The 45488-nt window shown below is 66.9% G+C and carries 38 protein-coding genes and 3 pseudogenes; 23 read left to right on the forward strand and 18 right to left on the reverse strand.

What is annotated here, in order from left to right; genetic code table 11:
* Positions 1–208 precede the first annotated feature (208 nt).
* From GOAMI_RS19945 to GOAMI_RS19960, 4 genes are all read left to right on the forward strand, one after another.
* Positions 209–748 carry an FxsA family protein gene (locus GOAMI_RS19945; RefSeq protein ID WP_006438398.1) on the forward strand — a complete coding sequence of 180 codons (540 nt, stop codon included), beginning with the start codon at positions 209–211 and terminating at the stop codon, positions 746–748.
* A 64-nt stretch (positions 749–812) separates the two neighbouring features.
* Positions 813–2453 (forward strand): amidohydrolase, encoded by a 1641-nt coding sequence (locus tag GOAMI_RS19950; RefSeq protein WP_006438399.1) that lies wholly within the window; start codon positions 813–815, stop codon positions 2451–2453.
* On the forward strand, positions 2450–4135 hold the full coding sequence (gene lnt / locus GOAMI_RS19955) for an apolipoprotein N-acyltransferase (RefSeq protein ID WP_006438400.1): 1686 nt from the start codon (positions 2450–2452) through the stop codon (positions 4133–4135). Before GOAMI_RS19950 ends, lnt begins: the two co-directional genes overlap by 4 nt.
* Before the next feature lie 8 nt (positions 4136–4143).
* Positions 4144–4965 (forward strand): polyprenol monophosphomannose synthase, encoded by an 822-nt coding sequence (locus GOAMI_RS19960; protein WP_006438401.1) that lies wholly within the window; start codon positions 4144–4146, stop codon positions 4963–4965.
* Positions 4966–5048: 83 nt separating this feature from the next.
* Here GOAMI_RS19960 and GOAMI_RS19965 read toward each other — a convergent pair whose 3' ends face one another.
* Entirely contained in the window at positions 5049–5393 is a 345-nt protein-coding gene (locus GOAMI_RS19965; RefSeq protein WP_006360373.1) for an RNA polymerase-binding protein RbpA, read from the reverse strand.
* A gap of 284 nt (positions 5394–5677) precedes the next feature.
* Here GOAMI_RS19965 and GOAMI_RS19970 point away from each other — a divergent pair, with 284 nt between their 5' ends.
* From GOAMI_RS19970 to GOAMI_RS19995, 6 genes and pseudogenes are all read left to right on the forward strand, one after another.
* Positions 5678–5962 carry a hypothetical protein gene (locus tag GOAMI_RS19970; RefSeq protein WP_006438402.1) on the forward strand — a complete coding sequence of 95 codons (285 nt, stop codon included), beginning with the start codon at positions 5678–5680 and terminating at the stop codon, positions 5960–5962.
* Positions 5959–7056 carry a DUF475 domain-containing protein gene (locus tag GOAMI_RS19975; protein ID WP_006438403.1) on the forward strand — a complete coding sequence of 366 codons (1098 nt, stop codon included), beginning with the start codon at positions 5959–5961 and terminating at the stop codon, positions 7054–7056. Before GOAMI_RS19970 ends, GOAMI_RS19975 begins: the two co-directional genes overlap by 4 nt.
* Before the next feature lie 214 nt (positions 7057–7270).
* A complete protein-coding gene (locus GOAMI_RS19980; RefSeq protein ID WP_006438404.1) occupies positions 7271–7492 on the forward strand; it encodes a DUF3263 domain-containing protein in 222 nt (73 codons plus the stop codon).
* A 53-nt stretch (positions 7493–7545) separates the two neighbouring features.
* Positions 7546–7875 carry a hypothetical protein gene (locus GOAMI_RS19985; protein ID WP_006438405.1) on the forward strand — a complete coding sequence of 110 codons (330 nt, stop codon included), beginning with the start codon at positions 7546–7548 and terminating at the stop codon, positions 7873–7875.
* A complete protein-coding gene (locus GOAMI_RS19990) occupies positions 7872–8612 on the forward strand; it encodes a VOC family protein (RefSeq protein WP_006438406.1) in 741 nt (246 codons plus the stop codon). The genes GOAMI_RS19985 and GOAMI_RS19990 overlap by 4 nt, the downstream gene beginning before the upstream one ends.
* Positions 8613–8781: 169 nt before the next feature.
* Positions 8782–9754 (forward strand): annotated as a pseudogene (locus GOAMI_RS19995) (oxygenase MpaB family protein).
* Between the two features lie 70 nt (positions 9755–9824).
* Here GOAMI_RS19995 and GOAMI_RS20000 read toward each other — a convergent pair.
* Positions 9825–10952 carry an NAD(P)/FAD-dependent oxidoreductase gene (locus tag GOAMI_RS20000; protein ID WP_006438412.1) on the reverse strand — a complete coding sequence of 376 codons (1128 nt, stop codon included), beginning with the start codon at positions 10950–10952 and terminating at the stop codon, positions 9825–9827.
* A 92-nt stretch (positions 10953–11044) separates the two neighbouring features.
* On the opposite strand from GOAMI_RS20000, the gene GOAMI_RS20005 reads away from it, so the two are divergent.
* The 5 genes from GOAMI_RS20005 (at position 11045) to GOAMI_RS20025 (ending at position 17579) form a co-directional block, all read left to right on the forward strand.
* Positions 11045–12274 carry a glucose-1-phosphate adenylyltransferase family protein gene (locus tag GOAMI_RS20005; RefSeq protein ID WP_006438413.1) on the forward strand — a complete coding sequence of 410 codons (1230 nt, stop codon included), beginning with the start codon at positions 11045–11047 and terminating at the stop codon, positions 12272–12274.
* Between the two features lie 17 nt (positions 12275–12291).
* Positions 12292–13968 carry a phospho-sugar mutase gene (locus GOAMI_RS20010; RefSeq protein WP_006438414.1) on the forward strand — a complete coding sequence of 559 codons (1677 nt, stop codon included), beginning with the start codon at positions 12292–12294 and terminating at the stop codon, positions 13966–13968.
* 154 nt (positions 13969–14122) lie between these two features.
* On the forward strand, positions 14123–14554 hold the full coding sequence (locus GOAMI_RS20015; protein ID WP_006438415.1) for a helix-turn-helix transcriptional regulator: 432 nt from the start codon (positions 14123–14125) through the stop codon (positions 14552–14554).
* A gap of 20 nt (positions 14555–14574) precedes the next feature.
* The gene (locus GOAMI_RS20020) at positions 14575–14985 is read left to right on the forward strand and encodes a VOC family protein (protein WP_040005043.1); all 411 of its coding nucleotides are present in this window, start codon (positions 14575–14577) and stop codon (positions 14983–14985) included.
* A gap of 170 nt (positions 14986–15155) precedes the next feature.
* Positions 15156–17579: an ATP-binding cassette domain-containing protein gene (locus GOAMI_RS20025; protein WP_006438417.1), complete on the forward strand. Its 2424-nt coding sequence runs from the start codon at positions 15156–15158 to the stop codon at positions 17577–17579.
* Positions 17580–17777: 198 nt separating this feature from the next.
* Here GOAMI_RS20025 and GOAMI_RS20030 read toward each other — a convergent pair whose 3' ends face one another.
* Complete coding sequence (locus GOAMI_RS20030; RefSeq protein ID WP_040005045.1) at positions 17778–19031, reverse strand: HNH endonuclease; 1254 nt, start codon at positions 19029–19031, stop codon at positions 17778–17780.
* Between the two features lie 359 nt (positions 19032–19390).
* Positions 19391–20101, reverse strand: coding sequence for a hypothetical protein (locus tag GOAMI_RS20035; protein ID WP_006438419.1), 711 nt, complete (start codon positions 20099–20101; stop codon positions 19391–19393).
* A gap of 302 nt (positions 20102–20403) precedes the next feature.
* Here GOAMI_RS20035 and GOAMI_RS20040 point away from each other — a divergent pair, with 302 nt between their 5' ends.
* The 3 genes and pseudogenes from GOAMI_RS20040 (at position 20404) to GOAMI_RS20050 (ending at position 23729) form a co-directional block, all read left to right on the forward strand.
* Complete coding sequence (locus tag GOAMI_RS20040; RefSeq protein ID WP_040005044.1) at positions 20404–20844, forward strand: globin domain-containing protein; 441 nt, start codon at positions 20404–20406, stop codon at positions 20842–20844.
* A gap of 92 nt (positions 20845–20936) precedes the next feature.
* Positions 20937–22214, forward strand: a complete 1278-nt coding sequence (locus GOAMI_RS20045; protein WP_006438421.1) for a glycosyltransferase 87 family protein — start codon at positions 20937–20939, stop codon at positions 22212–22214.
* 100 nt (positions 22215–22314) lie between these two features.
* Positions 22315–23729: pseudogene (locus GOAMI_RS20050) on the forward strand (cytochrome P450).
* A 629-nt stretch (positions 23730–24358) separates the two neighbouring features.
* Here GOAMI_RS20050 and GOAMI_RS20055 read toward each other — a convergent pair.
* The 13 genes and pseudogenes from GOAMI_RS20055 to GOAMI_RS20115 all read right to left on the reverse strand — a co-directional run bounded on the left by GOAMI_RS20055 (position 24359) and on the right by GOAMI_RS20115 (position 35927).
* Positions 24359–24960 (reverse strand): annotated as a pseudogene (locus GOAMI_RS20055) (FKBP-type peptidyl-prolyl cis-trans isomerase).
* Between the two features lie 35 nt (positions 24961–24995).
* Positions 24996–25463 (reverse strand): SRPBCC family protein, encoded by a 468-nt coding sequence (locus tag GOAMI_RS20060; RefSeq protein ID WP_006438425.1) that lies wholly within the window; start codon positions 25461–25463, stop codon positions 24996–24998.
* Positions 25463–26497 (reverse strand): LLM class F420-dependent oxidoreductase, encoded by a 1035-nt coding sequence (locus GOAMI_RS20065; protein ID WP_006438426.1) that lies wholly within the window; start codon positions 26495–26497, stop codon positions 25463–25465. The genes GOAMI_RS20060 and GOAMI_RS20065 overlap by 1 nt, the downstream gene beginning before the upstream one ends.
* Complete coding sequence (locus tag GOAMI_RS20070; protein ID WP_006438427.1) at positions 26497–26907, reverse strand: nuclear transport factor 2 family protein; 411 nt, start codon at positions 26905–26907, stop codon at positions 26497–26499. The genes GOAMI_RS20065 and GOAMI_RS20070 overlap by 1 nt, the downstream gene beginning before the upstream one ends.
* Positions 26904–27875, reverse strand: coding sequence for a DMT family transporter (locus tag GOAMI_RS20075; RefSeq protein WP_006438428.1), 972 nt, complete (start codon positions 27873–27875; stop codon positions 26904–26906). The genes GOAMI_RS20070 and GOAMI_RS20075 overlap by 4 nt, the downstream gene beginning before the upstream one ends.
* Positions 27872–29026, reverse strand: a complete 1155-nt coding sequence (locus GOAMI_RS20080) for an MSMEG_0565 family glycosyltransferase (RefSeq protein ID WP_006438429.1) — start codon at positions 29024–29026, stop codon at positions 27872–27874. The genes GOAMI_RS20075 and GOAMI_RS20080 overlap by 4 nt, the downstream gene beginning before the upstream one ends.
* Positions 29023–29916 carry a carbon-nitrogen hydrolase family protein gene (locus GOAMI_RS20085; protein ID WP_006438430.1) on the reverse strand — a complete coding sequence of 298 codons (894 nt, stop codon included), beginning with the start codon at positions 29914–29916 and terminating at the stop codon, positions 29023–29025. Before GOAMI_RS20085 ends, GOAMI_RS20080 begins: the two co-directional genes overlap by 4 nt.
* 52 nt (positions 29917–29968) lie before the next feature.
* Complete coding sequence (locus GOAMI_RS20090; protein ID WP_006438431.1) at positions 29969–31495, reverse strand: MSMEG_0567/sll0787 family protein; 1527 nt, start codon at positions 31493–31495, stop codon at positions 29969–29971.
* A gap of 1 nt (position 31496) precedes the next feature.
* Positions 31497–32552, reverse strand: a complete 1056-nt coding sequence (locus GOAMI_RS20095) for an MSMEG_0568 family radical SAM protein (RefSeq protein WP_006438432.1) — start codon at positions 32550–32552, stop codon at positions 31497–31499.
* A gap of 35 nt (positions 32553–32587) precedes the next feature.
* Positions 32588–33874: an MSMEG_0569 family flavin-dependent oxidoreductase gene (locus GOAMI_RS20100; protein ID WP_006438433.1), complete on the reverse strand. Its 1287-nt coding sequence runs from the start codon at positions 33872–33874 to the stop codon at positions 32588–32590.
* Complete coding sequence (locus GOAMI_RS23675) at positions 33871–34383, reverse strand: MSMEG_0570 family nitrogen starvation response protein (protein WP_006438434.1); 513 nt, start codon at positions 34381–34383, stop codon at positions 33871–33873. The genes GOAMI_RS20100 and GOAMI_RS23675 overlap by 4 nt, the downstream gene beginning before the upstream one ends.
* Complete coding sequence (locus GOAMI_RS20110) at positions 34376–35275, reverse strand: carbon-nitrogen hydrolase family protein (RefSeq protein WP_006438435.1); 900 nt, start codon at positions 35273–35275, stop codon at positions 34376–34378. Before GOAMI_RS20110 ends, GOAMI_RS23675 begins: the two co-directional genes overlap by 8 nt.
* 127 nt (positions 35276–35402) lie before the next feature.
* On the reverse strand, positions 35403–35927 hold the full coding sequence (locus GOAMI_RS20115; protein ID WP_005195025.1) for an MSMEG_0572/Sll0783 family nitrogen starvation response protein: 525 nt from the start codon (positions 35925–35927) through the stop codon (positions 35403–35405).
* A 754-nt stretch (positions 35928–36681) separates the two neighbouring features.
* On the opposite strand from GOAMI_RS20115, the gene GOAMI_RS20120 reads away from it, so the two are divergent.
* The gene (locus GOAMI_RS20120; protein WP_006438436.1) at positions 36682–37368 is read left to right on the forward strand and encodes a ZIP family metal transporter; all 687 of its coding nucleotides are present in this window, start codon (positions 36682–36684) and stop codon (positions 37366–37368) included.
* Between the two features lie 10 nt (positions 37369–37378).
* On the opposite strand, the gene GOAMI_RS20125 is transcribed toward GOAMI_RS20120, so the two are convergent.
* Positions 37379–38494 (reverse strand): alpha/beta hydrolase, encoded by a 1116-nt coding sequence (locus GOAMI_RS20125; RefSeq protein ID WP_006438437.1) that lies wholly within the window; start codon positions 38492–38494, stop codon positions 37379–37381.
* 125 nt (positions 38495–38619) lie between these two features.
* Between GOAMI_RS20125 and GOAMI_RS20130 the strand changes: the two genes are divergently transcribed.
* From GOAMI_RS20130 to GOAMI_RS20145, 4 genes are all read left to right on the forward strand, one after another.
* Positions 38620–40140, forward strand: coding sequence for a DUF3375 domain-containing protein (locus tag GOAMI_RS20130; RefSeq protein WP_006438438.1), 1521 nt, complete (start codon positions 38620–38622; stop codon positions 40138–40140).
* On the forward strand, positions 40137–41030 hold the full coding sequence (locus GOAMI_RS20135) for a DUF4194 domain-containing protein (protein WP_006438439.1): 894 nt from the start codon (positions 40137–40139) through the stop codon (positions 41028–41030). The genes GOAMI_RS20130 and GOAMI_RS20135 overlap by 4 nt, the downstream gene beginning before the upstream one ends.
* Positions 41027–44365 (forward strand): ATP-binding protein, encoded by a 3339-nt coding sequence (locus GOAMI_RS20140; protein WP_006438440.1) that lies wholly within the window; start codon positions 41027–41029, stop codon positions 44363–44365. Before GOAMI_RS20135 ends, GOAMI_RS20140 begins: the two co-directional genes overlap by 4 nt.
* 474 nt (positions 44366–44839) lie before the next feature.
* The gene (locus GOAMI_RS20145) at positions 44840–45349 is read left to right on the forward strand and encodes a TIR domain-containing protein (RefSeq protein ID WP_006438441.1); all 510 of its coding nucleotides are present in this window, start codon (positions 44840–44842) and stop codon (positions 45347–45349) included.
* Positions 45350–45488: the final 139 nt, after the last annotated feature.

The raw sequence follows: 45488 nt of genomic DNA on the forward strand, positions 1-45488 counted from the left end.
AGCTTGTCGAAACCCCGCCCGCCGAGTAGCGGCACGCCTCTCGCTGCGGGGTGCCGTTTTGTTCCGCCCGCCGAGCAGCGACGACCGAGCGGAGCGAGGACGCCGCGTATCGAGGTGCCCGGGAGAAAAATCGCCGCCTCGTTCGTTACACCGCCAGACCCTGACACCGAGGGTGCCCACAAGGCACCGAAAGACAGGTGAGACGACCATGGCACTCCGCTACTTCGCCGTGTATGCGCTGCTGGAGATCGCCGCCTTCGTGGCGATGGCGGTGACACTCGGGTTCGGCTGGGCCGTGCTGATCAGCATCGCGGCCGGCGTCCTCGGGTTCCTGACGCTGCGCTGGCAGGGCCGCAAGGTCTTCGGTGAGCTCCGGCGGGCGGCCAACAACGAGGTCGACGCCCGTGCTCCGCTGGCCGACACCGCACTCGTCGCCACGTCGACGATCCTGCTCGTCATCCCCGGGGTCGTGTCGACCGTCGCAGGCATCCTGCTGCTGTTCCCGCCGACCCGCAAAGTGTTGCGTCCGGTCGTCGTGGCCGTGGGTGCGCGGCGGATGGCAACGGCGATGGACCGCGCAGGCCTGTACGCCACCGGCATCTACGGCGGTGGAATCCGCGGGGGCCGCGTCCCCGGTGGCGGAACTGTCGTCGATGGCACGGTTGTGGAGTCGGACACGCCCGGATCGGGCTTCGGCCCGGCTTCGCCACCGATGACCACCACCCCGCAGCTCCCACCCACTCGTTGACCTGGGACCGTCCGCCCTACCCCTCTCGGCCACATTCACTCACGGCAAGGCAGACTGAACGATCGTGGCAACCCAACTGCTTCTCGGCGGTGCCGTGTACTCGGCGGCCGCCCCCGACGCGACCGCGATGGCCATCACCGATGGGGTGGTGGTGTGGGTCGGGACCGATGACGTCGGCCGTGCTCTCCATCCGGATGCGGAGATCGTCGACCTGAACGGGCTGTTCGTCAGCCCGGGTTTTGTCGACTCACACGTGCATCTCACCTCGACGGGGCTCTCGCTGGACGGTCTCACCCTGAACGAGGCGACCAGCCGGACGCATTGCCTGCGGCTCGTCGAGAAGACCGTCGCCGACGATGCGGCAGCCGGCCACGACGAGGGTGACCTCCTCTGGGGTCTCGGTTGGGACGACTCGACCTGGGCGGGTCCCGAACCCGAGGACGGCCGGTTCCCGACGACCAGCGAACTCGACGTCGTGGTCGGTGGACGCCCGGTGTACCTGGCTCGCGTCGACGAACACTCTGCCGTTGCGTCGACAGCCTTGCGTCGTCTCGTTCCGGAACTCGCGGAGGCCGTCGGCTATCACCCGGAGGAGCCGCTCGTCGCCGAGGCGCATCATCTCGTCCGGGGTGCGGCTCGCCTCCTGGTGACGGCCGCCCATCGGGAGCGTGCGCAGCGTCGGGCGCTCGACGTCGCCGCGGCTCACGGCGTCGTCGCCGTCCACGAGAACGGCGGACCCGACATCAGCGGCCTGGACGACTTCCTCGCCCTCGCCGACCTCGACCATCCCGTCGAGATCCGCCGTTACTGGGGACAGACCGTCACCGACGCCGACCACGCGGCCGAGTTGCTGGCCATCACCCGCGCCGACGCACTCGGTGGTGACCTCTTCATCGACGGCGCGATCGGCTCGCACACCGCCTGGCTCAACGAGCCCTACACCGACGACCCGAGCACCAGCGGCATCAGCTACCTCGACGCCGACACGATTCGCGATCACCTCCGGGGTTGCACGCTCGCCGGTATCCAGTCCGGCTTCCACGTCATCGGCGACGCCGCCACCGGTGCCGTCGTCGCCGCGCTCACCGAACTCGCCGACGAGCTGGGCACCCCGGCGCTCGCCCGCTGCGCCCATCGGCTCGAGCACGCGGAGATGGTCACCGCCCGCGACGCGGAGGTCCTCGCGCGCTGCGGCGTCATCGCCAGCATGCAGCCGCATTTCGACGCCGAATGGGGCGGCGAGGGCGACCTCTACGACGCCCGACTCGGCAAGACCCGCGCCGCCACCCTCAACGACTTCGCCATGCTTGCGAAAACCGGTGTGGCGCTGTCGTTCTCCTCGGACGCGCCGGTGACGCCCATCGACCCCTGGTCGACGATCCGGGCCGCTGTCCACCATCACCAGCCGACCAATGCCATCTCGGCGCGCGGCGCCTTCGCGGCGGCGACCCGCGGTGGGTGGCGTGCCGGCGGCATCAACGACGGTCTCACCGGCACCCTGACCCCTGGCGCACCGGCGAGCTATGCGGTGTGGGAGGTCGACGACCTCGTCGTCGCGGGCTCCCACGAGAAGGTGCAGCGCTGGTCCACCGACCCGCGGTCCCGCGTACCCGCGCTACCGGACGTGTCGCCCGGCGCCGAGCTGCCGCGGTGCGTGCGGACCGTGCATCGCGGACAGGTTCTCTACGACCGGGACGCCGGGTGAACGCCGCAGACACGGCAACGCTTCGCGAGGAGAAACCGGCACGGAGCCGCCGCTTCACCCTGACCTGGGATTGGGGTCTTCGGACAGTGGCCGCGATCGTCGCCGGCGTGGCGATGTGGGCGGCCTTCCCGCCCCGTAACTGGTGGTTCCTCGCGGTCATCGGACTCGGCGTGCTCTTCACCGCGCTGTACGTGCGCCGCCCCCGGGTACGTACCGGGGCGTGGATCGGCTTCGTCTTCGGACTCGCCTTCTTCATCCCGCTGCTGCCGTGGATCGGGGTCTACGTCGGTCCCTTGCCGTGGATCGCGTTGTCGGTGGTGCTGTCCGGATACCTGGCCCTGTTCGGCGCGATCGCGACCCTGACCATGCGACTGCCGGTCCCACCGATCTGGTTCACGCTCTCCTGGGTGCTGATCGAGGCTCTGCGCTCGACCTTTCCGTTCGGCGGGTTCCCGTGGGGGAGAGCCGCCTTCAGTCAGGTGGACGGGCCGCTGCTGCCGCTGGCCTCGGTACTCGGGGCACCAGGGCTCTCCGCCGGGGTCGCGCTGTTCGGTGCGGCGGTCGCCTGGCTGCTGACCATCCTCGCCTCCGCGTATCGCCGGTCCGCCCGATCGGCGACCGCACCGCTCGGCGGTGACCAGCCCTCGGGGATCGTGCGCGTCGCGACCCTCGCGGTCGCCATCGCGTTGCTCGCACCGGTCGCGGCGATCGCCCTGACACCGGCCACCATCGATCGCACCATCTCGCCGAAGTCCGTGCACATCGGGGCGGTCCAGGGCAACGTGCCGCGCCTCGGTCTGGACTTCAACGCGCAGCGCCGCGCCGTGCTCGACAACCACGTACGCACCACCATGGGCTACGCCCAGGCGATCGACGCCGGCCTCGCCGCCCATCCCGATTTCGTGCTGTGGCCGGAGAACGCATCGGACATCTCGCCGCTCGACAACGAGGACGCCGCCGCCGAGATCACCGCCGCCTCCGAGGCGGTCCGTGCGCCGATCCTCGTCGGCACGCTGCTGCGCAACTCCGACGGCCGTCCCACGAACTCGGTGCTCGTCTGGGACGAGGCGAGGGGGCCGGTCGACCGCTACGACAAGCACATCGTGCAGCCGTTCGGCGAATACCTGCCCTGGCGGCCGTTCTTCCGTCTCTTCTCGTCGTATGCGGACATGGCCGGCAACTTCAAGCCCGGCAGCGGCCCGACGGTGGTGGACGTGCCCGGTCGCTCGGGTGAGGTCACCGTGGGCGTGGCCACCTGCTGGGAGGTCGCCTTCGACCGCGCCGCCCGACAGTCGATCCGCGACGGCGCGCAGATGCTCTACGTCCCGACCAACAATGCGACGTTCGGCCGCACCGAGATGACCTATCAGCAGCTCGCCATGTCGCAGGTGCGTGCCGTCGAGCACGGACGTGCCGTGGTCGTCGCCGCGACCAGCGGTGTGAGCGCGATCATCGACGCCGACGGCTCGATCACCGAGCAGTCCGGCGTCTTCGCCTCGGACGTGCTGACCAGCACCCTGCCGCTGCACGACGACACCACTCTCGCGACCCGCCTCGGGGCGTGGCCGCAGGCACTCGCGATCGTCGTGGCCATGGGCGGCCTTTTGTTTGCACTGGCCTCGCGTACTAGGTTCACACTCAAGCCACGCAGGGACGCCGCACGGGTGTCCGGTGACATTTAAGGAGCTCGATGGCATCGGGGATTGACGCCTCGGCAGGACAACGGCAGTCAGGCGACGTGCCGCAGCCGGTGGTCGGCGCCGACGGAGCGGGCGCACTGGTCGTCGTGCCGACGTTCAACGAGCGCGACAACCTGCCGGTGATCGTCGAACGCCTCCAGGCCGCTCTGCCCGGCGTGCACCTGCTCGTGGTCGACGACTCGAGTCCGGACGGCACCGGCGACGTCGCCGACGAGCTGGCCCGCAAGGACGAGCCGGCCGGCCGCGTGCACGTGATGCATCGCCAGGAGAAGGACGGCCTCGGCAAGGCCTACCTTGCCGGCTTCGCCTGGGGCCTGGGTCGCGACTACCCGGTCATCGTCGAGATGGACGCGGACGGCAGCCACGCCCCCGAGCAGCTGCACCGGCTCTTCGATGCGATCAACGCAGGCGCCGACCTCGTGATCGGGTCCCGGTACGTCTCCGGTGGCAAACTCGTCAACTGGCCCAAGCACCGCGAGTTCCTCTCCCGCGGGGCCAACACCTACGCGCGACTCGCGCTCGGCGCGAAGGTCCATGACATCACTGCCGGGTTCCGCGCCTACCGACGCTCGGTGCTGGAGAAGATCCAGCTCGATACCGTGGAGTCCGCGGGTTACTGCTTCCAGATCGATCTGGCCTGGCGGACCGTCCAGGCAGGTTTCGACGTCCGCGAGGTGCCGATCACGTTCACCGAACGCGAGCTCGGGGTCTCCAAGATGAGTGGCGGTGTCATGTCGGAGGCCTTCACGATGGTGGCCCGATGGGGCATTCAGAGCCGTCTCGAGCGCCTGGGCATCCTGAAGAACTCCTAGGCCCAACCGGAATACAGCGGACACACAGATCGGCCCGGCAGGTTTTCCTGCCGGGCCGATCTGTGTGCGTCAGCTGTTCGGGATCAGTGCGAGATGCCCTTGCGGCGCTGCTTCAGCAGGTCGAGGCGCTCGTTGAGGAGCACCTCGAGCTCTTCCTCGCTACGACGTTCGAGCAGCATGTCCCAGTGGGTGCGCGGCGGCTTCGTCTTCTTCTCCTCGGGCTCGGCGCCCTCGAGGATCGTGCCTTCCATACCGTTCTTGCACGGCCACTTCGACGGCACCTCCGCGTCGTCGGCGAAGGGGACGTCGAAGATCTCACCGTTGTCGGTGCGGTACTGGACGATGCGACGCGGCGCGAGGTCGTGGTCGCGATCGGTCTCGTAGCTCACCGCGCCGAGGCGGCTACCCCGAAGTACTCGATCTGCCATGAAGGGTTCCTCTCAAAGCTTCGTCAGATTTCTCAGTTTTGCCGGATCTATCAGCTGTGTTCACGCGGCGTTCACCATCGAACGCAGCCAACTGAGTCGTCAACAGGAACATTCTACGCGCAATCTCGTCGGCGCCTTGCCACCGCCGACGACCCGTGTTGACCGGTGGCGGCCACCCGAGGTGCCGTGCCGGTTTCGGGCCGTCTCATCGGGGTACGGTCTCCGGTGTGGAACTGGCCTCCCATACCCGACGCCGCCCGTACAACTGTGCGTGGTGCGGGTCGATGATGGTGGACTCCGAACTCGGGCGGCGTCGCAAGTACTGCAAGCGCTCCTGCAGGCAGCGCGCCTATGAGCAGAGAACGCTTCTCGAGGGCACGTCCATTCCCGCCGACGCCGTGATTCTGTCGGCCGCCGAGGCCGCCGACTTCGGTGACCGGATGTTCGCCCTGCGATGCGCCGCCGAGGATCTGGGCACCGCCGTCGCCGAACGCGCGGACCACGTGGTCCTCGCCGAGCTGACCGACACCCTGCTCGAGCTGGCGAGGGAAGCAGAGAAGCTGCGGTGACCGCCCGAATCTTCGGCCTCTCGGCCGGCGTGTCCATGGTGGCGCTGGCCGTCGCCTACTTCTACATGGGGTGGACCGGGCTGGCTTTGTGCGCGATCCTCGGTGTGCTCGAGGTGTCGCTGTCCTTCGACAACGCCGTCATCAACGCGACGATCCTGGAGCGGATGTCGGGATTCTGGCAGCGGATGTTCCTCACCGTGGGTGTGCTCATCGCGGTCTTCGGGATGCGGCTGCTCTTCCCGTTGCTGATCGTCTGGATCACCGGTGGTCTGAACCCGGCAGAGGCTCTACGGCTGGCCACCAATCCGCCGCCGGAGGGACAGACCCACTTCGCCGACGGACACCCGAGCTACGAGACCATCCTGACCGAGGCCCATCCGCAGATCGCGGCATTCGGCGGGATGTTCCTGTTGCTGCTGTTCCTCAACTTCGTGCTGACCGACCGTGAGCGCACGTGGCTCACCTGGCTCGAGCGCCCACTGGCCAAGATCGGCAAGCTCGACCAGCTGCCGGTGGTGCTGGCGGCCATCGGCCTCGTCCTGACCGCCGAATTCCTCGCCGACGACGAGATCCGGGCGACCGTGCTGATCGCCGGCATCCTCGGCTTGGTCACCTACATCACCGTCGACGGACTGAGCTCACTGTTCATGTCCGACGGTCCCGAACAGAACGAGCCGGGTCCGACCCCGGCGACCAAGGCGACCGGTAAGGCCGCGTTCTTCCTGTTCCTCTACCTCGAGGTGCTCGACGCATCCTTCTCGTTCGACGGCGTGATCGGCGCGTTCGCCATCACTTCGGACCCGATCATCATCGCGCTCGGACTCGGCTTCATCGGTGCGATGTTCGTCCGTTCCATCACGATCTACCTGGTGCGACAGGGCACGCTGGGGGAGTACCGCTACCTCGAACACGGGGCACACTGGGCGATCGGTGCGCTCGCCGTCATCCTCCTGCTGGGGGTCGAATACCATATCGACGAGGTCGTCACGGGACTCGTCGGCGTGGCGTTCATCGGTGCCTCGCTCGCCAGCAGTATCCGCGCCAACCGTCGCGAATCGCGACGCGGCGCCGCGCCCTCCTCGGTGAACGCCTGACCCCGCCGCGGCGTCGGTCGGAGGGGTCTTCATGACCATCCGATGAATGTTCTGAGACACATTCGAATCACCTTGGGCAGGCTGCTTCAATCTGTCGGGTGACAGGTGTACAAAGGACGGCGTCGGTGACGTGCGTCACGCAGAGTTTCACGATTCCGGTGCCCGTGGCAGAAAGTCACGGGCGCGATGTTCAACAGCAGATCTGGTGGTGGGAATGAACGACAGGCAGCAGCAGATGATCCAGTTCGAGAGGGATTGGGCCCCGCTGGGCGGGGGCTCGTCGCAGCAGATCATCGAGGAATTCGGCCTGTCTGATCGGGACTTCTTCGCCGAGCTCAACCGGATCGTCGACGCCGATCCGCCGGAGGCACTCAGCGCATCCGAACTCCGGCGCATGCGTGAGGTCATCCGCCGTCGACTGTGGATGGCTCGCTGACCGACGCCGGACGCGGTTCTGCCGAGCATCCGCGTTGAGGGGATAATCGACCCGTGCCCTTCTCCGACGACGATCTCGAATCGTTCTACCGCGAGATCGAGGCACGCACGGCTTTCCACGAGCTGATGCACCAACGCCCAATTCCACGACCGGAGCGTCGCATCGAGACGGTGGAGTGCCCGACGCCGGACAAGCTTCCCTTCTCGTCTCCCGCGGACGCGCTCGACGGCATCGACCGCATCAAGCGGCGAGCGGTCGGAGCCCTGTCGCTTCGCTATTACGAGTGCATGTGCGGCGTCTGGCACATCACCAGTTCGGCGCGGCTGACATATCGACCCATCCCGCCGGAACCCCGCAGGCGGCAGGGTAAGAAGAAGCGGTGATCCCGCCGAACCCGCCTCCGACCGCGATCGTGGAACTCAGCTGCACCGACCCGGAGCTCGCCGGGCGGACACACGAAACACTCCTCGGCCTGACCGGTACGTCGGGCGGCGTGGGCCATCCGGAGGCTCTCGCGATCGGCAACACCCGACTCCGGTTGCGCCAGGCGTCCGCCGTCGACGATGGCCCGGACGCCGGCCATCGGGTGTACTTCACCGTCGACGACGTGCCCGCGATGCAGCGTCTGCTGACCCGGCGTGGTTTCCCGGTCGTCGAGTCAGTGGTCGGTGTCATCGGGGAGACGACCCCACTCGGCGTCGCCGCACGTGAGCCCGCGGCGGAGTCCGGTCCGGCCGGTGATGTGACGGGGATGGACCATCTCGTGTTCACCTGCGACAACCGCGATCGCGCGGTGGCGTTGTTCGGCGGGGTCTTCGACCTCGATTTCCGGCTCGACCAGCCGATCGGCGACAACGCCCGGCAGTTGTTCTTCCGCGCCGGCGACCTCATCGTCGAGGTCGTCACGGCAGTCGCGTCGACGGAGCCGCCGACACCCGCGGTGACCTCGCTGTGGGGTGTCGCCTGGCGCTCCATCGATGTCGAGGCCACGCATGCGCGCCTGTCCGCGGCGGGGCTGGATCTCAGCGAGATCCGCACCGGCCGCAAGAGGGGCACCAGCATTTTCACCGTCCGGGAACGCGCCCTCGGCACCCGCACGGTGATCATCGGCCCTGCCTGAAGCGTCCATCTCGCCGGTCGAGCCGGCCTTCCTGCCGGTTGAGTAGGCGAGGAGCGTAGCGACGAGCCGTATCGAAACCCCCGAATGGTGGGTTTTCGACGCTTCCTGCGGTAATCTGACTACGAACGTTGTCGAAATCCATGCTTTGGAGAATCAGGTTGGGGGCACCATGACCGCGGTACACGACGAACCGACGACCGCCGCACTCGAGGACACTGGTCGGCTGATCAACCACCGTGACGACGAGATCGAGCTGATCCCGCCGGACTCACTCACCGCGCAGCTCACCGGTCTGTACACCTTCCTGCCGATCAACGGGGCGGCGTTCGTGATGCAGGTGATGCACCCGGTGATCGGCGACGTCGTCGACAAGTACTCGGTGTTCCGTACCGACCCGCTCGGGCGTGCCATTCGTTCCGCGGACTCGGTTCTGCGCTGGACCTACGGCGGTCAGGAGGCCCTCGAAGAGGGCAAGCGCCTGCGGAAGCTGCACCAGCCCCTGCAGACGCGGAATGCGGAGGGCAAGCACATCAGTGCACTGAACCCGGAGGCCTATGCGTGGGTCATCGCGACCGCGTTCCCGACGATGAACACGGCGGCCACCGCTCGTCCTGGGTCGTGAGTTCACGCTCGAGGAGCGCAAGGAACTGCTCCGCGACAACCGCCGCATCGCCAAGATCGTCCAGGTTCCCATGAAGGGCTACCCGGAGACCCTCGAGGAGTTCGAGGAGTACTTCGACGACTTCGTCGAGAACAAGCTGGTCCGCCATCCCGTGGCCGTCGAACTCATCGAGCAGATGCGTGCCGCCCCGCCGGTGCCGAAGACAGTGCCCAAGGCGTTGCGTCCGGCCGTCAAGAAGGTCGCCGCCACCGCGTCGGTGCCGTTCCAGGACTTCAACTACCTGACGACGGTGGGTGTCATGGATCCGCGCGTGCGCGAGATCCTCGGCCTGACATGGACCAACGAGGAGCAGCGTCACCTCGAGAAGATCCACCGCCGCCTGCGGTTCGCCTACCGCACCCTGCCCGAGCGTGCGATCTACTTCCCCCTCGCCTACCACGCCCGTCGCCACAACGACGCCATCCAGGCCATGAAGAGGCGCGAAAAGCAGAGCGCTGCTTACAAGTACGCAGCCAAGTGATCTGGGCCGGGCCGACGCGCGGTCGGGGCGCGTCGGTTCGGTCTCCTCGCTGACTTGCGCGGGACACGAGTCAGCTACCCATCAACCCGACGACGTGTTCGGCGATCGCCAGGCATGAGGTGATGCCGGGTGACTCGATGCCGAACAGGTTGACCAACCCGGCGACGCCGTGCATGGCGGGTCCGTGGATGACGAAATCCGCGGCCGGCTCGCCCGGTCCGCTGGTCTTGGGCCTGATGCCGGCATAGGCGGGAGTCAGTGTGCCGGAAGGTAACCCGGGCCAGTAGCGGCGTATCGAATCCTCGAAGCCGGTGAGGCGTGCGTCGTCGACCGAGTAGTCCAGGTCCTTGTCGTCGAGATCCGCGGCAGGCTCATCGTCCAGCCACTCGACATCCGGACCGAACCGGGCCGCGCCGGCCAGGTCCATCGTGGAGTGCACCCCCAGGCCGCCGTCGACCGGCACCGGGTACACCAGGTGCTCGAATGGTGCTCGTGCACCGGACAATCCGAAGTAGTTGCCCTTCGCGAGATGCCGCGGCGGAATCGGCCCGTCGAAGCCGTCGAGCGAGCTCGCCACCCGCGATGCGCCCAGCCCGGCACAGTTGACGAGCATGTGCGCCGACGCCGATCCGCCCTCGGCGGTGTCGACGGTGACACCGCCCGATTCGATGCGTCCGCCGATCACTCTGCTGCGCAATGCCACCGCGCCCCCCATCGACTCGAGGTCGCGGCGCAGGGCACGGACCATCCCGTCGACGTCGACGATCCCGGTCGACGGGGACAACAGCGCCGCCACGCCGCGCACCTCTGGTTCCAGTTCGTGGAGTTCGTCGCCGCCGATTCGCCGTAGGTCGTCGACTCCGTTGGCGATGCCGTGTCGGAACAAAGCTTCGAGCCGGTCGATCTGGGCGTCGTCGGTGGCCACGATCAGTTTCCCGGGGCGGTTCCACGAGACGCCTCGCTCGTCGCAGTACCGGGTGAGGAGCTCGCGACCTCGCACGCACAGCCGCGCCTTCAGACTGTCCTCCGAGTAGTAGATGCCGGCATGGATGAACTCCGAACTCCGCGACGTTGTCTGTGTACCCACCGCATCGGCGGCCTCCAGGACGATCACCTCGCGCCCGGTCGTCGCGAGCGCACGGGCCACCGCCAGACCGATGATGCCGCCGCCCACCACCAGGCAGTCCGTCCGTTCCACCGTTCCTCCAACTTGGTTGCGTGCCCAGGACCTCGCCGGGCCGTGAGGAAACCATCCCGGGTCTCCACGCGTCTGTCGGGCACACTGGGCTGATGCGGCACTCTGATGTTCTCGCGATCGTGCAAGCCGGTGGACGTGGTTCCCGAATGGAGGTGCTGACCGATCGGCGGGCCAAGCCGGCGTTGCCGTTCGCCGGAAACTACCAGCTCATCGACTTCCCGCTCTCGAACTTGCACCACAGTCACATCGACGACGTCTGGCTGTGCGTGCAGTACCAGGCCGAGAGTCTCACACAGCTGGTCGCGGGCGGGCGCCCGTGGGACCTCGACCGCACCAGCGGCGGGCTGCGGATCGTGATGCCCGAACAGACCGACGCCCCGGAGACCGAGGACGGCTTCGCCACGGGCAACGCCGATCTGCTGTACCGGATGCGCGACCGGATCGCTCAGCACGGACCGGCCGAGGTGATCGTGATGAGTGCCGACCACGTCTACGACTTCGACTTCCGGGATGCGCTCGACACCCATCGACGGCATGGTGCGGAGTGCACGGTCGTCACCACGACGTGTTCGCTCGAGGAAGCGTCTCAGCACGCCACGGTTAGTTCCCGACGTGACGGCGCGGTGCGTGAGTTCCGCTACAAACCCGACCGTGCGACGACCCGCACGATCGCCACCGAGATCTTCGTCTACGACCCCCAGGTGCTCATCGAGGGTCTGGAACTCCTGGCGCGGGAGACGGCCGTCGGTTCGGCCTCCGGCGATACCGGTCTGGGTGACTTCGGCGAACATCTGCTGCCGTGGTTCGTCGGTCGTGGCAAGACGGTCGCGCATGCGATGTCGGGGTACTGGATCGACGCCGGCCGTCCGGAAACGTACCTGCAGGCCCATCGCGATCTGATCGGTGGCAAGCTCGACGTCTTCCGGGCCGACCGTCCGATCCTGACCAATCAGCCGCAGCGAACCGCAGCGCGAATCGAGGCCGGGGCGATCGTCGAGGACAGTCTCGTCAGCAGCGGCGCCCACGTGAGTGGAACCGTGCGCCGCAGCGTGCTCGGACCGGGCGTGGTCGTGGAGAAGGGTGCCACCGTCGTGGACTCGGTCGTGTTCAGCGACGCCGTCATCGGCGCCGGCGCGTCGGTCGCCTGGTCGATCCTCGACGAGCGGGTCCGGGTCGGGCCCAGCGCGACCGTCGGTGGCCATCCCCGGACCCGTCCGGTCCCCACCGACAAGATCACCCTCATCGGCATGGACACCCAGATTCTCCGCGGGGCACGGGTCGCCCTCGGTGACCGCATCGAATGCAACCGCCGGATCCGCTGACTGATAGCGTCGCGCGGATGATCGAGACCGCGTGTACCTGGCGAGACCACGACCCGGACCCCGCGACCCGCGCCGAACTGACACGCCTGATCGAGGCGGCCGACACCGGCGATCCCGCGGCGGTCGCCGACCTCGACTCACGCTTCCGCGGCCCGCTCACGTTCGGCACCGCGGGACTTCGTGGCGAGGTGGGAGCGGGGGAGACGCGGATGAACGTCGCGGTGGTCCTCCGCGCCACCCACGGCCTGGCCCGGCACCTGATCGACACGGTCGGGCCGGATGCGCGTGTCGTCGTCGGCTGCGACGCCCGGCACGGATCGGATGACTTCCTCGACGCCACCGCCGAAGTCCTTGCCGCGCAGGGTCTCACCGTGATGACCCTCCCACGCCGGCTGCCCACACCGGTCACCGCATACGCCACCCGGGCGCTCGATTGCGATGCCGGGGTGATGATCACCGCGTCGCACAATCCGTCCGCCGACAACGGATACAAGGTGTACCTCGGTGGTCGCGCCACCGACTCCGCGGGCCGAGGTGTCCAGATCGTCCCGCCCGCCGACGAGCAGATCGCCACCTTCATCGACGCCGCGCCGCGGGCAGACCAGATCGCCCGCGATCCCGCGGCGGTCGTGGCGCTCGACGAGACGGTCCTCGACGCCTACATCGCACGGACCGCATCGCTTCGGCCCGCATCGCTTCGGCCCGGCGACGAACCGAGTACGGTTCGGGTCGTCCTCACCCCGATGCACGGTGTCGGCGGCACGACTGCCCTCGCCGTGTTGCGCGCCGCGGGTGTCGCCGACCTCCACGCCGTCGACGAACAGTTCGCACCAGACCCCGATTTCCCGACCGTCGCCTTCCCGAACCCCGAGGAACCCGGGGCCCTCGACCGTGCGCTCGAACTCGCCCGCGATGTCGACGCGCACGTGGTGATCGCGCTGGATCCGGATGCCGATCGCTGCTCGGTGGCCACCCCGACCGAAGACGGCTGGCGCCAGCTCACCGGCGACGAGATCGGTTGGCTGCTGGGCGAACAGGCCGCCCGCGACCCGGGTCGGGGCGGGGACACGCTGGCCTGTTCGATCGTGTCGAGCCGGCTGCTCGCGAAAATCGCGGCCCACCACGGTCTTCGATCCGCCGTGACGCTCACCGGTTTCAAATGGATCGCCCGGACACCGGATCTTCGGTTCGGCTACGAGGAGGCCATCGGTTACTGCACCGACCCGGATGCCGTGCGTGACAAGGACGGGATCTCCGCGATGGTCCGCGTGGTCAGCCTCGTCGAAGAGCTCGCCGCCGACGGCCGCACCCTGGTCGACCTCCTCGACGACCTCGCACGTCGCCACGGTCTGCATGCGACCGCGCCGCTGACGATCCGCGTCGACGACCTCGCCGAGCTCGGGCAGATGATGGACCGGCTGCGTTCGACGCAGATCGACGCACTGGCCGGTTCGGCGATCGTCGAGGTCCTCGACCTCGCCCGGGGATCCGGCGACCTACCGCCGACCGACGCACTCGTGCTGCGCACGGCGGCCGACGATCGGGTCATCGTGCGTCCGTCGGGTACCGAGCCGAAGCTGAAGTGCTACCTCGAGGTCGTTCTCGATTGTGCGGGCGGCGAGATCCCGCACGCACGTGCCGCGCAACGGCTTCAGGCGATCAGCGCGGACGTCGCCGCCCTCCTTCAACGCTGACACCGGCACCGATTGCTGTCTGCGGTGCGAGGAACGCGGCGGGCGGTCGCTCGCTGTCTGAGGTGCGAGGAGCGCAAGCGACGAGCCTCGAAGACCTGGTGAGCCAAACGCCACTAGCCCCCACATCCGGCAACCGAAGCCTACGATCAACCCCGTGGCCCGATCCGATTCCGATCAGCGATTGCGCGACCTGACCCTTCTCCGGCAGGTCCGTGATCGAATCGATCGCGAGTACGCGCAGCCGCTCGACGTCGAGGCGCTGGCCCGGGGCGTGAACATGTCGGCCGGGCATCTGAGCCGAAAGTTCCGCCAAACCTACGGTGAGTCGCCGTACTCGTATCTGATGACACGCCGCATCGAACGGGCGATGACGCTGCTGCGTCGTGGGGATCTCAGCGTCACCGAGGTGTGTTTCGAGGTCGGCTGCTCGTCACTGGGCACATTCAGCACACGATTCACCGAACTGGTCGGGGTGCCGCCGACGGTCTATCGCGAGCAGTCCGCCGACGCCACCGACGGAATTCCCGCGTGTCTGGCGAAGAACATCACGAGACCGATCAGGAATCGAGAAGCGCAGCGGGGGTGATGGTGCCTAGCCTGACATCCATGAACATCACCATCCGGTACACCTTCCTCCCGCACACCGATGGCGAAGCCGCCCTCGCCTTCTACCGCGACCTGCTCGGTTTCGAGGTTCGCAAGGACGTCGGCTACGACGGCATGCGCTGGCTCACGGTCGGGCCGCCGAATCAGCCCGGCACCTCGATCGTCCTTCATCCGCCGGCCGCCGATCCGGGCATCACCGATGCCGAACGTCAGACGATCCTCGAACTGATCGCCAAGGGCAGTTACGGCGCGCTCACGCTCGCGACCGAGGACCTCGACGGACTGTTCGAGAAGCTGCAGGCCAATGGGGTGGACATCATCCAGGAGCCGATGGACCAGCCCTACGGTGTCCGCGACGCCGCTGTGCGTGATCCTTCCGGCAACCTGATCCGTATCGACCAGGCGGTGTGAGAGGTGTGCGGACCCGGCCGATTGCCGCCACCCGAGGCGGTGCCCACCGGAGTTGCCGAGTTTCCGATGACTCAGCTGGTTGGATCGGGTCAGACCTCTACGACAACAGAACCGTTTCACGATCCCGAAGACGGCTGCGTCCCAGTGGGCGCCGCCCTGATGGAGAGATGATGAGTCCAGCCACGCGCACCAAACAGGCACCCGAGAGCACGACCGGCGGCACATCCCCCGAGTACGACACCCTTCATCCAGCCGACACCCATGACCGCATCCGGGTGCTCGGGGCCCGCGAGAACAACCTCAAGAACATCGACGTCGAGCTGCCCAAACGCCGCCTGACGGTGTTCACCGGTGTGTCGGGTTCGGGTAAGAGCTCACTGGTCTTCAGCACGATCGCCGCCGAATCCCAGCGACTCATCAACGAGACCTACAGCTCGTTCGTCCAGGGCTTCATGCCCTCGATGGCCCGTCCCGACGTCGACGTCCTCGACGGACTCACGACGGCGATCATCGTCGACCAGGAACGGATGGGTGCCAACGTGCGCTCGACGGTGGGCACCGCCACCGATGCCAACGCCATGCTGCGAATCCTGTTCAGCCGCTTGGGCACACCGCACATCGGCTCACCACAGGCGTTCTCCTTCAATGTGGCCTCGATCAGCGGTGCGGGCGCGGTCACCGTAGAGAAGGGCGGCCAGAAGGTCAAGGAGCGCCGGAGTTTCTCGATCACCGGCGGCATGTGCCCGCGGTGCGAGGGCCGCGGCGACGTCTCGGACTTCGATCTCACCGCCCTCTACGACGCGTCGAAGTCGCTGAACGAGGGTGCCCTGACGATCCCCGGCTACTCGATGGACGGCTGGTACGGCCGGATCTATCGCGGCTGCGGCTTCTTCGACCCCGACAAGCCGATCGCGAAGTACACCAAGAAGCAACTCAACGACCTGCTCTACAAGGAGCCGACGAGGATCAAGGTCGAGGGCATCAACGTCACCTTCGAGGGTCTGATCCCGAAGATCCAGAAGTCGATGCTGAGCAAGGACCGCGAGGCGATGCAGCCGCACATCCGCGCCTTCGTCGACCGTGCCATCACCTTCCAGACCTGCCCGGACTGCGAGGGCACACGTCTGACCGCCGAGGCCCGGTCGTCGAAGATCAAGGGCATCAGCATCGCCGACGCGTGCGCGATGCAGATCAGCGACCTGGCGCAGTGGATCGCCGAGCTCGACGAGCCGTCGGCGGCGCCCCTGATCAAGTCGCTGCGCGAACATCTCGACGCCTTCGTCGACATCGGTCTCGGCTACCTGTCCCTCGACCGTCCGGCAGGCACTCTGTCCGGCGGTGAAGCCCAGCGCACCAAGCTGATCCGGCACCTCGGGTCGTCGCTCACCGACGTCACCTACGTCTTCGACGAGCCGTCGATCGGCCTGCACCCCCACGACATCCAGCGCATGAACGACCTGCTCCGCGCCCTGCGGGACAAGGGCAACACGGTGCTGGTCGTCGAACACAAGCCCGAGGTCATCGCCATCGCCGACCGCGTCGTCGACCTCGGTCCGCGGGCCGGCACCGACGGCGGCGAGATCGTGTTCGAGGGCACGGTCGAGGAACTCCGCGCCGCCGACACCCTCACCGGTCGCCATCTCGAGGATCGCGCGGCGGTGAAACCCGAAGTCCGCACGCCCAGTGGTGCTCTCGAGATCCGCGGCGCGACCATGCACAACCTGCAGAACGTCGACGTCGACATCCCGCTCGGCGTCCTGGTCGTGCTCACCGGTGTCGCCGGGTCGGGCAAGTCTTCCCTGATCACTTCGTCGGTCGCCGGACTCGACGGGGTGGTCTCGATCGACCAGACGGCGATCAAGGGTTCGCGCCGCTCCAATCCGGCGACCTACACCGGACTTCTCGAACCGATCCGGAAGGCCTTCGCCAAGGCCAACGGCGTCAAACCGGCTCTGTTCAGCGCCAATTCGGAAGGTGCGTGCCCGAACTGCAACGGTGCGGGCGTCGTGTACTCCGACCTCGCGATGATGGCCGGGGTCGCCGCGCCGTGTGAGGTGTGTGAGGGCAAGCGCTTCCTGGCCGAGGTCCTCGAGTACACCCTCGGTGGCCGCAACATCAGCGAGGTCCTCGAGATGTCGGTGGCTCAGGCCGAGGCGTTCTTCGCCGACGGCGACGCCAAACTTCCTGCAGCACACAAGATCCTCCACCGGATGGCCGACGTCGGCCTGGGCTACATCAAGGTCGGTCAGCCGCTGACGACTCTGTCCGGTGGCGAGCGTCAGCGGCTGAAGCTGGCAACACACATGGGGGAGAAGGGCGACGTTTACATCCTCGACGAACCCACGACCGGCCTGCACCTCGCCGACGTCGAACAACTCCTCGGGTTGCTCGACCGACTCGTCGACTCGGGCAAGTCGGTGATCGTCATCGAACATCACCAGGCTGTGATGGCGAACGCGGACTGGATCATCGACCTCGGCCCCGGTGCTGGACACGATGGCGGCCAGATCGTCTTCGAGGGAACTCCGGCGGAGATCGTCGCCGATCGTTCGACCCTGACCGGACAGCATCTGGCCGAGTACGTCGGCGCCTGATCGTGCCCGGCGTTCCGTCCTGCTCAGCACCTCTGCTGAGCAGGACGGAACCCGCCGGTTCGCGGCGTGTTCACACTGTGGAATTGTCAAAGATCACGTTCGACCCGGGGGTCGTCCAGCTACCTGTTGAGCAGCGACCAGCTGTGTCGCGCGCTGGTTGAGTAGGTGAGGAGCGTCAGCGACGAACCGTTTCGAAACCTAGGCGGCGTCGTCGAGACGCATGGTGCGGCGGTTGTATGCAGGGCGGGGTCGACGCTGCGGATCGATCTCGATGGGTGGGACCAGCCACGGATGCCGATCGAACCCCATCACGATGTCCCAGCCGTGGTGGTGGACTTGGGTGTGGCAGCGTTGGCAGAGCAGGCAGCCGTTGTCGAGGTCGGTGTTCCCGTCGTCGGACCAGTGCAGGATGTGGTGGACCTGGGTGTGTGAGGGCGGTGCACCGCATTTGATACAGGTCTGGTCACGGATGATGATCGCTTTGCGCAGATGTGTTGGGAACAGGCGCTTTTCGTGTCCCATTTGAAGGGGCACGGTCTCGCCGTCGACGATGATCTCGGTCAGTGTTCCGTCGCACGACAACCGCCGTGCGGTGGCTTGGGTGACCGGCCCCGTCCAGGGCAGGAACGCGGGATCGCCGCCGTCGGCGGGAATGGTCAGCAATGTTTGGGTTCGCGGTGTCCCGATGGTGTCCATGGCGGCTCCGACGGCGGCTTGATCCAAGAGTGTTTCGAGGGCGTCGGCGCGTCGTTGATCGGCGGAGCGTCGGTCGTCGGCGCCGTCGGGTTCGGGACGAGGTATGGAGCGCTCGTCGATCATCGCGATGAATTTCTCCCCGACTGCCTGGTTGATGTTCGCGCGGATGTCGACGCGGGAGTCGTCGGTGAGGTGGTGCGACAGGGTGTCGAGGGTGCGGTCGTCGCAGGCAGGGATACAGTCCTGGTCGTCGGCGAGGGTATTGCCGATCGTCTGGGCGTGTCTCTGTATGTCGGTGGGTGTGGCGCCGGACAGGGCCTGGGTGAGCAGTTCGGTTTGATAGATGATGCGGTCGTCGTCGGATAGTGCTGTGGGGCAGCGTTTCTCAATCACAGCGATACCGCGGACGATGGCGTCGACGATTTCGCCGGAGAGTCGACCGTCAGCGGCGCAGGCCTCGACCTTGCTCAGTGTGCCGAGAGCCTCGGCGATCCGTGTGGTGCGGGTGGCTGCTGCGGGCGGGAACCCCATCTCGACGAGGAGCTTCTTGGTGGCCGAACCCGCCTTCTCCGCTACGCGGAGATCGTCGAGCTGTGCTGCGTGCGTGGCGATCTGGTGATCGGCCAGGTTGCGGATCAACCGCCAACACTCCAACTGTTCGTACGTCAGACGGCCGGTGGAATCGTCGGCGGGTGGGGTGAGCTCGCCGAGTCGGTCGAGGACCGCGTCGAGTGAAGTGGTGTCAGTGTCGATCATGATGGCAGCCATCCCTCTTCTGAGGTGTACGTGCGGTGGTGTGAAACCGTCGTTGACTACTGCTCTGTCATGAATTCTCGTGTGTGGTCAGTTCTACATCGGGGGTCTGACAAGAACTGCGTGCCGGCTGCCCGGGCCCTTCTGGTCGAGGAGTGGGGTGAGCTCTGGCATGACTCCACAGTACCCGAACATACGTTCGAGTGCGAGACTTTTCCACAGTTCGGGATCCGGAGGATTCGCTGAACCAGTGGGATCTTCCGTCTAGTCGACCACACACCGGAACTGGTTTACACCAGTCACATTTCGTGACGGATTACGGACAGAAGTGGTGGGTTTTCGAGCCCGGATTGATGCCTTCTTCAGTCGGTGGGGTCGACGACAAAGACCACGAGGACGTCGCCGGCCACGTCATCGGTCGGGGTATCGGCTGGAACCGACACCGGTACGACCATCGAGACAGGTCCGGCCGGCTCGAGCCGGCCCAGCTGTAGCACTACTCCGGTGACGGTCCCGGTCGGCGCGGAATCCGACCCCGAGATGGTGAGGCGGTCGTCGTCGAGATCGATCCGGATGCGTTCCCCCTCGTACGGGACGACCGTTCCCAGACATGGTGCGGGACACACGATCGTGAGCGTCCGACGTCCTTCATCTGCAGCGCCTCGGGCTCGGGCCGCGTCCGCCGCGGTCGGCACGACCAGCACCAACTCGTCGAGAACGACTTCCACTCCGCCGGGAACCAGCACGGTCCCATTGCCCTGGAGCAAGTCGGCGGGAAACTTCTCGACTGCACTCACGGGCTGTCTGAGCGCGACGCGTGGTTGATCGGGGTCGGGAGCGGGCTCGTAGAAGAGCTGATGAACCGACGAGACAATCCCGGTCGCCTCGACCCCGCCAGGGGAGTCGTCGTGCCACGACAGAGCCAGCACGATCGATTGGCCGAGCGGATCGCCGTGCGCCGGGTCCCATCGAGCGGAGATGCCACCCACGACGACGACGTCACGCTCGCGATCCCAAGCAGTGGCGACGAATTGACCTTCCGCTGCGGGGTACGCCGACAATCGCCCGGTCACTGATTCTCCGACGCTGGGAGGTGTTCGGCAACAGCCATACTCGAAGGCATCGATGCGGATGGGGGTGCGCAGTCGGTCTGGGCGGGAAACAGGCTTCAATGTAGTCATCGGAAGATCGACGGTCCGTAGCGCGAAGGCAATGGGTTCCGATGCACCTGATGGCAGAGCTTACTGCCGAGGTGCTGCTGACTGTGAACCGCGCACAACATCTCACACACCCGAGTTTCACGTGTGAGATCACCGTTACCCAGCCCTTGCGGCATGACAGTCCGCGCGCAACGCACCGGCGGCAGGGTCTGTGCATGGACAAACAATTGTTGGAAGAAAGCCTGACCCTCGTCGACCTACCCGATTCCGGTCTCACCGTCCGGTTCTACGACATCCTCTTCGAGCGCTATCCCGGTGTGAAGCCGATGTTCCAGCGGGACACCCGCGTTCAGGCCGAGATGCTGCGGACCGCCGTCGTCTCGGTTCTCGACCACCTCGAGGATGCGGAGTGGCTCACCACCAACCTGCACGCTCTCGGCAAGCGTCACGCGAGCCTCGGCGTCACCCGGCCGATGTACACCGCGGTTGCCGAATGCATGATCGCCGCCATGAGCGAGATCGGCGGCGAGGCGTGGACGCCGGCGATGACCACCGCGTGGGAGGAGGCCCTGGGCGCGGTCGCCACGATCATGCTCGACGGCTATCCGGAGGAAGCCGCATCAGAAGCCGCCGCCGAAGAGTCCGGCGCCGCCTGAGCCCGAACACACGAGTTCCACAGCGGGGTCACCGCCGCCCCCGCTGACGTTCGCGTCCGCCGCGATACGATCCCGCTCGGAAGAGAGGGCTCGTGACTGTTGTGGACATTCCCCGGTTGGGAATCGATCGTTACCTCCATTCGGCATGGGCGCGCTGGCTGACGCTCCTCGCCTTCATCCTCAGTGCGGCGATCGCGATATTCGTTCTCCCGAACCATCCGCCGGCGCCCTATCGCATCGATTTCGATGTCTACCGCATGGGCGGCCGCGTCTTCCTCGACGGCGGCGACCTCTACGGCACGCTCCCGACACTCGGTGGAGGCTCGTATCTGCCGTTCACCTATCCGCCGTTGGCCGCGGCTCTCTTCTCGGTGTTCACCGTCGTCCCTCTGGGGCTGGGGCAGGGGTTGTTCACCGCCGTGTCCATCGCGTGCCTGCTGATGGTCTGCCGAATCGTGGTGGCTCACCTGACCGATCGACCGTCGACGGACCTCTGGTGGCTTGCGACCGCCGCGACCACCGTCGGCCTGTGGCTCGAACCGGTGCGCGACACCCTGAACTTCGGGCAGATCAACATCGTCTTGATGGCGCTCGTCGTCGTCGACGCCCTCCTCGGTCGCGGCCGGTGGTGGCGCGGTCTGCTGGTCGGTCTCGCGATCTCGATCAAACTCACCCCGGCGGTCTTCCTGCTGCTGTTCCTTCTCCGACGGGACTGGCGCGCCCTCGTGGTGAGCGCGGTGTCAGCCGTTGCCTACGCCAGCCTCGGATACCTGCTGGCATCCGACGACTCGATCACCTACTGGACGTCGACGCTGTTCGACACCGAGCGGATCGGTAGTCCACAGTTCGCCAACAACCAGTCGGTCAAGGGTGAACTGGCGCGGCTCGGCATCGAGTCGGAGATCGCCTGGCTCGGCGTGGCTCTCGTGATCGGACTGCTCATCGCGTGGTCGGCGTGGCGCCTGCTGTCTACGTCGGAAGCCGCCGAGAACAGTCGCGACCAGACGATCGAGGTCGCCGCACTGCTGACGGTCGCCTTCGCCTGGCTGTTCTGTTCGCCCGTCGCCTGGGACCACAGCTGGGTGTGGATCGTGCCGCTCCTCATGGTGCTGGTCGCACTCGCTGCACGACGCGGGGCGTCGCAGATCTGGTGGTGGCTGGCCGGTACGGGGCTGGTCATCTTCGCGTATGCGCCCCACCAGCATGTCCCGCAGCGCTACGACGCCGAGCTGTCGTGGGCCTGGTGGCAGCACGTCGTCGGGTCGTCGTACCTGCTCTGGGGTCTGGCCGTGATCATCTCCCTCGGCGTTCTCGCTCCGCGGCTGACCTGCGCGGAGGCCGTCGAATCCGTGCCGAACCAGGCGGGCTGAACGACCTCCCGAAACACGCCTCTTGAAACAACCGCTAAAATCCGTTCCAATGGTGCATAGTGATGTAACGCACATCGGATCAACGGGGAGTGGCAAGTACATGTCTAAGCGGAAGAAGCAGATCCAGGGCGCGCTCGGCAAGGTGAGCAGCATGTACCCGAGCAAGGAGCGTCCGCTGGCCGTGCCGCCCGCCGGCTCCGACCTCAAGCCCGTCATGGGGGACCCCGGCATCCCGTACCTGGCAACACCCTCGAGGCGCTCGCGGACCCGTTGAAGTCGGCGATGAAGCGCTTCGACCGCTACGGCCAGGTGTCCTGGTCGGGTGCGCTCGGCATGAACATGGTGACCCTCGTCGGGCCCGACGCGATCGAGGCCGTCTGGATGAACCGCAACAAGGCGTTCTCCAGCGAGCTCGGCTGGGAACCGATGATCGGCCCGTTCTTCCGTCGTGGCGTCATGCTCATGGACTTCGACGAGCACATGCAGCACCGCCGCATCATGCAGCAGGCGTTCAGCCGCCCCCGCCTGAACGGCTACCTGGACATCATGACGCCGCACATCGAGAAGACCCTCGCCAACCGGCAGGTGGGCAAGGGCTTCCACATGTACTCCAACACCAAGGACCTGACGCTGTCGCTGGCCACCGAGGTCTTCATGGGTGCGCACGTGAGCGAGGCCGAGGCGCATCGCCTCGAGCGTGCCTTCGAGGCCGCGGTCCGCGGCGGTCAGGCCATCGTCCGCAAGGACGTCGGCAACTGGACCTGGGCGCAGGGACTCCGCGGCCGTGAGGTCCTGCAGGAGTACTTCCGCTCCGAGATCCCACTGCGTCGCGGCAACGACCGCGACGACCTGTTCAGCGTGCTCTGCAACACCGAGAGCGAAGAGGGTGAGTCCTTCACCGACGAGGACATCGTCAACCACATGATCTTCGTGATGATGGCCGCCCACGACACGTCCACCATCGCCCTGTCGATGATGACCTACTTCCTCGGCCGCCACCCCGAGTGGCAGCAGCGTCTGCGCGAGGAGTCGCTGGCACTCAACAAGCCGACCATCGACTACGACGACATCGACAAGCTCCCGAGCATGGAGCTCGCCTTCAAGGAGACCCTGCGCCTCAACGCCCCCGTCGGCATGCTGTTCCGCATGGCCATCGAGGACACCGAGATCTGCGGGCACTACATCCCGAAGGGCACCCTGCTGGCGATCCACCCGTGGGCGACCATGCTGCGCAAGGAATGGTGGCCGAACCCGACCCACTTCGACCCCGAGCGCTTCTCCGCGGAGCGTCGCGAGGACAAGGTCCACCGCTTCGCGTGGGCCCCGTTCGGCGGCGGCGCGCACAAGTGCATCGGCCTGTACTTCGGTGGCATGGAAGTCAAGTCGATCCTGCACCAGATGCTGCAGCGCTTCGAGTGGACGGTCCCCGCCGGCTACAAGCCGGTCCTCACCTACGGCACCGGCCCGACCCCGGCCGACGGTCTTCCGATCGACATCCGGCATCGCACGCTGTAAGAGGCGCACCCCATCCCTCGCTCCCTGAGGTGCGAGGAGCGTTAGCGACGAGCCACCTCCTGCTCCCTGAGGTGCGAGGAGCGTTAGCGACGAGCCACCCCCGCTCCCTGAGGTGCGAGGAGCGATAGCGACGAGCCTCGAAGGGCCTGGTGAGATAACTCGCCAACCCTTCGAGACGCGTCCTCCGCAAACTCCGGACGCTCCTCAGGGAGCAGAGATGAAGCGCCCTCCGCATGCTCCGGACTCCTAAAGGCAGCGGGCTCTTCCGACCTCCACGACGCCCGGCGAACCGCGAGAAAGTCGTCCCCGTGAGCACCCTCGGAGGGCATATTTCCCTCGGAAGCCCCTGAGATGGATGAGATTTCGCTCCGCCCGTCCGGCTGTGCAGCTCGCACGCCCGCATCCCTGCGCACGACGCCGGGAATGACGCCGCGCGCGATTTCAATCCGGGCCAACGACTTCGGTCGACGTCCTACAGCCGGAACGATGTCGCATGCGACGTCGTTCCGCACCGGCTCATCGGATGCGATAGACCCCTCGTGCGTGATCGATGAACCGTGCGCCGGCGACGAGCCACGAAGGGCTGGTGAGCAACAGCCCACCAGCCCTTCGTGTTTCACTGCAGAGTCCTACGACGCGGCGAGAATCCCGATCTCGAAGATCAGCGTGTCGCCGGGCTCGATGCCGGCGCTCGGCTCACCCTGGGCGTAGCCGTCGGCCGATGTCATCGCGACGCCGACCTTGGAGCCGACCTTCTGTCCGGCGATTGCCTTGCTGAAGCCGGGGACCACGCCGTTGAGCGGGAAGTCGGCTGGGGTACCTCGCGCTGGTACGCGCTGTCGAATTCGTTGCCGTTGCGGCCGTTGACACCGACGTAGCAGACCGTCACCGACGCGGTCTCGGCGACGACGGGTCCGTCACCCTCGACGAGCGTTTCGACGACGGTCTGATCGACGCTGAACGGCGACTGGACGGTGATCTTCGGCGCCTCGGTCGCGGTGGCGGCGACCATCTCGACACCGCCGGTGGCGCCCTTCAAGGTCCACTGCGGCTTGGCGTCGTCCTTGGCCGGCGCGGTCGGGCAGCTGGTCGCCGTCGAACCGGTGTCGGTGGTGCCGGCCGCGGCGGTACCGGTGGCTTCGGTTGTGCCGGAATCGGAATCGGAGTCGGAGCTGCAGCCGGCCACCGTGAGGACGAGGGCCGCGCCGAGCGCGAGAGTCGCATTCTTCATGTTCACCCTGGTCACGCTACCCGAGCGCCCGACGATCACCGACCGCCGTGGTCGGCGACGATACGGGCAGCGCGGGCGAGGTCGGCACGGATCGCTTGTGCGGCCGGCCACCGGTTCACCGCCAGCACCGGAACACCGATCACCGGCACGGTGAGCGTCGCCTCCGCACGGACATCCGTGCCGCCGTCGGCTCGTTCGTCGAACCGGAGGCTGAGCACCGCGTCGACCGACCGCCAGCCACCGACCTCCCGCCACAAACGGTGAGGCTCGCAGGCCGTGACCTCCAACCGTGGAGACACCCCGGGCACGATGGTGACGTCGGTCCAATTGGTGCCGACGTCACCCGCCCGGTCGCCGATCACGTGCAGGTCGTCGATGCGTCGCAGACTCGACTGCCACGCAGGCCGATTCCTCGGGTCGGTGAGATAGTCGAACGTGTCCGCGGGCGGCGTCGAGAAGGCGACGACGTCGTCGAAGATCGTGAACCGGGCGGGGGACAGCATCAGCTGATGAGGCCGGCGAGCTGATCGATCTCCTCGACCGTGCGCGGCGACACCAGCATCGTGGTGACACCGGACGACTCCCACACCTTGATCTGTTCGCGCACGTGGTCGAGGTCGCCGACGATGGCCGAGTCCTCGACCACCGCGTCGGGAATGATCTGAGCGGCTTCCTCTTTGCGGTCCGAGCGGAACAGTTTCGTCACCTCGTCGACGACGTCGGAGTACCCCATACGGCGATACACCTCGGCGTGGAAGTTGGTGTCCTCACTGCCCATTCCGCCCATGTACAGCGCGAGGAAGGGCTTGATCGCGGCGTAGGTCGCGGCCCGGTCGTCGGTGATGACGATCTGGGCGGTCGCGATGATCTCGAAGTCCTCGCGACTGCGCCGCGCACCAGGCCTGGCGAAACCCTCGTCGAGCCAAGCGTTGTAGGTGTCGGCCATGCGCGGTGTGTAGAACAGCGGCAGCCAGCCGTCGGCGATCTCGGCCGCGAGGGCGACGTTCTTGGGTCCCTCGGCGCCGAGCATGACCGGGATGTCGGCACGCAGCGGATGGGTGATCGGCTTGAGCGGCTTGCCCAATCCCGACGCCCCGTCGCCGTTGTACGGCAGGGGATAGTGCGGTCCGGCGCTGGTGACCGGGGCCTCCCGCGCCCAGACCTGACGCATGATGTCGATGTATTCACGCGTGCGGCCGAGCGGTTTGGCGAACTTCTGCCCGTACCAACCCTCGACGACCTGCGGCCCGGACACTCCGAGTCCGACGATGTGCCGGCCGCCGGACAGATAGTCGAGGGTCAGCGCAGCCATCGCGCACGCGGTCGGCGTGCGCGCCGACAGCTGCAGCACCGAGGTGCCCAGCCGGACACGACTCGTCGACGACCCGAGCCACGCCAGCGGTGTGTAGGCATCCGATCCCCACGCCTCGGCGGTGAAGATGGAGTCGAAACCGGCCCGTTCGGCGGCGGCGACGAGGTCGGCATGACCGGCCGGCGGCTGCGCGGCCCAATATCCGAGTTGCAGACCGAGTTTCATCAGTTGGTTCCTCCGGCGGTCTCGGCTGCGGCCTCGGCCGCGATCTGGTCGAACTGTGCCCCCATGGCTTCGGCGAGGGCCTGCGCACCCGAGAGCGGCCGGACCATCACCATGAAGTCGTCGATCTTGCCGTCGTCGTCGACGTGGATGAAGTCGCACCCGGTGACGCCCTTGCCGTTGACCGTGGCCTCGAAGACCAGCGCCGTGTCGCGACCCCCGGTGTCGTTGATCTCCCGGACGTAGCGGAAGTCCTCGAAGACACGCATGACGCCCCGCAGGATGGCCGAAGTGATCGCCTTGCCCGGGTACGGCTTGAACGCGACCGGGCTGGTGAAGACGACGTCATCGGCGAGCAGGTCTCGCATCGCCTGCTCGTCGCGCGCCTCGACGGCCTCTCGGAACTGCTTCATGCATCGACCTCCTCGTCCACGGCAGGGGCGCCGTTGTGCGAACTGCTGTGCTCGACGCTAACGGATCCCCGACGCCGCGCGGGAGCCATCAACACGACGAGCGCCATGGCCAGTACGCCGATGCCCGTCCAGCCGATCGCGGTGATCGCTTCGGACAGCACCACCACCGCGAGGACGGTGGCAACGGCCGGCTCGATGAGGGTGATGGTGGTGGCGGTCGAACTGTCGATCCGTCCCAGCCCGCGGCTGAACAGCACGTAGCCGAGGAACTGCGGCACGACGACCAGGTACGCGAGGACACCGAGGCTTTCCGGATGATCGCCCACCGACGGCACACAGACCGCGACCACCGGCAGCAACAGCACCCCGCCCAGGCCCATCACGCCACCGGCCGACGCCCCGCGGGTGACTCCCTGGTTCATCAGGCGTCGCATCGCCCACGAGAAGCCCGCGTAGGTCGCACCAGCCCCCAAGCCGAGCACGACACCCCAGGCGGACGCACTGCTGTCGGCGACGGTGTCTCCGTGCGAGGACTCGCTCCGCGACAGCGCGAGAGCGACACTGCCGGCGATGCCCAGGGCACACGCGACGATCCACCGCCTCGTGAACATTCGACCCTCGGCCACCCGCTCGATCACAGCGGAGAACAACGGCGCCGACGCCAGCGACACCACGGTGCCCAGCGCGACGCCGCCGATGCGCATCGAGCCGTAGAAGCACAGCGGGTAGATCATCACGCATACGCCGCCCGCGAGCACGGTCGGCCACCGCTGCATCAACGACGGCCACGCGGCACGGACCGCGCGGACGTTGATCGCGGCTTGGAGCAACCCTCCGCCGGCCATGGCGATGGCACCGATCGTGACCGCGCTCAGCGCGGGCGCCAGTGCGGCGACCGTCCCCGACGTCCCCCACAGGAACGCGGTGAGCGTCACCGCGAGAATCCCGGTGCGTTCGGCGGCGCTCATCTGCGCGCGTCGAGCTGCGCGGGCATCGGATCCCGGGGCAGCGGGTGCCGGGCGTAGAACTCCATATGACGACGAGCCGCGTCCTCCCACGTCAACGACGCGGCCAGCGAACGCCCGGCGTCGACGCGTGCCGGGTCGGGCGTCAGTGCTTTGGCCAGTGCATCGGCGAGCTCGGGAGCCGTCGACGCATAGGTCACCGTGTCGCCGAACACCTCTCGGAGAATGGGCAACTCTCGGGTCACGACGGGTCGTCCGGCGGCAAGCGCCTCCATCGCCGCCAGCCCGAACCCCTCCTTGACCGACGGGAACGCGAACACCCGGCTCGCCGCGACGAGCGACGGCAACTCGTCGTCGGGCACGTTGCCGAGGACGATCGGCTCGACGTCGAGTTCGGCACGGCGACGGTCGAATTCAGCGCGGTAGTCCCGATAGTCGAACAGCGTTTCGCCGCCTGCGAAGACGAGAGACAGCTCCGGATGCCGCTCTCGCAGCAGCGCATAGGCGTCCAGCAGGTCGATGCTGCCCTTGCGCGGTTCGATCCCCCCGACGGCCAGCACGTACTCACCGAGCTTCTCGGTCCACCGATCACGTGCTTCCACCGCCTCGGCAGCTTCCGACGCGGCGTCGGCGAACCTCTGGTACGCAACACCATTCGGGATGACCTCCGGGGTGAACCCCCAGCCGTGCCGCACCTCGTCGGCGACCGCCCGCGACACACAGATCCGCGCATACGGATTCACGACGGCCTTCTCGTGGCATTCGACGAGGATCGGCGTCGTGAACTGGTCGAGGTGGTGGATCGTGCGGATGCACGTCCCGACGGCATTGGCGCTGATGCAGTCCTGGGCATGCACGATGTCGTAGTCGCGAGCATCGAAGGCGTCGCGCAGGGTGGCGATGGACCGCATGATGCGGTCGGTGATCGTCTCGTTCTCGCGATCTGCGAACGGCACGAGCCGTAGCGTCACCGCCGGATCCACCTCGCGGAAGAACCCGTCGTCACCGCCGCGCGCCAGCGACCAGACCGTCACGTCGACGCCGAGTCGCGCCATCGCCTCCGCCAGGTTCAGCGTGTGGACCACGCCCCCACGGGGTTTCGTGGAGTAGGTCAGCAGGGCGACGCGCGTCGAGGGGGAGTCCACACGGGTCATGATAGGTCCGCGATCGACCCGGTCTGCGAGGTCCCGGCCGGACCTGTCACGGCCTTACATGTGTCTGTTCGGTAGGAGTCCGGTCGCAGTTCGGCGAGGTGGTTCAGCACGCGGCGGGCACGGTCGATCTCCGCGTCGACGTCGACCGTCGCGGTGGCCAGCCCGCCCTTGGAGCGCGTGGTGGCGAGAATCTCGCCGCCCGGGCCGACGACCTTGGCCTGTCCGAGGAACCGCAGCGAGCCCATCACGCCGGTCTGGTTCGACGACACGACGAACACCTGGTTCTCGGCGGCGCGGGCGCAGTCGTATAGGTCGAACAGTCGTGACTGGCGGTCGGCGGGTAGCCGGGCGGCACGGTCGGTCACGCTCGCCGGCCATGCGGACAGGGCAGCGATGATCCGGGCGCCGTCGAGGGCGAGGGTGCGTGCCGATTCCGGGAACGTCTTGTCGTAGTCGATGAGCATGCCGATCCGGCCCACCGGGGTGTCGAAAGAGCGGAACCGGTCACCGGCCGCGTAGGCCAGGGACTCACCGGCGGGCTGATGGACCTTGCGGTGGGTGCCGAGAATCCCGTCGCCGGACACGCACACAGCGGTGTTGAAGTGCTTGTCGCCGTCGGCCTCGGTGTAGCCGATGCACACGGTTGTGTCGCCCGCGGCGGCGACGATCGCGGCCAGCTCGGGTCCGTCGGGATCCAGCGCCGGGGGCAGCTCGTCGGGGTCGGGATTACGCAGGTCGCCGAGATATCCGCCGAGCGTGGCGTCCGGGAAGACGAGCAGGTCGACGCCGTCTCGCGCGGCCGCCTCGACGATGCCGACGGCCTTGGACACTCCACGCTCCACGTCGCGGCCGAAGTGCGCGGCGAGAGCACCGAGGGTGACAGTGCTCATGGTCGAACGATACCGGGCGGGCCGTCCGGAGAAGGGCTCACGCGAGGTCGGATCACGCGGCCCCCAGCCCGGTCACCGTGGAGGCCACCGCAACCGTCACCGCGCCGTCGGGCCACCGCAGCCGCACGCCCGGCTCTGCGGTCAGGCGTCCACAGTCCACGATCGAGACGGTGCTCGGGGCCGGCACATCAGCACGACGACCCGGTCGGTCCGTACTGAGCATCGCGTATCCGGGGAAGCAGGTCAGCCACGCACCCGTCGACGCCGCGTCCGGCCGCGGCACGGCGGTCACGTCGAGTTCGGCTCCGGTGCCCGACGCCTCGGCGAGCATGCCGAGTGTCCCGGCGATCCCGGCCATGCTCACATCCTTCGCGGCCGCGGGTCCTACCTTCGCGAGATGACCTGCCATCGCACAGAGTTCGTCACTGCTGCGCGAGCTCGTCGAGTCCCATTGCCGGTCGTGATAGCCCGGGCGCCAGGACCCGCCGAGGTCCGCGTGCAGGGTGACCGTGTCGCCGACCGCGCCGCCACCGGCACGCAGCGGACGGCCGGTGGTGCCCAATGCCGTCACCGACAGCGCCGACGGCACGCCGACCTGCGTGTGACCCCCGAGAACCGGCGTCTGCCATGCGCGTGCCGCATCGGAGATGCCGCGGATGATGCGCGTCAGATGAGAGGTAGTGGGCGCACCGACGGCGTCGAGCAGTCCGATCGGTCGCGCCCCCATCGCCGACAGGTCGTTGATGTTGACCAGCACGGAACACCATCCCGCCCATTCCGGGTCGCGTTCGATCATCGACGGGATGATCGCGTCGCAGGCCGCGATCACATCGGTGCCGGGCAGCGGGACGCCGTCGTCGCCGCGGAAACCTGCCGCACCGAGTCCACCGTCTTGCTCGGTGAACGGTGCAAGCGCCTCGGCGAGAACCGCTTTGGTGCCGTCCACAGTCCGCTGGATACGGTGGATCGCCCACCGCATCTCCCGATGCGCCTGCCCGGCGATCACGGGACCCTCGCCGCAGTCCTCCCAGCCGAGTCGCTGGAACATGCGTGCATAGCGGTCCTGCACGGTCGCGTCGAAACGCAGCGCGCCCTGCTGCTCGATGTGCGCACACGCCGCTCGCACCAGCGCCGGACCGATCCCGGCTGCGTGCCCGGGGTCGGCGACCACGAGACGGCTGCCGAACCACCAGCCGATGTCCTCGGTGTCCGACGATCCGGGCCACCGGACGGGAGCCACGCGAACGCCACCGGCGATCGAACCGTCCGGAAGCGTCGCGACGAGGACCACCGTGCGCGGGTCGTCGTCGGTGTCGTCGAGGTCGGAGTGTGCGAAAAGACCTTGCCTGTCGACGAATTCGTGGTGTCGCATCGCTCGGTAGGCGGCGTGCTCGGTGGTGGTGTCGGCGACCGTGATCAGGAAGTCCGGTCGCGCGGCGACGCGGCGTCGACCGGCAAGGATCGAGAGTTCAGCAGGCCTATGCTCCTTGAGTAGCCCCGGAGCTTGCGGAGCGGAAGATCCCTGCTCCTTGAGTAGCCCCGGAGCTTGCGGAGGGGCGTATCGAAAGGACCTCTCCATCTCAGCCACCCACCGTCGGCAGGATGCTGCATGCGCCACACACGGCGCAGCCGGCCCGCTGGTCGGCTCCGGCCATCCCGATCAGAGTGAGATGTGCGGCAACCTCGCGGCTGATCTTCTCCACGATCGCCGGATCCGGTGCCGGCGCGTCGTCGACGTCGACAGCCAGGGTTCCCGCATGTCGTCGGAACGGCACGATGAACGGGTAGACGCCCAGGTCGGCGAGTTCCTTGGCGTCGGCGATCATCTCGTCGGTGTCCTCACCGAGTCCCACGAGCAGGTACGTCGACACCTGGTTGCGTCCGAACACGCGCACCGCTTCGGTCCAGGCCGCGCGGTACTCGGCCATGGAGACCGATGACTTGCCCGGCATCCACCGACGCCGCACGTCGTCGTCGAGAGATTCGACGTGGATGCCGATCGCATCGGCGCCCGCCTCACGCAGTTCGGTGAGGACCGCGAGATAGGCGGGCGGCTCGCACTGCACCTGAATCGGCAGATGGGGGACCGCGGCCTTGATCGCGCGGACGCAACGGGCGAGGTGTCTGGCCCCGCGATCGCGGCCGTTCGTGGTGCCCGTGGTCAGCACCATCTGCGTGATGCCGTCGAGTTCCACTGCGGCACGGGCGACCTCGGCCAGCTGATCCGGCTTCTTCACCGCGATCGTCGACCCCGACCGCAACGACTCCTCGATCGAACAGAACCGGCACCGCTCCGATTCGTCGTACCGGATGCAGGTCTGGACCACCGTCGTCGCGAGGACGTTCCGCCCGTGCAGGCGCGCGATCTTCTCGTAGCTGATGCCGTCGGCGGTCTGGAGGTCGTAGAACCGTGGGCGCCCGATCGCCTCGACCTCGATACCGACGTCCACCCCGTCGTACAGGACGCGTTCGCCGTCGAAGGCGAACGGACTCTGCGGGTTCCGCGGGATCGCGGCGTGCAGACCGTCGATCATGAGGTGGCCGTCGTCGCTGGGTCCGGCGCCGCCGGTCCGCTGCACCGGCGGCTCTCCCCGAATTCCGAGCAGTGCCAGGTCAACTCGTGTCGATACCGTCATGGGTACTCCTAGGTGTCGTGCCGGGTGTGGAGCATCTACTGCGCCGCCGCCAACCGCGGGCGATTCTGGTCCAGAGCGTCGACGATGTGCTCGGCCACGTACCGCGCATCCCGGTCGATGCCGAGGAAGCGTCCGGAACCCCAGGTGTGCATCCACGGCAACCCCACGAAGCTGAGTCCGGGGACTTCGGTGATCCCGCGCGTCTGCATCGGTCGACCCCCACCGTCGAAGGCGCTGGCCTCGATCCACCGGTAGTCGGGTCGGTACCCGATGGCCCAGATGATCGACGTGACGCCTGCTGCAATCAGATCGAGTTCGGCCGGGTCCGTGTCCGGTGCCCATACCGGTTCGTACCGTGCGGGTTCCGGTGCGTCGATCCCCAGCGTGTCGATGTGGCGGTCGATATCGGAGCAGATGGAGTTGTAGACGGCGTCGGCCTTGTCGAGTGCGTCGGTCAGCGTCGGCGCGAACCGCAGCATCGAATCCTTGCCGTCGGTGAGCATGCCGTAAAGCTGCATGCCCTCCAGCGCGAAGCGTCGTAGATCGATGTCGCGACCACCGTCGCGGCCGGTGACGTAGTGGTTGGTCTTCTCCTGTGCGGCACGGCCGCCGGGGTACTCCTGGGTCGGGGTGTCGTAGAGCCCCATGTCCGACAGCCACGTCATGCAGTCCCGGCCGCGATAGAACCGTGCGACCCGCGGCGCATTGCCGACCGCGAGGTGCACCTGTCGCCCGGCCAGGTGCAGGTCTTCGGCAATCTGGGTGCCCGACTGCCCGGACCCGACGACGAGGACCGCGCCGTCGGGCAGCTGCTCGGGGTTGAAGTACTCCTCGGAGTGGATCTGATGGACGGCCGGGTCGAGCGCCGACGCGTACGGCGGGATCACGGGGAGGGGATAACCGCCGGTCGCGACGACCGCCTGATCGCATGTCACGGAGGTGACGCCGTCCGGACCGTCGAGGGTCACCTCGAAGCGGTCGGCACCGAGCCGCCGCAGGCGGGTCACCCGCGTGTGTTCGACGAGCGGCGGTTCGAAAGTCTGCAGCCACCCCTCCAGCCACGTCACGACCTCGTCGCGGGTCATGAACCCATCGGGCTCCGGCCCGTCGTAGGCATATCCGGGCAGACGGCAATGCCAGTTGGGCGTCACCAAAGTGAAGTTGTCCCAACGCTTGTCGGCCCACGCATGGACGGCGGTCTCGGCTTCGACGACGAGATGCTCGACGCCGGCCTGCCCGAGGTACCAGCTGACCGAGAGGCCTGCCTGACCGCCGCCGATGACGACGACCGGTACGTGTGCCGCAGATGTGTTCGCGCTCATGAGTCCTCCTCAGTGCTGAGCGGCACGGCGCCCTCGCTGCTGGTTGAGCCGAGTCGGAGCGAGGGGTCGCGCCTGTCCTCGCTGCCGTAGGTACCCGTGTCGGCGGTGACGCCCGTGTCCCCGCTGCTGGTTGAGCCGGGTCGGAGCGAGGGGTCGGGCCGGTCCCCGCTGCTGGTTGAGTCGGGTCGGAGCGAAGCGACGCCCCGCGTCGAAACCTCCGCGCCCGGCAACGGCGGGTACATCGAGACGACCTCGACCTCCGCCGAATCCGCATGTCGCGCAGCATCGCCCGCGATCGCCTCGGCAGACGCGGCGGCCGACGTACACGCGAAGCCGTACTTGGCGCGCACGCGTGCGCTGGCCTCCTCGAGGGCGGTGGTCGCGCGCGACCGGAAGTCGTCGACGCGATACGAGCCCGGCGCGAGATGGTCGTGCAGGACGAGACTGGGGGAGTAGTACTGGCGGAACTGCCCGTCGGGCCACCGCACCTGGACGGTCATCTCAGGCATGAGCGAGGTCCCGCCAGGCGAGGTCGTCGGCGTTCTCTGGGTCGGTGAGCAGTCCGTAGACCTCGGGTCGTCGGTCCCGCAGATGGAACATGCCGGCACGCATGGCGGTGAAGCTGTCGGCGATGTTCACGTCGGCAACGGCGAGGCCGCTGCCGAGGAGCGTCGTGTCGAGGATGTTGCCGCCGGGGTCGACGATCTTGGCGTTGCCCACATACCGCAACCACCCGAACGTCCCGCTCTGGTTCGACGCCACCCAGAAGACCTGGTTCTCCAGGGCGCGGGCGGTGTCGAAGAGGTTGAATCGGTAGGTCCATCGGTCGTCCTGGAGGTTCTCCGCGGTCGCGGTGCGGGCGGCCGGCCAGGCCGAGAGACTGGCGATGATCTCCGCGCCCTTGAGGGCCATGATGCGTGCGGCCTCGGGAAAGGCCTTGTCGTAACAGATTTGGAGGCCCACCCGCCCGACCGGGGTGTTGAACACTCCGTACCCGTCACCCGACGAGTACGACATGTTCTCGCCGAGCGGCTGGTGGACCTTGCGGTAGCTGCCGTAGATCCGGTGCCCGTCGAGAACGGCGGCCGCGTTGTAGCGGGTCTCACCGTCCTCGCCGAGTTCGCAGAACCCGATCGCCACCACCAGGTCTCCGACGATGGACTGCACCCGTGCGATCTCGGGTCCGTCCAGGGAGATCGCCGGTGGCAGCGACCGTGCACTGTTCTTACGCGTGTCGCCGTGGTTCCCCAGCGACGACAGGTACCCGCCAATCGCCGCCTCCGGGAAGACCAGGAAGTCGACGCCACGAGCCCGCGCCTGGGCGACATACTGTTCGATCGTCGCGTAGTTCTGTTCGAGATCGCGGGTGAAGTTGGCCGCGACGGATCCGATGGTGGTCATAGGATTTCCCAGGGTTGGTGGTGTGGAAGTATCTCGCTGGTTGAGTGGGTGAGGAGCGCTAGCGACGAGTGGCCCTCTGCTGGTTGAGTAGGTGAGGAGCGCTAGCGACGAGCCGTATCGAAACCACTCACACCATGTACGTGGAGTTGATGATCGCGCCCTTGCGCGCGTAGTGGATGATGGCGTCCTGGACGTCGAGCGGGTGCGCCGGGATGACGCCCTCGATCAGGTCCTCTTCGCGGCCACCGTGCAGCGCGAGGCCGAAGCGGCAGCAGAACACGGTGCCTCCCTCGGAGATGAAGGTCTCGAGCGCGTTGTTGATGTTCTGCTCACCGGGGAAGCCGGAGTCGCCGGTCGTCGGAAAGCCTCGTGTGGCAAGGCAATTGATGGCGCCGGGGCCATAGAAGTACATGGCTGATTCGAATCCCTTGCGCAACGCGCGAGTCGCCTGCAGGACCGCGACGAACGACACCGACGACTCATGGGCGATGCCGTGCACCAGGGTGAAGTACGTTTCCCCGTCCTCGGCCTGGTAGTCCGGGAAGATCTTGGTGCCGCCATAGATGTTGGACCCCTTGGGAAGTGAGGGATGCGGGATCTCCGCCAGCGACGCGGCGATGTTCTCGGTGATGGTTTCGTCGAAAGAGGGCACAAGGACTCCTGGAATGGCGAGACGACGGCGCCTGGCGGCTCGGCGTGTGAGACGAATGCGGATCGGGCATCATTGCCCAAGAGCGGCAGATCGGAAGATCTCGATCTCATCGAGTAGCTGATCGCTACGAGAACCAGTTCACCGGTCGACGATTACCGGGTGGTTACCGCTGGAATAAATGGATGGCTGATCTGCGAAACACGACGCTCGCCGGAGCGGGCGGCTCGTCGGCTCGACGAGACAGAGCGTGGGTCCGCCAATAAAAATGTCCGATGAACCGGTCGGGTCGGGGGTCTGACCGGTTCATCGGACGTAACTCAGCATATCCTCTGCGTCTCGCCAGGTCGAGCGAGGGATCCGCAATTCTGTGACCTGTTCCTCACGGATTCCCGACGAATCCGACCCTTACGGCACCGTAACCATCCGTCGACGTCGCCCATCCTGGCGACACAACCCACCGTCGGCCGATCCGTGTGACGTTGCGCCCCGCTCCGCTGGCGGTGTAGCGACGACCGTCCCTGATGGCCGAGTAGGTTCTGATGGCCGAGTAGGTTCTGCTGGCCGAGTAGCGCTACTTCTGCTGGCCGAGTAGCGCCGACCGAGCAGAGCGAGGACGCCGCGTATCGAGGTCACGCCGCATCCCCCTGCTGGCCGAGTAGCGCCGACCGAGCGGAGCGATGACGCCGCGTATCGAGGTCACCCCGACGCGTGTCGCGCCCACCCACCGCGCCGGCCGGGCGCAAGCATGTTACCCATGCCGACCGCTCTCCTCTACGGACTCGTCACCGCGGTGCCCATCGCTATCGGCGCCGCGATCGGTCTCCGCTGGGATCTGCCGTCGCGAGTCCTGGCCACACTCATGGCGTTCGGCGCGGGCACGATGATCGCGGCGGTCTCCACCGAACTGTTCGTCCCGGCCTTCAAACAGGCGGGTATCGGACTTGCGGGGGCGACGCTGTTCCTCGGTACCGCGGTGTACGTCGTCGCCGACCACCTCGTCGAAACCAGGCTCGGTTCACGCGCGATCGGTCCAGCGCTGATGCTGGGAGTCTTCCTCGACGGCGTCCCGGAGAACACCGCCCTCGGTGTGTCGCTCACGGCCGGCGGTTCGCTCGTCCTGGTGGTGGCGATCGCCGTCGGCAACGTCCCGGAGGCGGTGAGCGGGGCGTCGTTGATGAGACGCGAACACGACATGTCTCCGCGGTACGCGCTCGTGATGTGGGTGGTGACCGCCGCGATCCTCGTCGCGGTGACGGTCGGCGGCTACGCGGTCGCCGACGCCATCTCGCCGACCGCGATCAGCATCGTCCAGGCTTTCGCCGGTGGTGCGACCCTCGGTGTCCTCGCCACCGGCCTGATGCCCGAGGCCTACCGCGAAGGCGGTTGGTGGGTGGGGCTGGCCACCGCGGCCGGCTTCCTGCTCGCGTTCGTCCTGGGCTGAGTCGACGACCTCAGTGCGTCTGCGTCGCCTCCGGGTCGCTGGCCACGTTGCCCTGGGCGAGATCGTGCAGCGCCCGGAAGACCTTCCTCGATGCCTCGGCCCACGGCATGAGGATCGGGAACACATGGAACATCCCCGGTTCCTCGATCGCGTGCGTGGGCACCTCGGAGTCCTCCAACCGTGCTGCGAATTCACGGATCCCGTCGCGGAACATCTCGTCGCCACCCCAGCAGACGAAGGTCGGTGGGAACCACTCCGGATCCGGGTCGGCGTTGATCACCGACACGCGTGCGTCGTTCGGCTGCACTCCGTGGAGGTAGGGCGTCACCGGGATGTTCCACGGCAGCACGTCGTACTGGGCGTTCTCGGTGATCGACGGGTGGTCGAGGTCGAGGTCGATCTCGGGGGAGAACAACGCGAGCGCACCGGGCTTGGGCAGTCCCTTCGAGTGCAGATGCGCCACGAGCGACGCTGCGAGCCCACCGCCCCCTGAATCCCCGGCCACGATGATGTGTTCGGGGGTCACGCCCCGTCCCAGGAGGGCCTGGTAAACGTCCGCGGCGTCGAGAACTCCTGCAGGGAACGGGAATTCGGGTGCCATCCGATAGTCGGCGATGAACACCTCGAAGCCGGTGATCCGCACCAGCGACGACGCGAACGCCGAGTACATGATCGGCGACGTCCCGATGTACCCACCGCCGTGCAGGTACAGGATCGTCGCCCCGATCTCCTGCTTCTCCTCGTCCTCGTCGACGTAGGCGTCCGTACTCGCCTTCGCACGACACCACAGACCCGGAACGCCACCGATGGTGTCCTGGGTCAGTTCGACGCCGTCGGTCAACTCGACGAACGGCGGCATCACGACCCGGCAGATCTGGTCGAGGATCTTCTCCATCGAGCGGAACTCCTCGATCGGCAGACCCATCGAATAGCCCATGAACGCCCGGATCGACTGGCGTGTGACAGCCTGCCCGACGTTGTCGAGCAGGCCCGCCGGCCCCGACCACGGCCTTTTGAACGGCACGCGCGCGAGCCCGCCGAGCATGTTTTGCGCCAGCCCGACGACGGCCAGCGTCGTCAACGGTCCGGATGCGGTCTCGACCTCGGGACGATCAGCCATCACCATGACGCTCAGCGTAGCGACGCACACGCGGACCGGCTGGACACGCGACCCACCGGACTGGGGTCCCGCCGGGGGGACGTGGCAGACTATCGCGGGTCCCGTAGTCCCCGAGATCCCGTGAGGCGGCAATGGAGATTTCTGCCTTCCCGGCTCAGCGCGAGACCGGGCGAGCTGTCGCGCCGACCGAATCGGTGCAGGTCACGCTGGGTGAAGCGCTGGAAGCGAACCGTACCCTGCAGAAGTCGGCGGCCGTACGACTCTTCGCTGCCACCAACTCGGCGCTCTACGTCACCTTGATGGAACGTCACCTCGACTACGGCACCAAGATGTCGGAGGTCGAGCTGACGATGCGCCTCGAACGCGACCTCGCCGAACTCGACCTCACCGACGACCAGCCGACCGGCCTCGAACTGGTCAAACTCTGGGCCCGTCAGGGCTGGTTGCACCGTGTCACCGACACCTCCGACCCCGACGCGCCCAACCTCTGTCACCTGACCAGCGAGGCCCGCTCGGTCCTGGACTTCATGCGCCGCCAGCGTCGCGAGGACTCGATCGCCACCGGCGGTTCGATCACCGGCATCGCCGCCGAACTCCGACGCGTCGCGGGACAGGTCAGCAACGACCCCGAGACCATCCGCCTCGAGCTCGAGGCACAGATGTCCGACCTCGACGCCGAGCTCGCCGATCTCGACGCCGGCCGCCGCCCACCGGTCGACCTCCGCGTCGCCGAGGACTCCGCCCGCGCCATCGGCTACCAGATGGAGCAGATCATCTCCGACATCGGCCAGTACGGAACGATGCTCGACCGCATCACCACCGCGCTGCTCGACGACCCGGGCGACTCCGACCTCGCCTACCGCGATCGTCAGCGACAGCTCTTCGACGACTATGAAGCCCTCCTGCAGTCATCCCAGTCGGCGTCGTACCAGGCGTTCAGCCAGATGATCCAGGACCCGGAGCGCCGCGCCCGCCTCAAGACCGACATCGACACCATCATCGAGAACTTCCCCGGCATGGACGCCGGGCTGCGATCGGTGATGGACAACTTCTTCGGGCTGGTCACCCAGCAGATGGCCGAGGTCGGCCGCACCCGCCAGCGCTGTGCCCGTCGTATCCGACGCTTCGTCGCGTCCGGCACCCTCGAGCAGAGCCGTGGTCTGGCCCGTCAGCTCAACGACGCTCTGGCCACAGCGAACGACCTGCTCAAGTCCTCGCTCGCCGACCGTCGCCTCGGCTACGAGTTGCCGCTGGCGGCCCCGGCCCTCAACTCGATCGGCCGTCTCGCCTTCGAGATCCGCGAACACGTTCCGCCCGCACCGGCGCTACCCGCCGGTGGCGCCGACGCCGATCTGACCGCCTTCGCCTCGATGACCGGCCAGGTCGACACCGTCGAGCTCACCGAGACCGTCAACAACGCCGTCGCCGCCGGACCCGTCCCGCTTACCGAGGTGATCGAGGGCCTCGACGAGCCGTACCTCGCGCACGTCATCGTGCTGTGGTCCTGGGCGCAGAAACAGCTGGCAGCAGGGGAGAAGGTACCGATGACCACCGTGCGTTTCCGGTCCCTCCTCGGGGAGGACCACGCCATCGAAGTCCCCGACCTCACCTTCACCGAACCGATTCCGACTGCGGAGGTCGACGCCGAATGACATCTTTGCCCCCTGAGGTGCGAGCGCAGCGAGCCTCGAAGGGCCCTGACGTGCAAGCAGAGACCGCCCCCTCGCTCCCAGAGGCGCATGCAGCGGCCGCCCCCTCGCTCCCTGAGGTGCGAGCGGAGCGAGCCTCGAAGGGCACCCCTGACGAGTTCGCCGGCTTCGACGATCTCCCCACCGTCGCGAACCGCGCCACCTCGCACGCCCCGAGCGCACCCCGCTTCGACGGCGACGTCAGCGAGATGCCCGACCGTGCCTGCTGGGCGCTGCAGAACCTGCTGGCCCGCCGCTACGTCAGCGGCGACCGGCAGCCGCAGCTGTGGTCGTGGGTGTCCGAGTACCAGGACGTCCTGCGGATCCGCCTGTCCGAGCTCGACCTTCGCCTCCGCCTCGTCGACGAACTGCAGGTCGCCTTCGTCGAGCAGGCTGGCTACGACTCTCGTTGGGGCCGTCGCATTCTCAAGCGCGAGACCGTCCACACCTACGACGCGATCCTGGCGTTGCATCTGGCCAAGTACATCCGCGCCGCGCGCGACGAGGATGCGCTGATCACCCGCGAGGAGATCCACGAGCTGTTCGCCGGCGTCACCAACACCATCGACCGCGACCTCGCGCTCTTCGACAAGCGCATCGAACGCGCCATCGACAAGATGGAAGAGCTCGAATTCCTGCGCAAGCAGCGCGACGACGCCGACACGTTCACCGTCAGCCCGGTGATCTCCGCGGTGATGACGGCGTCGGTGATCACCGATCTGCAGCGACAGTTCGAGCAGTTCATCGGCTCCGGCGACACGGGGGAGGAACCGCCCGAGGGTGCGGCCGACGAACCCACCCAGCCCGACGACGCCGAGAATGCGTACGGCGACGACGAAGGAGACGACTGGTGAGCGTCGACCAGTACCACCTGTCCCGGTTGCAGCTGATCAACTGGGGCGTGTTCGACGGGTATCACTCGATCCCGTTCAGCTCCAACGGTTCTCTGATCACCGGGTCGTCGGGTTCGGGTAAGTCGTCGTTGCTCGACGCCATCTCGCTGGCGTTCCTGCCCGACCACCGCCGCAACTTCAACGCCTCGGGTGACGCCACCGCCGCCGGCTCGTCCAGCGGTAAGCGCACCGTCGGCAAGTACGTGCGCGGCGCGTGGGGTGAGCGGCGCGACGGCACCAACGCGCACCGCGAGATCATGTACCTGCGCGGCACCGGCCCGGCGTGGGCGGCCATCGCGGTCACCTACACCTCAACGTCCGGCACCGCCATCACCGGTCTGGTCCTCAAGTGGCTGGCCGCGGGCAAGATGACCGACGCGCACAGCTCGTACTTCATCTACGACGGCGACGCCGACATCGTCGAGGCCTGCAACGAGTGGGCCGTGGCCAACTACAACTCGGCCAAGTTCCGCGACCGCGGCTGGCGCGGCGGACCCGGCGAGGGCAAGTACCTCTCGACGCTGTACTCGCTCATCGGGATCCGCGGCTCCGACGCCGCGCAGCAGCTCCTCGGAAAAGCCAAGTCGCTCAAGAGCGTCGGCGGTCTCGCGCAGTTCGTGCGGGAGTTCATGCTCGACGCCCCGACGTCCATCGTCGGCATCTCCGACGCCCTCGAGCAGATCGACCCGCTCGTCGAGGCCCGTGAGCTGCTCGACGTCGCGCGCCGCAAGCGCACCATCCTCGGCAACATCGAGGAAGTCCACGAGCGGTACGCGAGCGAGTCGGCCACCTTCAGCGTCCTCGACACCATCGACAGCACCACGATCCGCAGCTACGTCAACAACCTGCGGATCCGGAACGCGCAGCCCGAGGTCGCCGACCTCGACGACCAGATCACCCGCCTCGACGGCGATCTCGCCGCGCTCACCACCCAGCACGACCAGCTGCGCCAGGACCACAGCCTGCTGCTGGCCCGCATCGCCACGTCCACTGGCGACCTCGCCCCGCTGCGCGAACAGCTCGGCGGCGCACAGAAACTCAGCACCGAGGTCACCGCCCGACGAAACGCCTACGAAGACAAGGTCTCCGCGCTCGGTTTCAGTCCGCCGACCAACGCCGAGGGCTTCTGGTCGCTGCGCGAAGAGCTCATCGAGGAGGCCACCAAGATCGACGGCCAGCTCGAAGCCGGCCGCGCCCACTACGCCGAGGCGCTCGCCCGCGAGGTCGCCGCCCGCAGCCGCCGCGACACCGCGCAGGAAGAGCTCGGCCGCGTCGAACAGGCCGGTTCCGCGCTGCCGCGCACCGAACACGAGATGCGCCGGGTCATCGCGCACGCGCTGCAGATCGACGAGTCCGAGCTGAAGTACGTAGCCGAGCTCGTCGAACTCGACCCCGACGAGGAACGCTGGCGCCTGGCCGTCGAGAAGGTGCTGCGCAACGCCGGTCTGCGACTCCTCGTACCGGACAAGCACTTCCGGTCCGCTCTGCGCTTCGTCAACTCGCACGACATGCGCGGCCGGATCCAGCTGCACCAGGCCGAGACCCGCCCGATGCCCGTCGTCGAGCCGGGCACCCTGGCGTCCAAGCTGCGTTCGGTCGACCCCGGCCATCCGTGTGCCGCCGAGGCGATGACTGTCCTCGCGAAGCTCGGCAACCACATGTGCGTCGACAACCCGGGGGAGTTCTCCCAGTACGCCAAGGCGGTCACCGATCAGGGTCTGCGTAAGGATTCGGCGAAGCTGGCCGTCAAGGACGACCGCCAGCAGCTGCGCCGGTCCCAGTACATCTTCGTCGGCGACGTCGAATCGAAGATCACCGCACTTCGCGACGAACTCGCCTACGAAGAAAGAGTTTTCGAGGACGCCCGCGAGGACTGTGCCGAGCTCGACCGCGAACGCTCCGCGAAGGAACGACGCCGCGACGCCTACCGCCGCGTGTGTGAGCAGTTCACGCAGTGGAACGAGATCGACGTCGACTCGGTCGACGATCGCGTGGACCAGCTCACCGACCAGTACGACCTCCTCATAGAGGAGAACCCCGACGTCGAGGCGCTGCAGCGCAAGGCCGAAGACCTGTGGGAGCAGGTGCGTCACGCGATCTCGCAGGCGGCGCTGGTCAAGGACAAGATCGCCCGCCAGGACGAGCGTCGGACCCAGCTGCTCGACCTCATCGACCGACTGAAGCCCGAAGACGTTCCCGCACAGGCGGAGAAGACTCTCGACGGGTTCCGCGAGGACCTCTCGGCGACCCTCGACGTGCTCAACCCCGAGCCGTACCGCCAGGAGATCGTCAAGGCCGCCGGCCGCGAACGCGACCGCATGCGGTCGGACGCCCGACGCTCCCGCGACGAGCTGGCCCGGATCCTCGACACCTACGACGAGGAGTTCCCCGACGCCATCCCCAACGACAGCGACGACTTCGACGAACGCATCCACGACTATGTCGCCGTCTGCCGCCGCATCGACGAGCGCGAGCTGCCGTCGGCCTACGAGCGGATGCGCCGCCTGATCACCGAGCAGGCACCCGGCGCGATCCTGGGCCTGCACATGGCGGCCGACGCCGAGGAACGACGCATCGTCGAGCAGATCGAGCGCGTCAACACCGGCCTGGGTGCGGTGGCGTTCAACCGCGGCACGCGCCTGCGGCTGGTCCCAGGTCGTAAGAAGCTCGCCGCGGTGGAGGAGCTGACCGAGAAGGCCCGCCAGATCTCCAACCGCGCAACGGCGGTCAGCTTCGGCGACGAGCAGGCCATCCTCGAGCAGTACTCCGACATCCTGCTGCTGCGCGAACGCCTCGCCGGCAACACCCCGGAGGACCGCCAGTGGACGCGCGACGCCCTCGACGTGCGTAACCGCTTCGACTTCTACTGCGAGGAGCACCACGCCGAGACCGGCGAGACCATCCGCACCTACTCCAACGCCGGCGACAACTCCGGTGGCGAGCAGGAGAAGCTGATGGCCTTCTGTCTCGCCGGTGCGCTGAGCTTCAACCTGGCCAGCCCGCACGGCAACGACAACCGGCCGATCTTCGCCCAGCTGATGCTCGACGAGGCGTTCTCCAAGTCCGACCCTCAGTTCGCGCAGCAAGCGCTGTCGGCGTTCCGCAAGTTCGGGTTCCAGCTGATCATCGTCGCCACAGTGCAGAACACCAGCACGATCCAGCCGTATGTGGACAACGTGGTGATGGTGTCGAAGACGGAGGTCGGGCCGGAGTTGCGGCCGGTTGCTACGGCTACGTCAACGACGATCAAGGCGTTCTCGGAGTTGCGGCGGTCGGGGAGTCAGTTGGCTGTTTGATTGCCGCATCAGTGCACATGCGTTGGCTCGAGACTCCCTAGTGCGGGACGTCTGTTTCTCGATGTTCTGGAACCGAGCGTCGCGTGCGCTGACGATAGTTCGGGCCGGTGACGACGCCCTAAGTCATACCTTGTCGTCCAATCGAACCAACCCCGTGCCATGCGGTCGTGTCTCCATAGTCAGCCCGGACCATGTCTGAGAACCTTACGAACATCCGGGCCACACGAGGTTCGGTAGACGTGCGTGTCTGCTGGCCGCGCAGATCGACGAAGGAGGAACTCCTCACTTGGCACTGAAGACGTCAGATCTATACTCCTCCGTCTGGGCAATTTGCGACCAGCTTCGAGGTCGGCTATGGATACGACACCAGACGAGCTGCTGGATGGGCTCTCCGTTCCTGGCGATGTCAGACCTGCAACATAGACTCATGCATGTATAGATCAACTGGACTGCCCCAGAGCGAAGAGGATGTAGATGAGCTATCGAAATAAGACGTATGTGGCTTTCGCCAGCGAGGACATCGGAAAGTATCGCTTGATGGAGGCATGGCGCGACAACAATAATATCGATTTTTCCTTCTATGATGCGCACGACTTGTTCATTTCTCTGGATACCAGCCAGCCTGAGACGATTAAGCGAAATCTTCGGGAGCGCATGAAGAACGCCAAGCAGGTTGTTCTTCTGGGTAGTAGCTCTGCTAAGAAGAAGGGCGGGGACGGAGTTTCCTTCCTTGCGCATGAAATAAAAGTCATGATCGAATTCGATCTCCCGGTCGTCGTCGCGAATCTCGATGGCGATCGCAACATCGACAAGAACTTTATACCCGCGCCATTATTGGATGCCAACTACTACACGCTGTCTGTCTCATTTCAACCAAAGATCATCATGTATGCTCTCGACAACTACGCCCCAAATTATTTGGCTAGCGGAAAAGAAGGTCCGCATTTCTACAAACCGGAGACATACGCGAATCTCGGGCTCTAAATGCGAGACCTATTGAATGATCTGCGGACCCTGCGCTTCTGGCGATGGTTCCTTGTCCTGGCCTTCTCGGCGGTCGGGGTTCTGGCAATCATCCTCGAACTGATTAACTTCATTGTTGGGCGCTTGCCTATCAGAGGGG

The organism is Gordonia amicalis NBRC 100051 = JCM 11271 (genome assembly GCF_000332995.1).
GTDB lineage: Bacteria > Actinomycetota > Actinomycetes > Mycobacteriales > Mycobacteriaceae > Gordonia > Gordonia amicalis.

Coding starts and splice junctions, on each gene's coding strand:
- GOAMI_RS19945 (WP_006438398.1), top strand. CDS start 209: ATGGCACTCCGCTACTTCGCCGTGTATGCGCTGCTGGAGATCGCCGCC.
- GOAMI_RS19960 (WP_006438401.1), top strand. CDS start 4,144: ATGGCATCGGGGATTGACGCCTCGGCAGGACAACGGCAGTCAGGCGAC.
- GOAMI_RS19965 (WP_006360373.1), bottom strand. CDS start 5,393: ATGGCAGATCGAGTACTTCGGGGTAGCCGCCTCGGCGCGGTGAGCTAC.
- GOAMI_RS19970 (WP_006438402.1), top strand. CDS start 5,678: ATGATGGTGGACTCCGAACTCGGGCGGCGTCGCAAGTACTGCAAGCGC.
- GOAMI_RS19980 (WP_006438404.1), top strand. CDS start 7,271: ATGAACGACAGGCAGCAGCAGATGATCCAGTTCGAGAGGGATTGGGCC.
- GOAMI_RS20005 (WP_006438413.1), top strand. CDS start 11,045: ATGCGGCACTCTGATGTTCTCGCGATCGTGCAAGCCGGTGGACGTGGT.
- GOAMI_RS20010 (WP_006438414.1), top strand. CDS start 12,292: ATGATCGAGACCGCGTGTACCTGGCGAGACCACGACCCGGACCCCGCG.
- GOAMI_RS20020 (WP_040005043.1), top strand. CDS start 14,575: ATGAACATCACCATCCGGTACACCTTCCTCCCGCACACCGATGGCGAA.
- GOAMI_RS20025 (WP_006438417.1), top strand. CDS start 15,156: ATGAGTCCAGCCACGCGCACCAAACAGGCACCCGAGAGCACGACCGGC.
- GOAMI_RS20030 (WP_040005045.1), bottom strand. CDS start 19,031: ATGATCGACACTGACACCACTTCACTCGACGCGGTCCTCGACCGACTC.
- GOAMI_RS20040 (WP_040005044.1), top strand. CDS start 20,404: ATGGACAAACAATTGTTGGAAGAAAGCCTGACCCTCGTCGACCTACCC.
- GOAMI_RS20060 (WP_006438425.1), bottom strand. CDS start 25,463: ATGCTGTCCCCCGCCCGGTTCACGATCTTCGACGACGTCGTCGCCTTC.
- GOAMI_RS20065 (WP_006438426.1), bottom strand. CDS start 26,497: ATGAAACTCGGTCTGCAACTCGGATATTGGGCCGCGCAGCCGCCGGCC.
- GOAMI_RS20070 (WP_006438427.1), bottom strand. CDS start 26,907: ATGAAGCAGTTCCGAGAGGCCGTCGAGGCGCGCGACGAGCAGGCGATG.
- GOAMI_RS20075 (WP_006438428.1), bottom strand. CDS start 27,875: ATGAGCGCCGCCGAACGCACCGGGATTCTCGCGGTGACGCTCACCGCG.
- GOAMI_RS20080 (WP_006438429.1), bottom strand. CDS start 29,026: ATGACCCGTGTGGACTCCCCCTCGACGCGCGTCGCCCTGCTGACCTAC.
- GOAMI_RS20085 (WP_006438430.1), bottom strand. CDS start 29,916: ATGAGCACTGTCACCCTCGGTGCTCTCGCCGCGCACTTCGGCCGCGAC.
- GOAMI_RS20090 (WP_006438431.1), bottom strand. CDS start 31,495: ATGGAGAGGTCCTTTCGATACGCCCCTCCGCAAGCTCCGGGGCTACTC.
- GOAMI_RS20095 (WP_006438432.1), bottom strand. CDS start 32,552: ATGACGGTATCGACACGAGTTGACCTGGCACTGCTCGGAATTCGGGGA.
- GOAMI_RS20100 (WP_006438433.1), bottom strand. CDS start 33,874: ATGAGCGCGAACACATCTGCGGCACACGTACCGGTCGTCGTCATCGGC.
- GOAMI_RS23675 (WP_006438434.1), bottom strand. CDS start 34,383: ATGCCTGAGATGACCGTCCAGGTGCGGTGGCCCGACGGGCAGTTCCGC.
- GOAMI_RS20110 (WP_006438435.1), bottom strand. CDS start 35,275: ATGACCACCATCGGATCCGTCGCGGCCAACTTCACCCGCGATCTCGAA.
- GOAMI_RS20120 (WP_006438436.1), top strand. CDS start 36,682: ATGCCGACCGCTCTCCTCTACGGACTCGTCACCGCGGTGCCCATCGCT.
- GOAMI_RS20125 (WP_006438437.1), bottom strand. CDS start 38,494: ATGGTGATGGCTGATCGTCCCGAGGTCGAGACCGCATCCGGACCGTTG.
- GOAMI_RS20130 (WP_006438438.1), top strand. CDS start 38,620: ATGGAGATTTCTGCCTTCCCGGCTCAGCGCGAGACCGGGCGAGCTGTC.
- GOAMI_RS20135 (WP_006438439.1), top strand. CDS start 40,137: ATGACATCTTTGCCCCCTGAGGTGCGAGCGCAGCGAGCCTCGAAGGGC.
- GOAMI_RS20145 (WP_006438441.1), top strand. CDS start 44,840: ATGAGCTATCGAAATAAGACGTATGTGGCTTTCGCCAGCGAGGACATC.